The 57,671-nt window shown below is 40.2% G+C and carries 52 protein-coding genes, 1 tRNA gene and 6 pseudogenes (2 of these 59 cut by a window edge); 43 read left to right on the forward strand and 16 right to left on the reverse strand.

Annotation, left to right across the window (positions count from 1 at the left end; translation table 11 throughout):
* The 30 genes and pseudogenes from AXF23_RS05785 to AXF23_RS05935 form a co-directional block, all read left to right on the forward strand.
* Window positions 1-898 carry the 3' portion of a BACON domain-containing protein gene (locus AXF23_RS05785; RefSeq protein ID WP_107624630.1) on the forward strand. The gene continues 704 nt to the left of window position 1, outside the view, so the window shows 898 of its 1,602 coding nt (coding positions 705-1,602); its start codon lies beyond the left edge, outside the window; it ends in the stop codon at window positions 896-898.
* A gap of 15 nt (window positions 899-913) precedes the next feature.
* Window positions 914-3,670, forward strand: coding sequence for a S8 family serine peptidase (locus tag AXF23_RS05790; protein WP_107624631.1), 2,757 nt, complete (start codon window positions 914-916; stop codon window positions 3,668-3,670).
* A gap of 11 nt (window positions 3,671-3,681) precedes the next feature.
* Window positions 3,682-4,635 (forward strand): PorV/PorQ family protein, encoded by a 954-nt coding sequence (locus tag AXF23_RS05795; RefSeq protein WP_107624632.1) that lies wholly within the window; start codon window positions 3,682-3,684, stop codon window positions 4,633-4,635.
* A gap of 43 nt (window positions 4,636-4,678) precedes the next feature.
* Window positions 4,679-6,256, forward strand: a complete 1,578-nt coding sequence (locus AXF23_RS05800) for a hypothetical protein (protein WP_107624633.1) — start codon at window positions 4,679-4,681, stop codon at window positions 6,254-6,256.
* Between the two features lie 336 nt (window positions 6,257-6,592).
* Window positions 6,593-7,306 (forward strand): hypothetical protein, encoded by a 714-nt coding sequence (locus AXF23_RS05805; RefSeq protein ID WP_107624634.1) that lies wholly within the window; start codon window positions 6,593-6,595, stop codon window positions 7,304-7,306.
* 230 nt (window positions 7,307-7,536) lie between these two features.
* Window positions 7,537-8,010, forward strand: coding sequence for an SMI1/KNR4 family protein (locus tag AXF23_RS05810; RefSeq protein WP_107624635.1), 474 nt, complete (start codon window positions 7,537-7,539; stop codon window positions 8,008-8,010).
* Between the two features lie 116 nt (window positions 8,011-8,126).
* A complete protein-coding gene (locus AXF23_RS05815; protein WP_107624636.1) occupies window positions 8,127-8,576 on the forward strand; it encodes a hypothetical protein in 450 nt (149 codons plus the stop codon).
* Between the two features lie 1,077 nt (window positions 8,577-9,653).
* Entirely contained in the window at window positions 9,654-10,235 is a 582-nt protein-coding gene (locus AXF23_RS05825; protein ID WP_107624638.1) for a hypothetical protein, read from the forward strand.
* A gap of 599 nt (window positions 10,236-10,834) precedes the next feature.
* On the forward strand, window positions 10,835-11,233 hold the full coding sequence (locus AXF23_RS05830; protein WP_107625810.1) for a DUF2750 domain-containing protein: 399 nt from the start codon (window positions 10,835-10,837) through the stop codon (window positions 11,231-11,233).
* A gap of 1,222 nt (window positions 11,234-12,455) precedes the next feature.
* Window positions 12,456-12,854, forward strand: a complete 399-nt coding sequence (gene tssD / locus AXF23_RS05835) for a type VI secretion system tube protein TssD (RefSeq protein WP_004384141.1) — start codon at window positions 12,456-12,458, stop codon at window positions 12,852-12,854.
* A gap of 181 nt (window positions 12,855-13,035) precedes the next feature.
* Window positions 13,036-14,868 (forward strand): type VI secretion system Vgr family protein, encoded by a 1,833-nt coding sequence (locus tag AXF23_RS05840; RefSeq protein WP_107624639.1) that lies wholly within the window; start codon window positions 13,036-13,038, stop codon window positions 14,866-14,868.
* Window positions 14,869-14,872: 4 nt separating this feature from the next.
* Entirely contained in the window at window positions 14,873-15,646 is a 774-nt protein-coding gene (locus tag AXF23_RS05845) for a hypothetical protein (RefSeq protein ID WP_107624640.1), read from the forward strand.
* A gap of 9 nt (window positions 15,647-15,655) precedes the next feature.
* Window positions 15,656-17,266, forward strand: coding sequence for a Tle-like phospholipase domain-containing protein (locus AXF23_RS05850; RefSeq protein WP_107624641.1), 1,611 nt, complete (start codon window positions 15,656-15,658; stop codon window positions 17,264-17,266).
* Between the two features lie 14 nt (window positions 17,267-17,280).
* Window positions 17,281-18,102, forward strand: a complete 822-nt coding sequence (locus AXF23_RS05855; protein ID WP_158267683.1) for an ankyrin repeat domain-containing protein — start codon at window positions 17,281-17,283, stop codon at window positions 18,100-18,102.
* A gap of 89 nt (window positions 18,103-18,191) precedes the next feature.
* A pseudogene (locus AXF23_RS05860) lies at window positions 18,192-19,467 on the forward strand (phage baseplate assembly protein V); the annotation flags it as partial.
* A gap of 1,770 nt (window positions 19,468-21,237) precedes the next feature.
* On the forward strand, window positions 21,238-21,864 hold the full coding sequence (locus tag AXF23_RS05865; protein ID WP_233251244.1) for a toxin-antitoxin system YwqK family antitoxin: 627 nt from the start codon (window positions 21,238-21,240) through the stop codon (window positions 21,862-21,864).
* Between the two features lie 2 nt (window positions 21,865-21,866).
* Window positions 21,867-22,211, forward strand: a complete 345-nt coding sequence (locus tag AXF23_RS05870) for a DUF4280 domain-containing protein (RefSeq protein WP_107624643.1) — start codon at window positions 21,867-21,869, stop codon at window positions 22,209-22,211.
* 51 nt (window positions 22,212-22,262) lie between these two features.
* Window positions 22,263-22,730: pseudogene (locus AXF23_RS05875) on the forward strand (phage baseplate assembly protein V); the annotation flags it as partial.
* Between the two features lie 1,746 nt (window positions 22,731-24,476).
* Window positions 24,477-25,001 (forward strand): hypothetical protein, encoded by a 525-nt coding sequence (locus AXF23_RS05880; protein WP_308339809.1) that lies wholly within the window; start codon window positions 24,477-24,479, stop codon window positions 24,999-25,001.
* Between the two features lie 195 nt (window positions 25,002-25,196).
* A complete protein-coding gene (locus AXF23_RS05885; protein ID WP_009012013.1) occupies window positions 25,197-25,541 on the forward strand; it encodes a DUF4280 domain-containing protein in 345 nt (114 codons plus the stop codon).
* 51 nt (window positions 25,542-25,592) lie between these two features.
* A pseudogene (locus AXF23_RS05890) lies at window positions 25,593-26,378 on the forward strand (phage baseplate assembly protein V); the annotation flags it as partial.
* 23 nt (window positions 26,379-26,401) lie between these two features.
* Window positions 26,402-27,580, forward strand: a complete 1,179-nt coding sequence (locus AXF23_RS05895; protein ID WP_107624646.1) for a hypothetical protein — start codon at window positions 26,402-26,404, stop codon at window positions 27,578-27,580.
* A 4-nt stretch (window positions 27,581-27,584) separates the two neighbouring features.
* Complete coding sequence (locus tag AXF23_RS05900) at window positions 27,585-28,649, forward strand: DUF4280 domain-containing protein (protein ID WP_107624647.1); 1,065 nt, start codon at window positions 27,585-27,587, stop codon at window positions 28,647-28,649.
* Window positions 28,650-28,654: 5 nt separating this feature from the next.
* Window positions 28,655-29,248 (forward strand): DUF8188 family protein, encoded by a 594-nt coding sequence (locus AXF23_RS05905; protein ID WP_107624648.1) that lies wholly within the window; start codon window positions 28,655-28,657, stop codon window positions 29,246-29,248.
* Between the two features lie 34 nt (window positions 29,249-29,282).
* The gene (locus AXF23_RS05910) at window positions 29,283-29,879 is read left to right on the forward strand and encodes a DUF8188 family protein (RefSeq protein ID WP_107624649.1); all 597 of its coding nucleotides are present in this window, start codon (window positions 29,283-29,285) and stop codon (window positions 29,877-29,879) included.
* A gap of 34 nt (window positions 29,880-29,913) precedes the next feature.
* Window positions 29,914-30,510, forward strand: coding sequence for a DUF8188 family protein (locus AXF23_RS05915; RefSeq protein WP_107624650.1), 597 nt, complete (start codon window positions 29,914-29,916; stop codon window positions 30,508-30,510).
* A gap of 34 nt (window positions 30,511-30,544) precedes the next feature.
* Window positions 30,545-31,141 (forward strand): DUF8188 family protein, encoded by a 597-nt coding sequence (locus AXF23_RS05920; protein WP_107624651.1) that lies wholly within the window; start codon window positions 30,545-30,547, stop codon window positions 31,139-31,141.
* A gap of 34 nt (window positions 31,142-31,175) precedes the next feature.
* Complete coding sequence (locus AXF23_RS05925; RefSeq protein ID WP_107624652.1) at window positions 31,176-31,772, forward strand: DUF8188 family protein; 597 nt, start codon at window positions 31,176-31,178, stop codon at window positions 31,770-31,772.
* A gap of 34 nt (window positions 31,773-31,806) precedes the next feature.
* Complete coding sequence (locus AXF23_RS05930; RefSeq protein WP_107624653.1) at window positions 31,807-32,403, forward strand: DUF8188 family protein; 597 nt, start codon at window positions 31,807-31,809, stop codon at window positions 32,401-32,403.
* Between the two features lie 359 nt (window positions 32,404-32,762).
* The gene (locus AXF23_RS05935) at window positions 32,763-33,914 is read left to right on the forward strand and encodes a glycoside hydrolase family 43 protein (RefSeq protein ID WP_107624654.1); all 1,152 of its coding nucleotides are present in this window, start codon (window positions 32,763-32,765) and stop codon (window positions 33,912-33,914) included.
* A 190-nt stretch (window positions 33,915-34,104) separates the two neighbouring features.
* Here AXF23_RS05935 and AXF23_RS05940 read toward each other — a convergent pair whose 3' ends face one another.
* Together AXF23_RS05940 and AXF23_RS05945 are read right to left on the reverse strand one after the other, a co-directional pair.
* Entirely contained in the window at window positions 34,105-35,208 is a 1,104-nt protein-coding gene (locus AXF23_RS05940) for an Mrp/NBP35 family ATP-binding protein (RefSeq protein ID WP_107625812.1), read from the reverse strand.
* A 135-nt stretch (window positions 35,209-35,343) separates the two neighbouring features.
* Window positions 35,344-35,721 carry a hypothetical protein gene (locus tag AXF23_RS05945; RefSeq protein ID WP_107624655.1) on the reverse strand — a complete coding sequence of 126 codons (378 nt, stop codon included), beginning with the start codon at window positions 35,719-35,721 and terminating at the stop codon, window positions 35,344-35,346.
* Window positions 35,722-37,157: 1,436 nt separating this feature from the next.
* On the opposite strand from AXF23_RS05945, the gene AXF23_RS05960 reads away from it, so the two are divergent.
* From AXF23_RS05960 to AXF23_RS06015, 11 genes and pseudogenes are all read left to right on the forward strand, one after another.
* Window positions 37,158-37,664, forward strand: a complete 507-nt coding sequence (locus tag AXF23_RS05960) for a pyridoxamine 5'-phosphate oxidase family protein (RefSeq protein WP_107624657.1) — start codon at window positions 37,158-37,160, stop codon at window positions 37,662-37,664.
* A gap of 93 nt (window positions 37,665-37,757) precedes the next feature.
* Complete coding sequence (locus tag AXF23_RS05965; RefSeq protein WP_107624658.1) at window positions 37,758-38,984, forward strand: BaiN/RdsA family NAD(P)/FAD-dependent oxidoreductase; 1,227 nt, start codon at window positions 37,758-37,760, stop codon at window positions 38,982-38,984.
* A gap of 614 nt (window positions 38,985-39,598) precedes the next feature.
* A tRNA-Ser gene (locus tag AXF23_RS05970) sits at window positions 39,599-39,683 on the forward strand.
* A gap of 312 nt (window positions 39,684-39,995) precedes the next feature.
* The gene (locus AXF23_RS05975; protein WP_107624659.1) at window positions 39,996-41,228 is read left to right on the forward strand and encodes a site-specific integrase; all 1,233 of its coding nucleotides are present in this window, start codon (window positions 39,996-39,998) and stop codon (window positions 41,226-41,228) included.
* A gap of 25 nt (window positions 41,229-41,253) precedes the next feature.
* Entirely contained in the window at window positions 41,254-41,721 is a 468-nt protein-coding gene (locus AXF23_RS05980; RefSeq protein WP_107624660.1) for a DUF1896 domain-containing protein, read from the forward strand.
* A gap of 138 nt (window positions 41,722-41,859) precedes the next feature.
* The gene (locus AXF23_RS05985) at window positions 41,860-42,207 is read left to right on the forward strand and encodes a hypothetical protein (RefSeq protein WP_107624661.1); all 348 of its coding nucleotides are present in this window, start codon (window positions 41,860-41,862) and stop codon (window positions 42,205-42,207) included.
* A 354-nt stretch (window positions 42,208-42,561) separates the two neighbouring features.
* Window positions 42,562-43,023, forward strand: coding sequence for a hypothetical protein (locus AXF23_RS05995; RefSeq protein WP_107624663.1), 462 nt, complete (start codon window positions 42,562-42,564; stop codon window positions 43,021-43,023).
* A gap of 22 nt (window positions 43,024-43,045) precedes the next feature.
* A pseudogene (locus AXF23_RS16230) lies at window positions 43,046-43,492 on the forward strand (PcfK-like family protein).
* Window positions 43,493-43,496: 4 nt separating this feature from the next.
* Window positions 43,497-44,771, forward strand: a complete 1,275-nt coding sequence (locus tag AXF23_RS06005; RefSeq protein ID WP_107624664.1) for a PcfJ domain-containing protein — start codon at window positions 43,497-43,499, stop codon at window positions 44,769-44,771.
* 27 nt (window positions 44,772-44,798) lie between these two features.
* On the forward strand, window positions 44,799-45,053 hold the full coding sequence (locus AXF23_RS06010) for a hypothetical protein (RefSeq protein ID WP_006046171.1): 255 nt from the start codon (window positions 44,799-44,801) through the stop codon (window positions 45,051-45,053).
* A gap of 4 nt (window positions 45,054-45,057) precedes the next feature.
* The gene (locus tag AXF23_RS06015) at window positions 45,058-45,273 is read left to right on the forward strand and encodes a hypothetical protein (RefSeq protein ID WP_040595785.1); all 216 of its coding nucleotides are present in this window, start codon (window positions 45,058-45,060) and stop codon (window positions 45,271-45,273) included.
* A 165-nt stretch (window positions 45,274-45,438) separates the two neighbouring features.
* Here the strand turns inward: AXF23_RS06015 and AXF23_RS06020 are convergent, their stop codons facing one another.
* The 5 genes and pseudogenes from AXF23_RS06020 to AXF23_RS06040 all read right to left on the reverse strand — a co-directional run.
* Window positions 45,439-45,759: a hypothetical protein gene (locus tag AXF23_RS06020; protein WP_006046169.1), complete on the reverse strand. Its 321-nt coding sequence runs from the start codon at window positions 45,757-45,759 to the stop codon at window positions 45,439-45,441.
* A 77-nt stretch (window positions 45,760-45,836) separates the two neighbouring features.
* The gene (locus AXF23_RS06025; protein ID WP_083818187.1) at window positions 45,837-46,244 is read right to left on the reverse strand and encodes a glycoside hydrolase family protein; all 408 of its coding nucleotides are present in this window, start codon (window positions 46,242-46,244) and stop codon (window positions 45,837-45,839) included.
* Window positions 46,213-46,821, reverse strand: a pseudogene (locus AXF23_RS06030) (hybrid sensor histidine kinase/response regulator); the annotation flags it as partial. The pseudogene AXF23_RS06030 and the gene AXF23_RS06025, both read right to left, overlap by 32 nt.
* Window positions 46,821-48,746 carry a tetracycline resistance ribosomal protection protein Tet(Q) gene (tet(Q), locus tag AXF23_RS06035; RefSeq protein WP_004291466.1) on the reverse strand — a complete coding sequence of 642 codons (1,926 nt, stop codon included), beginning with the start codon at window positions 48,744-48,746 and terminating at the stop codon, window positions 46,821-46,823. The gene tet(Q) and the pseudogene AXF23_RS06030, both read right to left, overlap by 1 nt.
* Before the next feature lie 567 nt (window positions 48,747-49,313).
* A pseudogene (locus AXF23_RS06040) lies at window positions 49,314-49,442 on the reverse strand (lysozyme); the annotation flags it as partial.
* A gap of 102 nt (window positions 49,443-49,544) precedes the next feature.
* Between AXF23_RS06040 and AXF23_RS16235 the strand changes: the two are divergent.
* Window positions 49,545-49,628, forward strand: a complete 84-nt coding sequence (locus AXF23_RS16235; RefSeq protein ID WP_233251325.1) for a winged helix-turn-helix transcriptional regulator — start codon at window positions 49,545-49,547, stop codon at window positions 49,626-49,628.
* Between the two features lie 50 nt (window positions 49,629-49,678).
* On the opposite strand, the gene AXF23_RS06050 is transcribed toward AXF23_RS16235, so the two are convergent.
* The 7 genes from AXF23_RS06050 to traM form a co-directional block, all read right to left on the reverse strand.
* Window positions 49,679-50,539, reverse strand: coding sequence for a carboxymuconolactone decarboxylase family protein (locus AXF23_RS06050; protein ID WP_233251245.1), 861 nt, complete (start codon window positions 50,537-50,539; stop codon window positions 49,679-49,681).
* 70 nt (window positions 50,540-50,609) lie between these two features.
* Window positions 50,610-51,398: an AraC family transcriptional regulator gene (locus AXF23_RS06055; RefSeq protein ID WP_107624665.1), complete on the reverse strand. Its 789-nt coding sequence runs from the start codon at window positions 51,396-51,398 to the stop codon at window positions 50,610-50,612.
* A 139-nt stretch (window positions 51,399-51,537) separates the two neighbouring features.
* A complete protein-coding gene (locus AXF23_RS06060; protein WP_107624666.1) occupies window positions 51,538-52,044 on the reverse strand; it encodes a glycoside hydrolase family protein in 507 nt (168 codons plus the stop codon).
* Between the two features lie 11 nt (window positions 52,045-52,055).
* Window positions 52,056-52,514: a DUF3872 domain-containing protein gene (locus AXF23_RS06065; protein ID WP_107624667.1), complete on the reverse strand. Its 459-nt coding sequence runs from the start codon at window positions 52,512-52,514 to the stop codon at window positions 52,056-52,058.
* A 12-nt stretch (window positions 52,515-52,526) separates the two neighbouring features.
* On the reverse strand, window positions 52,527-53,120 hold the full coding sequence (locus tag AXF23_RS06070; RefSeq protein ID WP_107624668.1) for a conjugal transfer protein TraO: 594 nt from the start codon (window positions 53,118-53,120) through the stop codon (window positions 52,527-52,529).
* Entirely contained in the window at window positions 53,114-54,064 is a 951-nt protein-coding gene (gene traN, locus AXF23_RS06075; RefSeq protein WP_107624669.1) for a conjugative transposon protein TraN, read from the reverse strand. Before traN ends, AXF23_RS06070 begins: the two co-directional genes overlap by 7 nt.
* Before the next feature lie 49 nt (window positions 54,065-54,113).
* On the reverse strand, window positions 54,114-55,103 hold the full coding sequence (traM, locus tag AXF23_RS06080; protein ID WP_107624670.1) for a conjugative transposon protein TraM: 990 nt from the start codon (window positions 55,101-55,103) through the stop codon (window positions 54,114-54,116).
* 124 nt (window positions 55,104-55,227) lie between these two features.
* Here traM and AXF23_RS06085 point away from each other — a divergent pair, with 124 nt between their 5' ends.
* The gene (locus AXF23_RS06085) at window positions 55,228-55,701 is read left to right on the forward strand and encodes an HU family DNA-binding protein (protein ID WP_009011633.1); all 474 of its coding nucleotides are present in this window, start codon (window positions 55,228-55,230) and stop codon (window positions 55,699-55,701) included.
* A gap of 275 nt (window positions 55,702-55,976) precedes the next feature.
* Here the strand turns inward: AXF23_RS06085 and AXF23_RS16240 are convergent, their stop codons facing one another.
* Both AXF23_RS16240 and AXF23_RS06095 read right to left on the reverse strand, forming a co-directional pair.
* On the reverse strand, window positions 55,977-56,906 hold the full coding sequence (locus AXF23_RS16240; RefSeq protein ID WP_233251246.1) for a hypothetical protein: 930 nt from the start codon (window positions 56,904-56,906) through the stop codon (window positions 55,977-55,979).
* 25 nt (window positions 56,907-56,931) lie between these two features.
* Window positions 56,932-57,671, reverse strand: the final stretch of a protein-coding gene (locus AXF23_RS06095) for an AlwI family type II restriction endonuclease (RefSeq protein ID WP_107624671.1). 937 nt of this gene lie beyond the right edge of the window; only the last 740 of its 1,677 coding nucleotides appear in the window; the start codon falls outside the window, past its right edge; the stop codon is at window positions 56,932-56,934.

A 57,671-nucleotide genomic window follows, 5' to 3' on the forward strand; every position in this document is an offset into this window, starting at 1 on the left:
CGGACCTGACGAGGTAAACGGCATCTATGAAGAGAGTTACTTCTTCCGAACACCATCGCCATTGTTCAAGGATGTGGTCTATGTAAACGACACTAAATATGGTGTACCGACCCGTGTCTACACGCGTTCACTAACAAGAGAAGGTGTTAACGCCGTTAAGACACAAGCTTTCCAGGACTTTATGAGAGCTAATGGATATACAAGAGACGAAAACGACACCAATCATTACGTCAATATCAAAGAGGCTTATACAATGGATGTAGACATCAGAGAGGAGAATAACAGTGTTGTACTGTTCTTCTATCAGATGCATACACAGGACCGCAGCTACCCTACTTTTAGTAGTCTTGACCTTGGTCCTATCGACCTTCTGAACAAGTCTGACAAGAAGATAAGCGATGTTGAGAAATATGAACAGGGTAAGAATAGTGAGGAGATGAAGCGTCAAACGACTAAGAACAACGAGGTTGAGGCTCTTCTCTACAAGACAAACGACCCTACACTGATTGCACGTACTTATTTCTTCTTCCTCCGCAGTGATGCTACAACTCCACAAGATAAGGTCGGAAGCATTGAGCAGTACAGCCTGTTCTATGGTCAGCCTAATTTAGGTATATGGCAGTACGGCAACGAGTGGTTCGTCACCCATGAGTTTGATAAGCTCCTCACTTCCAACAACTTCGAGTTCGTTGGCTACAATGGCAAGCATCATGTCTATGCGCGTCGTTCTGACTATCTGACCTTGGCCATCTCAGGTGGCGAGTATGCCGACGTCAACAACGGTAAGGCAGTCATGCAGATTACCGTCCTGTACAAGCCTACGGTCTTTGCAGGAAGTAAAGAACAGCGACTGGCTAAGGTGGAACGTATGCTCAAACAAACCAATCAAAAGAAATAAATAAAAGGTACATTGATGAGAAAATCTATTATATATCTATGTGCGTGTGCGCTCTCTGGCATGATGGTTACGGCCTCATGCCAAGACAGCCAAGACTTAGATGCGACCGCATCCGACACACGCTCGGTCAATATTGACAAAGACCTCTTTGCGGTAAAAGGCTGCATTAATGTGAAACTGGCAAAGGGTACGAATCAAGCAATCCCTACAACCCGCAGCGGAAGTGTTGAGATGCAAAGCGTCCCATCGGCTATGACCTCTGCAATGCAATATTCTGGTGCGTATAAGATGGAACGAGTATTTAAGCCAGCTGGCATCTATGAAGCACGAACAGTTGCCGAGGGACTCGACCGTTGGTACACTATCTACTTCGACAAGAGCAAGGATGTGGCAGCAGTATTAGACCAATTCAAGAAAGCTGACGGTGTTGAATGTGCTGAACGAGTACTACCAATGGCCAGACCAACGGTTAAGATGACTCCTTATAGTCCTTCTGAAGCAAATACACAGGGAGGTGCCAGCAATTTCGACGACCCTCTCCTCGCTAAACAGTGGCATTACTATAACGATGGAACCATCAGTCCTCATGCTAAGCGTGGGGCTGACTGTAATGTTAAACCTGTCTGGGAGAAATACACAACAGGTAAGAAGAATGTCATCGTAGCCGTTGTCGATGGTGGTATTGACATCACACACGAGGACTTGAAAGACAATCTTTATGTCAACGAAAAGGAAAAGAACGGTCAGCCTAACGTTGATGATGACGGCAACGGATTTGTTGACGATATCTATGGTTACAACTTTGTGACTGCTAAAGACGTTGTTGGCGGTACTATCGAACCCGATGATGGCGGACACGGAACCCACGTTGCAGGTACTGTTGCAGCTCGCAACAATAACGGAAAGGGTGTGGCTGGTATCGCTGGTGGCGATGGCTCGGCCGATAGTGGCGTACGCTTGTTGAGTTGTCAGATATTCAGAAACAAAGACGAGCAGGGCGATGCGGCAGCTGCCATTAAGTATGCTGCTGACAACGGGGCTGTCATTTGTCAGAACTCTTGGGGCTACTCGTCAACAGCAGGCGTCACCTCCATGCCTCAACTACTGAAGGAAGCCATCGACTACTTCATCAAGATGGCTGGTTGTGACGCTAACGGCAATCAGCGTCCAGACTCTCCAATGAAGGGCGGTGTGGTCATCTTTGCTGCTGGTAATGAGAATAAAGAGTTTTCTGCTTACCCAGCTTGCTATGCTCCGACGGTTTCTGTCGCTGCTATGGCATGGGATTTCAGCAAAGCAAGTTATAGTAATTATGCGAAATGGGTGACGATTACGGCACCAGGTGGCGACCAAGACCGCTTCGGAACATCGGCTGGTGTGTTGAGCACCGTACCCAAAAAGAAGGTAGCATCGGGTTATGCTTACTTCCAAGGTACCTCTATGGCCTGTCCACACGTATCAGGTATTGCGGCACTCATCGCCTCTTACTTCGGTCGTCAAGGCTTTACTAATGAAGAACTAAAGACACGCCTGACCACCGCCTACCGTCCTTATAATATCGACGAACAAAATCCTACGTATAAGGGGAAATTAGGTAAGGGTTATATCGACGCTGAGGCGGCCTTTGAAACAGACACGAAAATTGCCCCTGAGAAGGTAGGAACACTGACGCTCAAACCTGATTTCGTAGACATCAATGCTGAGTGGAGTATCGCAAAGGACGAGGATAAGACTGCAGCCTTCTATCGACTCTACATTGCTCAGGGTGATCTGACAGCTGATAAGCTCAAGGATATGACTTACAGAGAAATCAATGGCATGGGACACAGCTTGGGTGAGACGCTTAAGTATGACTTCGATGACTTGAAAGATAACACTACCTATAGCGTTGCAGTAGTGGCAGTAGACCGTTGGGGCAACCTCTCTGAACCTATGATTCAGAAGTGTACAACCCGACTCAACCATGCTCCTGAGGCTACAGGATTCCCAACAGAGGCCATAGAGGTCATGGAGAACGATCGTAAGTCATTCTCTTTCAACGTTGCCGACCCTGATGGTCACAACTGGGACATCAAGGCTACGGGTGAGACAAAGGGTGTTTCCTACACGGTGAAGGGCAATACTGTGACCGTCAACCTCGTTCCTGTGCTTGAAGCTGGTAGTTATAACTGTACTTTCATACTCTCTGATGACTTAGGTGCAAAGGCCGAGCAGAGCTTTACATTTAAGATTGTGAAATATATCCCACCACAGCTAACAAAGCCTTTCGAGAACTATATCATCGGTATGGACGAAGGAGTCGTTACGATACCATTAGCTGGTCATTATACACACAGCAGTAACACGCAACTTACCTATAAAGCGAATGTTGCCAATGGGGGTGTTGCTTCGACTACTATCAGCAATGACAACCTTCAGTTGAAACCAATGAGTAAGGGTGTCACACGCATCAGCATCATTGCTTCTGACGGTCGCAAGACATCATCTGACGGCTCTTTCCAAGTTCGTGTGGTCGAAAAGAAATCGGCTCCAGTCTATGCTGTCTACCCTATCCCAGTACAGAAGGATATTCATACCTTGCTCAATCCTGAAGTAAAACAGGCTGAACTCGTTATTAGTTCTACTGTGGGCGAGCGTCTGATGAAGGCTACCGTGACACCAGACAAGTACAACGTAGCTACACTCGACCTTTCTAAACTGAACCCTGGGACGTATAAACTAACCGTCTATACCAACAAGGGAAATCATACCCAGCTATTCATTAAACGATAAACACAACAAGTATGAATACAAAACATATAATTCTCATGGCTTGCGCAGCATTTCTCGGTGCTGCGCAGGCTAATGCCCAGGGACAAGACCTCTCTATTCTGACGGTCAACACCGATGCTAAGACGGCCGCTATGGGTAATGCTTCGGTTGCAGCCGAGGGTATGTACCTATATAACAATCCTGCTGCTTTCTTCGCAACAGATAAGACGTTCACTGCTGATGTGGCTGCTTCTTTTTTTGAAAAGGCTGAGGGTGCTGACGGCACCTTCGGACTTTACGCTGCTACTGCAGGTTATAAGTTTGCTAAACGTCATGCTGTTTTTGCTGGTTTCCGCTATGCTGGAGGCTTGAAGTTAAAGGGCTACGACTTTTCGGGCAATCCAACCAAGGACTATCAGCCCTATAACTGGACAATTGACTTGGGTTACACCTATTTATTAGGTAAGGGTTTCGCAGCATACGCGACGGGAAGTCTTATCTATAGTCACCTATCAAAGAATGCTATGGGTGCTGCTTTCAATGTGGGTGGTTCGTATCAGAATAACGAGTTGACCCTTGCCAACAAACTGGCCAACCTCATGCTCGATGCGAAGGTAGGTGCAATTGGTCCACAACTCGATTATGGTAACAAGCATAAAACAACACTTCCTACCTATTTTGCCGTAGGAGGTGCATTGTCAGTGGATGTTGCTGAGAAGCATCAAGTGGCTGCTGCCTTGTCTTCTCGTTACTTCTTCCAACCTACAGAGGCAAAGCTCTTTATGCTTGGTGGCGGACTTGAATACACCTACGATAAGATGGTTTCTGTACGTGCTGGCTATGAGTATGGTGACCACGACCTTAGTCATGTCACTATGGGAGCAGGCTTCAAGTATCAAGGACTGCGCTTGAACGGAGCATATAATCTGAAGACTGCAAACGCAGGAAGCAGCTATTGCACCATAGGCATTGGTTATGACTTCTAAAAATGACAAACAATACAATTCAACTAACATAAAGTAATAAGATATGAAAAGAACTTTATTCTCAATTTGTGCATTAGTTCTGAGCCTTACGGCATCCGCTCAGATAATAAAGGACACGCCTAAAGGTAAGCTGATTGAAAACCTATACCGCTCAACTAAGTCTTGGGTTAAGAAGGGTTGGACAGGTGTTCAGCAAGGCAGATATGAAGGTTTAGTGTCTAAGATTGTTATCGGAGATGATGGCTGTATTTATATTTATAATCCACTTTCAGGCCTCGACAGTAAGTCATGGTTAAAGCTTGAGAAGCAAGCTGATGGTAAGTATAGAGCAAAGCTACCACAGGCGATACTTACAGACGACCTCGGTGGGGACGATGAAGAAGAGGAAAGTAGCGAGCGTACTATCACCCTTAATCGTATGGTTTCTAATGATGATGGAAAGAGTTACGAGCCTGTTGGTACAACTATGAACTATGTTGATTTCACTTGGGAGAACAATAAACTCGTGATGAAAGGTATGGGTCAGAAGAAGCAAATATGGGCTGCTGCCTATGAAAATAGCTGGCAAAACAACTATGGTGGCGACTGGGCTCTTACGATTGAGCCACTTGGCGAACAGCTAATTACGCCTCCTTCTACAGCTGTGAAGGCTCAGTATATTGTTTCATCTAAGTCTGAACCTTCGCCACGTATTGTTGAAGCGATGACAGATAATAACGATATCTACATCAAGGGGTTGTTCAAGGCTGAGAAACTCGCAAACGTTTGGGTGAGACTAACCAAGCAGGGCGACAAGGCTGTCATGTCTACTAATCAGTATTTGGGTATTACCAAGAAGACAGACTTTAAGAAATACGATAGCGATAAGTCGGAATATCACACCTTTGCCGCAGCTTTCGAGAATGAAACCAAGGCTGCAGATAACCTTGAGTTCAGCATTGATGCAACTGGTAAACTGACTGCTTCTAAGATTCTTAGAACTTCTTTAGGTAGAGCAAGTGATGACAACATTACTGGTGAAGACTATATAGAGAGCTATGAGGGTCTTACCTTGACACCTTACATTCAGAAGGAGGTTGGAGCACCAGCGACACCTGAATACTTCTATTTCACATCTACTCCAGACTACGATAACACTTCTAATGAGATTAAATTAGCGTTCTATGTTAAGAACGCAGATGTTGACGGCAACTATCTCGACCCAGAGAAGATGTACTACAATGTCTATGTAAATGATAGCACAGAACCTTTCAAGTTCAAGAAGAGTGCAAGTCAATACAATTACATGCATGAGGACGAAATGACTAATATTCCTTTCAACTATCAGGACATGAGAAACTATGATTTCAAGGTCAGCGATAACATTCGTATTCTTCACTTCTATGACAGTTCAATCACTACCGCCAAGGTCGTAATGGTTTATGAGGCTGACGGCAAGAAGTATTCAAGCGAACCAATGGTTGCCAAACTTTCTACCGCTGGTATCGAGAGTGCAAACTTCAATAAGGCCACAACAGAAAAGTATTACACCATTGATGGTCGTCAAATTCAGAAGCTTCAGAAGGGTCTGAACATCGTTAAGTCTTCTGATGGAACTACACGCAAGGTGATTGTTAAGTAAGTTGACAAGATAACAAGTTAATTAGATAATAGCATTGTTGGCAAGTGAACGAGGGTTTGTTATAGCTGTTATAACTTATAACTCACTTACTTGCCAACTCTGTTACTACATCTTATCATTACTATACTCGCATGCCATCCATCCTTAACAACCACTTTCTTATATACTCTTTTCGTACATTTCAAATGAAGACAAAACTATAATATGAAGCTTAAGCACAATGATAAGATACAAGTAAGTACCTAACTACTTACCAACAAATATTTAGAAACGAAAGATAATACTAAGGTTACTGACTTAACAAAACTACATAAAGGACAAAAAACATTATAAAGTATGACAAGAGTATCTTGGAAAGAGAATCGAGTCTTGAATATCGAAACACGTAAAGGAGTATTTGTTGTCGGACAGATGCTTAAACATCCTTATATCAGGTTTTACAACATGTTCAGTACAGAAAGTTCCCTTCACAATGTGAATACAATGAAACTATCAGTCTTATTTACCGCAGCTGTCACCAGACAGTACCTCCGCTGTAGCCAGATATCTATATTAAAAGACGCTATACCAGATATTAGAAAGATAGATTCTGACACGTGGATAAACCAATATCCTGGCAGTAGAAAAGTAGTTGCATATCAAGGGGACGACCAAGAAATTAACTGTGTAATATTAGGTCATAAGCCTGGAGGTATGTTAGTAAAGAAAGATTTATGGTGGAGCCCAACACCCGAACAACCACTCCGCACACATATTAGTGGTGTCTTTGATGAGGTTATTTGTGCTGATATTCCATTAGAAGCTAATGACATCATAGACAGATATGAATTAACAGGCATGTGTGTTTTCCCATACACCAATGAACGGTTATATTTATGTTCCTTATATAATAAGAGCGTAGATCCCTATAAGGATTTAGTCTTTAATAGGAGTTTGCCTAAGGAATACAGCTTAGCTATTAAGATTATTTCGGGAGGTTCTGATGACAAACAGCGCAAAGAGATATTAAACACGTACTTTACAGATTCAACAGAACTAAAATTCAAATAGCGACAAGAGCCCCACTTGGTTCGGTTGCAGAGAACAGCTTTGATAAAAGCAGATAGCTTTGTCATGTAACAGCACCCTGTGATAGCGTAATCGACTTGGCTGTGCTACGCGTAATGAAACTCTGGAACAAAGTGTGATGTGTCTATCCAATGATGCAAAACCTACACCCCTCTACCCTACTTTACGAAATTTTCTGACTTACAACAATATTAATTGATAAAGATAAAACTATGGTTTCATTTACAGATAGTAAGTTACTATATGAAGGTAGGACATCTCTACTTTCTGAAAAGGATATAAGACGACAGTTAGGAATAGATTGTGATGAAATGAGAAGTTTTATCCAATTATATCTAACTTACGATGGTGTCTTTTTCCCAATGCAAGCAATGATGTTCAGACACACCTTTTACCCTATTGAAAAAGGTGATTGGGATAAGATAGAAATAGGGTTCTTCTTAAAATTTGAAGATATCATTAAGTATCGGACCCCTCAATTACAAAATGATTCTGAGATGGATTCTTTAGTCAAGACTCACATCCCCTTTGCTGATGATGGGTGTGGTAATGATATTTGGATAGAAGTATCAACAGGAGTTATTAAAGTATTTTATCATGACTATCCAATGGAAGAAGGCTTGATAGAAATAGCTCCTAACTTTGAAGATTTCTGTTCATCATTGGAGAATTGGACACTTAGATAGTTCTTGCTATTAATCGAATTATAACACTTCAACCAATATCAGATAGCACAATCGTGAACTACAAGAACAGTCGGTATATGCAACGAATAACATTACAAATAATAGTTTACTGATTTATGAATAATTATTATGATAACATCTTAATAAAGAGTGCAGAAGAGCAGAAGATAAATTACACTGTTATTCCCAACCTTTCTAATTACATAGGAAATCTAAAAAAACATATCCCCATCATCGGAGAGCGGCTTAAACTTAGTAAATTAAATAATTATAAGTATATAAAAGCCGAGCAAAGAGACGTCTCTTTTGAAGCCATTAATCTTATTAAAGGGTTAATAGAGGCGAGAGTATATCGTAAGGATGATACGATTATATATATTGGAGACAGTTTGACGGAGAATGGATATGAGTTCTACTTGAATGATTTATTAAAGATAATCCCCTTATTAATAGAAGACATACCTCAACATCACTATTTCCTATCTCAAGATTATACGAAGATCATTTATATATCATTTGAGAATGAAATTGAATTTGGCGAGATTTCCAGTAATATTCATGATTAGTAGACATAATAGTAGTCGTTAAGTTACTTTTCAGAAACTTGGTGTACGAGTATTAAAGTAGTGGGGTTACACAGCTACTTAATATTACTTTCGCATACCAACAGTATGTCTTCGATGGATAGCCTACATCTCAAAATGTATTCTGTGACAATAAGACAGGTTCCTACAATAACCCATTCTGGCATAATAAATCAATGACAGATAATTAACATCACCAATATCCTATAAGTTTAACCAGAAATAATTCAACTCAAAATGGATATGTAACAAAAGCTAATCTTCAATATAGTAGAGGTGGTGCAACGCAATACTTTAGAAGATTATAATGAAAAACTAACACCTTATGAAGCCTCAATAGAATTAGAATCAAGCAAATTTAATAGAAGTATATGCAAATAGAAAACATCAAAGTCTGTAATCCTATAACAACACTAATTCAATATTTAGAGAATAAAGGGTTCAGAATAGTCGAATTCAAGATTACTGATTATCATTTTCACGAAGTATATATAAAGATGTTAGGAGAAAGAACTGATGATATAGAAACCATCAATATAAATAATATCCAACGATATTCTGAGCGCACCTTTGTATGTTCTTGCCATTGGTCAACGATTGAACTTGTTTATGATAAAGATACATGTCAATCACCTTAAATCGAGAAGCTCGCTCCAACAGGTTGCTCATAACGCTTTGAATTCCTCTTTTATCAAATTAGGTAAACCTGCTTTTTTCGATTAGTTTATTTATAAAACAGACTGACAAAATCCTGACGTATCAGGTTTCTAAGTAGACATAAGATGGAAAGAACACAAGATGTAAGTTGAAAGATAAATCTTATATCAAATTATGTTTACTATATCCTCATATCCAATCACAAAGTCGGATATAGGACTCTAAGAACTTTCCACGAATGCTTAATACAATAAATGGCAGAAGTGTACGTTATGATTTATGATATCTTCGGTTCTCTATTTGTATGATATTCGATATAAAGGCGTAACGCTTTTAGAGGATTTACAGAAGCTAAAAAACGTTATACTATAAAACAATGATATATTTTTCAACAAATAAAGAATGGGAAAAAGAATACTATCAGTCGAAAGTTATGGCATTTATGTTGCTTGTATAACTTCTTTAAAGAGGTTTCTTACAAGAAAACAAATAAAGAGTAAAAATCTCTTGAAGGTCTTTCAAGACAATAATGACTTATATATTGATTCACTGAAGGAAGGAGTGTGGATTCCTATCTTACCCATTGACTCAATAGATTATGAGATTCTAATAGGTCACGAAGACATTATAAAAGACAATTGGAATGAAGTTTTTACCTATGATGGATTTAATCTAAATGTAGAAGACGATAACGTTTGGATTGGCTCTTTGGGGAGTTTAGCTAATTTTAGAGTAAGTTTATTTAAAGATCCTGCACAGGACTGTTTATCCTATCAGACTTTAGATGGTCAAACACTGTATAAAGGATTTAGAATAAGACTCGGCAAAGGCAAGTATCGTGTGGCTATATCTGGCTATAAAAAAAGAGTTATGTCCGAGAGTACTATTTATGGTTATGGATTTAACTTTGAACCTACTGATACGTTTACGAGTTATAATGACCCACGTGATGATGCACAATACACCTTTAATATGACACCTTAAGACAATCCCAAAATTGGTGTCATGCACAAAGTTATGGCATGTGGCTGAATCAGATACTACGTCTCATCCATTGCAGTAGACTATTATCCGTCTACGGTAACATTGATGAAACAATAATTAGTTCCACGCTCATCTGCAACTATATGAGTTATTCTGTGAAAGCATACCACAGTTAAGCTATTGCTGTTTTGTATGCTGGCTATGATAGCTACAATAACTTGCGTAATCGCAAGACTATTCATGACTACATCCCCTTCCATCGACTAAGTCGGTACATGAACAACGATACGGGACCTCCTATAAACACTTCCGATATGACAACACAAGGATAGATTATTATAAAGCAAAACACTGGTGTAATCTCCAAAATAACTTTACCTTTGCATTATGGGTAAAAGGTTACCGCACTGCTCACACCTTTCAAGCAATCCTTAATGGTAATAAAAGAAACTCTAACAACTATCAACAGTAATAAAGATATCAAGTCAACATTAGAAAGATGTAGCAATTAACGGAGTCAACCGTTTCTAAAGACAAGACATCAAAGTAGTCTACCAAAGTCAAAAACAACCAGAGGCATAGAAATAAACAAAATGATTATGGAAATATCTAAACAAGAAATTGAGGCTGTAATACAATTATCTCCTGAAGAACGTTATGCATATTTCATCAAACGAATATGTGATTGGGAGTGTATATGGACATTATTTGATGACGATTCTATCATTCTAAATGAAGGGAAAAACGGCGACTTATATGTTATTTTGTTCCCATTCAATGATTTTGCATCATATTATATAAACCAAACAAAAGCAATGTCTGGCTCTATATGTAAATGCTTTGAGTTAGCAGAGTTCCTTAATACTACTATCAGGAAACTACAAGTGCATAACATAAACAAGGCGTTAATATTCCCTGTCCCCGATGGATTTGGGCTGAATGTTTCTATAAGCACTCTCATTGATGACATAAATGAAGAATTAGAAAATTACAAGTAAAATGATAAGAACGCACGCATATTCCACCTTACATAGTATCGAGTAGAACTCAATTCTACCATTCTTCTAATTCGCTCATCCCATGAATAAAGTCATGAACGACACCTTGTCTTGCTTTGCTGTCTTTGTTATACGTCATAGAACCACATTATTATTATTTAGTACCATAAAATGTATGACGTTACTACAGATTAAAGAACTTTGAGGAAATCACCATTCATCAGAAACAAATAGAAACTACTATCAACAAATTACGTATTTCATTGAAGGATTAAAGAGAAGAAGAAGAGAAGAAGATGATTATCTTTTACTTTAACCTTAGCACAATTTTGTAAAGATTTATCGCCCACCTCATATCCTATACATGCCCTTCATAGATTAAGAAGAGGGTCTTCTTCATTCAAGAACACGCCCTTCTTGACGCTTGTTAACGCCCTTCTTGCACCTTATTAGGCATCTTCTCCACTACTACTCACAACATACTGATTTAATGCAGATTACAGACGTGAACCATGTATATAACCTTCGTCATTAACACCTACCTTTCACTACATTTTTGTTGAGACTTTTCATACTCATACCGAGTTTCACAGACATACAAATACGGCGGTTTAATTGAGTGGTACAAAGACGGACTATCCATAAATAGAATGTCATATTAAAAGATGATATAATGCCACATGGGAATAAGACTGGTATGGACAATACTAAACAACTATCACCACAGAACTACGAATTACGCTAATTGCACGAAGACAGAGGGGACAGAATGAACAACGCTTTAAATGTTCTCAGACAGAATGACATAATGACAGGAAGAGACTTAAAAGCTCTGAACGATTGGAGATTTTAATATCCTCAGACAGAATGACATAATGACATGGAGTGACCGAAAACTCTTACATAGACAGAAGGACATAATGACAAAGAGTGGATAAGGGGCAGAATGAAGATGGCTTTGAATGTGTATAAGATATTAAACCTTTGTTATTTAATGTTGTATCAATTGCTTTTATGAAATTATATGATTACTTTTGACAACGAAAATGACAACAGATTGCAAATCTTCCTCTTCTTCCAAAGAGCAAGACTGTTTTACAGCCACACGCAGAGGAGACTTCAAAACGTTGTTAGGGGTTTTCTCTTTTTTGTTTCTCATACGTGAGGGAAATTAAGATGACCTCGTTTTCTTATTTTTCTAACTACTTTAAAATTATCTATCATGAGTTCATTTAGAGCAACATTGGAATTAGGTGGCAAGGAGTACGACGTACTCTATTCTAACTACGAGTTCAGTCGCACGACTGACAAGAAGGGTCAGCCTGCATCAAGTATCTCTGGTGGTCGTATCAGCGTCACTATCGAGTCTACTGATGACACTTCTACTATCGAGGCTATGCTCAACAGTCAGTTCAAACCTGTTGAGGGTAAGATCGTTTACAAGAAGAGTGAGGAGGATGCTAAGATGAAGGAGATTTCTTTTAAGAATGCTTACATCGTTCATTACAAGGAGACACTCGACGTAAACAACGAGGCGCCGATGACCATCGCTATGACCTTCTCTGCTGAGAATATCACCGTGGGTAATGCCGAGCTCGACAACCGCTGGCCTCGTTCATAGGTCTAAGAAACTTAAGGACTGTGTCGGGCTACGTGCTTGACATGGTCCTTTTAGCTTTCTATTTAGGTCTCATCGCAGTAGGACATACCTATAAGCTGCTGAGGTCGCCACCTTATTATATATAGGAAACAAATTTTATTAAAACGCTTTTCAGCCTTAATTACCTCAAAAAATATATTCAATGGCAATACCTTTTAATCCCATCTCCATCACTATAGGAAAGGATGGACTTTCTTCTTTCAAATCACTTCGTATCGACCAAAGTACTGGTGCACATCATCATTTTGACCTCACGGTTGACCTTGAGTCGGGGGGCAACAGACAAGTACATAACATCAGTAGCAGTAAAGAGTGGCTCGGCAAGGATATCATAGTGAAGGCTGCGAACAAACCCTTCTTCTGCGGCATAGTGACGAACATTGAGTTGCATCGCGATGGCAGCGACTTCGGGTGTATACAGGTGTCTGGCTACTCCTCTACTTATCGTATGGAGACGGCACCGAGCTGTTACTCATGGAACGACAGGTCGATTGGCGATGTCGTAAAGAGTCTGTGCAGTGATGGTAAGGTGCAGTTGACATTGAATGCAGCGCACAAGAAACAGTTGGATTACATCTGCCAATACGAGGAATCTGACTTCGATTTCGTTCGTCGCCTTGCCTTGCAGTATCAGGAGTGGATGTACTATGATGGTCTGAAACTTGTCTTCGGTAAGCCAAGACGATTGCCAGACCCTATCAAGATGGAATTTGGTACGTCGCTGAGTTCCCTCAATATTGGTCTACAAACATTAGCTCGTCCAGAACAGGTGTTTACGTTCCATTCTGGTGCAAACCGTGAGATGGACCGCAAGACGCCTGATAAGGCTTACGGACACGACAGAATGGCGGGTGATGCGTTCCGTGCTGCGCTTCCCTCCTACCCTAAAGCGGCTCGCCAGTACTCCATACAGCGTGTCAGCTCTATCGATGATCTTGAGAATTATGTACTCCTAAAACAGGCCGCCGAGACAGCTGAAACTCATTACGTCACAGCCGAAAGCCAAGACCCAAGGCTACATGTGGGTTCGGTGATAAGTTTGTATAGTTCTTTCTTAAAGGGAGTTGGCAATCTCTCCCAAGAGAGCTTAGGCGATTTTATCATCATCGAGATGACCCATGAAGTGAGCGAGAGCTGTTATTACAAAAACCGTTTCAAAGCCATTCCTGGTACTGTAATGAGTCTGCCTAACCCAAAGGTTGAAATGCCATTGGCTGAAACACAAATGGCAACCGTGCTCAGCAATGCCGACCCACACGGAGCAGGTCGTGTGCAGGTGCGCATGAATTGGCAAACCGACAACATGCGAACAAGTTGGGTGCGTGTGATGACACCGGATGGTGGCGGCAGCAAAGACGTAAAGAGCAACCGTGGCTTCGTTTTCATCCCAGAGGTAGGCGACCAAGTCCTCCTCGGCTTCCGTCATGGTGACCCCGCAAGACCATACGTCATGGGTAGCCTGTTTAATGGAACAACAGGTGGTGGCGGTGGTCAAGGCAATAACTGCAAAAGCCTCACCAGTCGCCGAGGTAGTTCCTTAAAACTTGATGATTCTGTAGGTAGTGTTACATTGCACGACAAGGGCACCGTAAGCATGAACTTTGACGGTGGCGGAAATTCTACAATCAACGCCAAGTGTAGCCAAGTATTCAATGCAGGGGCAAGTGTCGGTATAAATGTTGGTGCCAAGAAACATCAGCCTGCTTCATCTGCTTTAACTATGGATAGTGATGGTATAATAGACCTTAGCGGTAAAAGTAAAATCACTATAAAAGTTGGTGACAGCACAATAACAATAGATACTACGAGTATTGTTTTGGAGGCGCAGAATATCCATGCCGCAGGAAGCAATCTTAGTCTGTCGGTGATAGGAGGTGGGACTGGTATCTCTATGACAGAAGCTAAAAATCTTGATATTATTGGAACCCCTGTGAACATAAACCAAGGTGATGGAGGAAAGGTAAATATAAAATAGAATTATGGAGCAGAGATATAAAGTCGATACAAGAAATTCTATAGAACTTAAGGGGATAAACATATATCAAGACTCCAAAAGCCAGGAATGGAGTGTCGTACTTGAAAAGAAGGAAGACAGTTACATTGTTGTAATAATGCGGAGTACCCTATACGATTCAGATGCTGAAAAAAATCTGAAATCTCTACTTAATATGGTTGAAGACGTTTATGCACGTATTGCTCTTCGTGTAAGCCGGAATGGAGAAATGATAGTAGATAACAGAACAGAGATTATTAATCATTGGGAGACCATTCAGGAGAACATTATGGCTACTTTCGGGTGCGATGATGAAATGAAGACGTTCTGTGAGAATGTCAGAGAAGGCCTGGATAACATAGACCATTACGTTAAGCGTAATATGATTTTCTTTGTTCTTTTGTCCACATTCAGTAGGAGGGAGGAATTTGAGTTTCTTACAGATTCCTTCCTGTCCGTTGGTGACTCCATAAAGGTGAATATCAAACGTAACGAAAGTGCAGGGGAAAGCGCGGGGAAAGATATTCTTATACATGAAGGAAGGGCAGTCCCAGTTGATTTGCGACAAATGCGTGGAAAGTATGATGATAAAGTGTTTCAATATATAGGTTCTCCATTCGTTTATGATTTTTCATTTATTTCAAGATACGAATATGATAATCAGAAGGGAGGTATGTTTGATAATGCCGTATGCAATATATATGAGCAGATGTCAGATGGTTACTCCTTTAAAAACCGTATAGAATTTATATCTTTATAATAAGGAATAATGGCAAAGGAATATGTTCTGGATGATGATATGGTTGTTTGTACTTCTGGTGCAAGACAAACTACGATTCATGTATCCAGTCAGTACATGGTGAGAAGAGGAAATGGGAAGTTCGTGGCAACAGAAGATGACCGTTTCACAGGTTGCTTTTTGTGCCAGAAGGTAACGGCTATAGGGTCTTCTTATGGTTTTATTGCAGGAGGTATTTTAGGTGCAGTCGTTGGATTGTCATTGACTCCTACGATGGCTGTTACTGGTTTCTTGTCAGGAGCAATTTATGGATTACTGTCAGGAGCAAAGGAGGGAGGCGAAAAAGGGGCTGCTGTGGGTAAGTCTGCAGGAGGGGCTGTTGGAGCGGTCCTTGGAGCAATAGCAGCCCCATTTCCGTTAAAAAAGATTGGTGCAGCTGTGGGAAAAGTCATAGGTCAGATTCAAGGTAGCGTTGCTGGTGGAATTATAGGGGCTGTCTGCAATGGCCTTTACAAGGGGATGGAAGATAGTATGAAGGGGGCAGTTATTGGCGCAGCTGCTCCCCCTGTTGCTGCTGGGCTTTTCGGAGCAATTTTAAATGGATTAAAATGTAGTACTATTACTAATATGATCATGAATGTAATCAATCCTTGTTCTTTGATGACAAAGGGTACTCCTTGGAGTAGTTTACATTACCAAGTTAAGATTGCAGGGAAATATGCCCTGATGCCTGATGCCAAGATAGCATGCCCGTTTGCAGGAGTTATTTCCATTACAAAACCAGACTGGGACATGATGCTTACATGTGTAAAAATGTCATATTGGGTCTATTGTACACCTGATAAGTATCAGGATTATGAGAAGTATGACCCTGAGAATATGGGGTGGCACGAAGTAACACCAGAAGAATTAGAGAGAAAAAGAATAGTAAAAAAGTCTGATGGAATTTATCAGTTACAAGGGTCTAAAGAAAAAATCAAGTATTCTTCTGAAGTATATAATCATAAACAAAGATATTTTTTTACAGATATTGATTATCAAGGATATCAAAAAGGCGATAATGCAAGCATTGATTCTGGTATGAAAATGGGGATGTATGAGAAAGATGGTCATTACATTTTAGTTGCTCGCGGAACCGCTCGGAAGCCAGATTGGGTAGACGACAATCTAAAACAAGGAGTCGGGTTAGGGAGTGATCAGTATGACCAAGTAACAGCTGTTTCTAAAACTACAACAAAGAAAGTTGGTAAACGAAATGTTACTATAACAGGACATTCTATGGGAGGTGGTACCAGCTCGACAGCGGGTATAGCGACTGGTAGTGATACCTATGCTTTTGATCCGGCAGGTGTTCATCCTAATACTGCAAGAAAGTATGGGAAAACACGAATGGATTCATCGAATATTTATACAATTTATGCAGCCACAGACCCATTAAACAATTTACAGAATAATCTTATCCCGATAGCTCCTACATCTGTGGGACAACGCTTGATGCTTAATACCGCTAATAAGCTGAACTTGCCGCATCCTGAAGACTTTATTATAAACGGGCATGCGCTGCCATTACTTATTGAAGAGATAGAGCGGCAGGCGACAATGCATAAAGATGATAAAGATCTCATGGCATTATATAAATAATTCTTAGGTAGTTTATGAAAAAATATATTTTTGCAATTACAATATTGATGTTACTAACAAGCTGTAGTTACATGTTTAAGAAATCATATAAAATAAATGCACCTGAACCACAGTTATATTTCACGACAGGTGAGGAATTAAAGATGGCGACTGCTATCTATGATGGAGATCTTCATTCTATACAATCTATGATTGATAACGGTTTTGATTTGAATCGCATCGGTAGGGGTGGCATGACTTACCTTTATTATGCCATGTTAACGATGAATTACGACACGATGGAATTGTTGTTGAAGAATGGAGCAAATCCTAATATGCATAGCAAATTCTTTACATATCCAGATTTGCATAAGAAAGGACAGAATGATGAACAAAACACAGGGGTTTGCCTTGAATATTCTGGGTATCCTGCTTATGATATCAAATATATGAAACTCTTAATAAAATATGGTGCTAATGTAAATGACACAACCTATATAAACCCTGTGAGTAGTTCTGCTGATGATAAACTCCAAGGAAAAGAAAAAATCAAATATTTGGTTGATCATGGTGCCAACCTAGACTTTAGTCTTACTGGAACATCCCTCATTTGTGGAGAAGCGTCTGCTTATGATTGGGATATGGTTTTATTTCTTTTAAGTCTAGGAGCAGATCCTATGGCAAGTGAGGATTCTGATTTTAATGTTGCCTCTGCTGTGCAGGATTATTATGATGAAGGGTTTGACCTTGATTCTGAGAATGGGAAGATGGCCCAGGAAGTAAAACGAAGACTTGAACAACGAGGGATTAAGTTTCCTTACCATCCTACAAGTCAAACAACTTCATCTGGAAGCTGAAAGTAGTCTTGTGGTGGTTGCATTCTTATAAAATACTTACGGGAGAGAAGCAGGTCTTATCGTTTCTATTAAAATAGTTGTGGTTAATCTTTTCTAACATTGTTACGAATGTGCATCTGCAGCATGGGGACAGTGATTTTAGATGCATTATTGTTTCTGGCTACTCCGCTACATACAGAATGGAGACGGCACCGAGCTGTTATTCATGGAACGATAGGTCGATTGGTGATGTCGTAAAGAGTCTGTGCAGTGATGGTAAGGTGCAGTTGGCATTGAATGCGGCACACAAGAAACTGTTGGATTACATCTGCCAATACGAGGAATCTGACTTCGATTTCGTTCGTCGGCTCGCCTTGCAGTATCAGGAATGGATGTATTATGATGGTCTGAAACTTGTCTTTGGTAAGCCAAGACGATTGCCAGACCCTATCAAGATGGAATTTGGTACGTCACTAAGTTCCCTCAATATTGGTCTACAAACATTAGCTCGTCCAGAACAGGTGTTTACGTTCCATTCTGGTGCAAACCGTGAGATGGACCGCAAGACGCCTGATAAGGCTTACGGACACGACAGAATGGCGGGTGATGCGTTCCGTGCTGCGCTCCCCTCCTATCCCAAAGCGGCTCGCCAGTACTCCATACAGCGTGTCAGCTCTATCGATGATCTTGAGAATTATGTACTCCTAAAACAGGCCGCCGAGACGGCTGAAACCCATTACGTCACAGCCGAAAGCCAGGACCCAAGGTTACACGTGGGTTCGGTGATAAGTTTGTATAGTTCTTTCTTAAAGGGAGTCGGCAATCTCTCCCAAGAGAGCTTAGGCGATTTCATCATCATCGAGATGACCCATGAAGTGAGCGAGAGCTGTTATTACAAAAACCGTTTCAAAGCCATTCCTGGTACTGTAATGAGTCTGCCTAACCCAAAGGTTGAAATGCCTCTGGCTGAAACACAGATGGCAACGGTACTCAGCAATGCCGACCCACATGGAGCAGGTCGTGTGCAGGTGCGCATGAATTGGCAAACTGATAACATGCGAACAAGTTGGGTGCGTGTGATGACACCAGATGGTGGTGGCAGCAAAGACGTAAAGAGCAACCGTGGCTTCGTTTTCATCCCAGAGGTAGGCGACCAAATCCTCCTCGGCTTCCGTCATGGCGACCCCGCCCGCCCATACGTTATGGGTAGCCTGTTTAATGGAACAACAGGTAACGGTGGAGGTTCTAATAATAGTATTAAAAGTCTTAAGACACGTAGTGGTATTTCTGTTATTCTAAATGATGATAATAAGTCACTTGAAATAAAAGATGCAGGTGGTAGTTCCATTCATTTGGATGGAAATGGAAACATCTTGATTAATGCCCCTAAGAACATACAGCTCCATGCTGGTAATGATATGTCCTTAATGGTAGGTCACGACCTACAGGTCAACGTTGGGAACTCACAGACAACGAACATTGGTAATATGCTGCTGACCAATGTGATGCAGAAGATATTGGTAAACACACCTTTCATGCAGCAGCTTGTTGCGGACTTCTTCCACACACAAGCAGGAAAGGCATTGCTCAACTCTCAGAAGCAAATAAAGATTGAGGCTCCAGAGACGAATGTTGTTGGTGAGCAAAGATTATTCATACATAGTGCAGAGAAAGCCATTGTTAATTCACAAGGAACAATGGAAGTAAGGGGGGAGCAGGGCTTAAATGAATTAAATCAAGGTATGAGCTACGAAACGACTGACCCTACCTTAGATTGTGACACTGTTGTCTACTTCAAACCAACATCAGATTATAAGGGGACGTTTGGTTTTGATTGGTACAGAATGGGGGATAGTGGTATCAATGGTGATATTGCATTTGAGAAGAAAGAAAACAATATTGATAAAGGTATCATTGGACAACATTACATGAAAAAAAAGAAAGATGAGAAAGAAGAGAAAGTAACTGCTGATTATGTGTATGTAGATAAGGATGGAAAATATCAGTATTCCGAGTTTGAGACGTTAGAAAGCAGCATTATTCGCCAAAGAAACTGTTATGAACGGAAGGCTATATTATGGTTAAAAAATGAGGAGAATAAGGCTAAAAGTTACGAATATACGTATTTTACTCCGATAATGACCATAATGAACGGAGTGGTAGCAAATTTGAATGCTGTGATAAAGTTTAATCCTGAGAAAAAAGACAGACCTAAAATGATAAAACTGGAATTTGGGGAAGGTTGTAAGAAGTTGAGTGTTTCCCCTTCTACTCTTCCAATAAAAGAAGGTGCAATGCCTATAACTATAACGTGTTCTGGAGAGTTTGATAAGGAACAAGTACTGTTGGTTAAGGCTGACGAAAAAGAATGTGGTAAAATACGGATACTGCCTAATGGAAAGCAACATCAGAAAGAGATAAAGGTTGTCACAATATCTGTTAAAACTAACCTTGAAGCTAAAAAAGGTGAAGCTAAAAATGGAATAATAGCAACAGGCGGTCCTGAACTTTTTGCCAAAACCCTTAAACAAGCTCTTATTACAGTACCCGAAGGGATACAATCCATAGAAGAACTAGATTGTACAGATGAAGAGTTTACCAACGCATATAAAGAAAACTATACAAATGAAAAAGGGGAAGCATGTTATGGAATCAATTATGAGACTTCATGGGAAATGAAGAATACATTGGAACAAACCTTACAAAAGAAGTATGGAAATGTCTATGACGACTATTATAAATTGTTTTTCTTTGCCGATCCGTGCAAAGGCATTAATGGATATGCTTATTATGATAGTAGGCATGCCTGTTTTTTCGATGGTCATAATGCCTCGACGGTTGGGCACGAGGTCTATCATTGCTTTGGCTTAGCCCATACTTTTGATTTCAGAGATTCTAAACGTTGCGAAATTGGTTATAGATACACGAGAACAAACAATATGCTTGACTATAGTCACCATGTGGGTATAGAACGCAATAGTCTTTTTTATTTGCAGTGGATGTATATAAATCCTTATATTGTGTCAGGCAAACCAGAGTCAGACACAAAGAGTAGAGGTAAGGAAAAAGTATTAAAACATAAAAATGCAGGTAAAAAAGAAGAATGATAATTGTTTTTAATCACAATCAAAGAAGATTGTAAAATATTATAGTCAGATGAGAAAGTATATCTTATTTTTTTTAGTATTAACAGCGATGCTTTCATGCGCCGCACAAAATTCAAATAACATGGGGCAAATAGAGAAATTTAATTATGATTATTATAAAAGTAAACTTCACCCTAATACAACGTCGGTAGTTTACACGGAGAAAGACAAGACTGTTGTTAAAGTAGATTTTGACAAAAACTACTATTCTATAGTTCAAATAAAGAATAGATCTTTCTGTAAGGATGTGAAAATTTATCATAAAAATGGTATATTGTGGGAAGAAGGAAAGCGATTCTATTGTTCGAGCATAGAAATCGGCATGTGGCGAGAATATGACAAAGATGGAAAATTAATAAAGGAAACGGATGAAGATAAGAAATTTGAGAGATTAAGGATAAAACCTAAAGATTTACTCCGTTGGATGGAAAGCCAAGGGTGGATAGACTTGTGGAGCGGCAAGGGGCAGCAAAGTAGTTTTTCCAATACTCCATTTCGTATTAGGTTCTCTCCCCATGGTAATGACCATGCCAAATGGTATGTCAGCCGTGTAACAATGTCAGGTACAGAGGAATTTGTTATAGATGCGGAAACAGGAAAGGTTATAAGTCATGAGAATGTCTTAAATGTTGAATAGCAATGCCTAAGATCATAACGCATGGTGCAACTCTGCACTGTACTCTTGGAGTAAAGGAATCCAATTTAATGGTGACAAGCCAAACATTTTGTAGGATAGCTGATACTCTTGTTGGTACAAAAGGTGATAATAAAGGGATGGTAAATATCCCAAGTTTTGGAGTTTGCAAATGTAGTTCTCCGAATCCTCCTTGTACTCCCCAGCCACAAGGCTGGCAGCAAACAACAAAGAAAGACAGTATCAATGGGATGAAAAAGCTGACGGAGCAGTCATTCTGTATGTGTGCTAAAGGAGGAAGAATATCGTTCGTAGACACAGGGAGTAATACTTTTGTTGAAAGTGAATAAAAGTACTCATGCTCTACCTTTATGATGCGTTGTAGATGTCTTTATACCGATAGACTGCGTATGCCATTGGCTGAAACACAAATGGTAACGGTGCTAAGCAATGCCGACCCACATGGAGCAGGTCGTGTACAGGTGCGCATGAATTGGCAAACCGACAACATGCGAACAAGTTGGGTACGTGTGATGACGCCAGATGGTGGTGGCAGCAAAGACGTAAAGAGCAACCGTGGCTTTGTTTTCATCCCAGAGGTAGGCGACCAAGTCCTCCTCGGCTTCCGTCATGGAGACCCTGCCCGCCCCTACGTTATGGGTAGCCTGTTTAATGGTACGACAGGTGGTGGCGGAGGTTCAAATAATAGTATTAAAAGTCTTAAGACACGTAGTGGTATTTCTGTTATCCTGAATGATGATAATAAGTCACTTGCAATAAAAGATGCAGGCGGTAGTTCCATTCATTTGGATGGAAATGGAAATATCTTGCTTAACGCTCCTAAGAACATACAGCTCCATGCTGGTAATGATATGTCCTTAATGGTAGGTCACGACCTACAAGTTAATGTTGGAAACTCTCAAACAACGAACATTGGTAATATGATGCTGACCAATGTAATGCAGAAGATATTGATAAACACTCCATTCATGCAGCAGCTTGTTGCAGACTTCTTCCACACACAAGCAGGAAAGGCATTGCTCAACTCTCAGAATCAAATAAAGATTGAAGCTCCAGAAACGAATGTCGTTGGTGAGCAGGAACTTTTTATACATTCAGCAAACAAAACGGTGGTGAATTCACAAGGTACGATGGAGATGCGTGGAGAGCAGGGTATGCACGAACTGAATACAGCCAAAGAATATGAAACAGTAAAAGAGGAAATAGGAACAAAGGTATGCGTACAGTTCAGGACATCAGAAAGTTATAGCGGCGAGTTCGGCTTTGACTGGGTACGTTTTGCAGACTCGGGGAGAACTGGAGATATAGAGGAAAACCGCTACGACAAGATAATCGGTACTTGTGAGGAGGAAGGTAAAAAATTCAAACAAGATACTGGCAGATATAAGCAGTTCCTATTTGAATATAAGCATCAGTATATAATTCCTTGGAAGAAGAAAGAGGCAGAATCTGCTATGTCAGCAGTTACTTCGGAAGCAACCAGGGATGCTGCTACAAAGAAGCCGGATTATCTCTATGTAGTACCTGTGATGACTTTATTAAAAGATCAATGTGCTGATTTGACCTTGAATATCGATGTTCATAAAAAAGCTCAACGGTCAGAATATGAGTATGATAAGGATTTTTTTACTTTGAATCAAAGTTCTGCACCTATTCTTGATATCGGTCATTATCCATCGGCTGATGACCTTTCTATAACGTGTAATAAGGAGTTTTCGGAAGATAAGGAGATATGTCTTTATGCTTATGACGAACAGGGCAATAAATCGCTGGCAGGTAAATTAATTGTAAAGGCCAATGATGACAAGCATCGGTATGCCTTGGATGTGGTAATGGTTAATGTGAAAACTTGTATTAAGGATGATAATTTATCATCTCCACCCTCTAACCCCTTTCGCAAAATTACTTTGCAGAAATATTTTTCTCAATGTTATATAGATGCCAATATAGAGGAATGTGAGCTTGATTTGACAACTCCAGATCGGAAAGAGGCTTTCCTTGCCTATACTGATAAAGAATTATTAAAAAGGGAAGATTTAAGTAACTTGAAAATATATGATTATTTGACAAGTGTGCTAAATAGTAATTCATATACGGCAAAGTATGCTTCTTATTATAAAATATATTTAATAAATGAGGATGCTGATGGAGATTCGTCTTTATATGGACGTGCCCGTGATATATGCTCTGAGGAAGTAATCGTGTTGGCTCCGGGTCTTGATGATACCACCTGTGCACATGAACTTTTTCATGCTTTAGGGTTATACCATTCGTTTAGTGAGTTAAACCAACACACTTTTGAAAAATATAAAACGGACAATATTATGGACTATTCTGATGTTGGAACAGAAAAAATACCAGTGATAGCCACATGGCAGTTCCAATGGAACATTCTTCATGAGAACTTACCGACGGTAGCACAGTGGAAAATAATGAAGAGAAAGGAAGAAAAGAAGAAGAGAAAAATCAACAAATAACAAAAAAATCACAAGAGGATGGTAAGGCAAATAATGATTTCATTGACAACGCTTATGATAATAAGCAGTTGCAAAGCACAGAATACAGATAGTAATAATATTAAAAAGAATAAGAATATGGAAAGGACAACAGAGAGGTTTGACACATCTACCTATTATATGGAAAGGCAAGGGCATGATTATCAATTTGAGCATTACTTGCGAGGTAAAGTGAGGCAGTTTGGAGGTGATAATGGCTCTGATTTCGTTGAATATGCAAGGAAAGAAAAATCGCTCTTTGGTACTTATAAAGAGTATCATAATAAGACACGGACTCTCAAAAAAGTAGGACAATATTATTATAATGAATTTAATATTGGTATTTGGAAAGTATATGATGAAAATGGCTATTTAATAGAAACAATAGATAAAGATGCCCCTTATAAGAACTATCCATGGGAAAAGGTGGAGAAGTTTGTCAAAGAAGAATTGAAACTGGATTTGTTTGATAAAAAAGTCTCTATCAATCGTTATTTGAGTAAACATAGTAAAATCCCTATATGGCGAATTCGGTGGCAAGTTGGCGTTAAGGTATATACAATTAAAATAAATGCTAATACCGGCAAGATAATTAATCAAGTAGAAGGGGAGGTAGAGAAATAGAACGGGATAGTTTACAGCGTCTTATTGTAAAGAAGTTGTTTCAAGAAAATAATAGTGCTACCTTTAGGGCTTGATGATGCAATCTGTACGTATGGATTATTAATCACAAGGTAGGACAAAATATAGTTTCTATTAAAATGAATGCTAATACTGAAGAAGTTATAAAGAAAGGTACAAATCCTATAATAAAGTAGAATGGTGAAAATTGTAACTAATGGTGCTTTAATGTGTTGTACTTTAGGAACAGAACAAGCCAAGTTGACAGTTCTTAGTCAAAGTTTCCGAAGTATTTCGGGAGAATTGGTAGCTACAGAGGAGGATAAAAGTGGTTTAGATAATATCTCCAGTTTTGGAGTTTGCAAATGTAGTTCTCCGAATCCTCCTTGTATTCCACAGCCACAAGGCTGGCAGCAAACAACACAGAAAGACAGTATCAATGGGATGAAAAAACTGACGGAGCAGTCATTCTGTATGTGTGCTAAAGGAGGAAGAATATCATTCGTTGATACAGGAAGTAATTCTTTTGTTGAAAGTGAATAAAAGTACTCATGCTCTACCTTTATGATGCGTTGTAGATGTCTTTATACCGATAGACTGCGTATGCCACTGGCTGAAACACAGATGGCAACGGTGCTAAGCAATGCCGATCCACACGGAGCGGGTCGTGTACAGGTGCGCATGAATTGGCAGACCGACAACATGCGAACAAGTTGGGTGCGTGTGATGACACCTGATGGCGGTGGCAGTAAAGACGTAAAGAGCAATCGTGGCTTTGTGTTCATCCCAGAGGTAGGCGACCAAGTCCTCCTCGGCTTCCGTCATGGCGACCCCGCCCGTCCCTACGTCATGGGTAGCCTGTTTAATGGAACGACAGGTGGTGGCGGTGGTCAAGGCAACAACTGCAAGAGCCTCACCAGCCGCACTGGCTGTGCCTTGAAACTTGATGATTCTGTAGGTAGTGTCACCCTACACGACAAGGGCGGTGTAAGCATGACTTTTGATGGTGCAGGTAACTCTACATTGAATGCAAAAGCTACTCATACGGTGAATGCAGGTGACAATGCTTCTATAAATGTTGGAGCTGCTGAAAAAGGGCAAAGTGCACCGTCTTGCCTGACAATGGATTCTGCTGGTAATATAAAGTTAAAGGGATCCACAAATATTCGCTTGGAGATTGACAAAGATACTTATATAGACCTAACTTCAGGTAAAATTACGATTAAAGCAGCTACTGTTTCTGTTGTTGGTACTACCAGTGCTGCTATTGGTAGTAATGAAGGAGCTTCAAAGGGCTTGAAGGCTGACAATACAGGAGTAACCATTAAAGGTGGTGGCTTAAACGATACTATAAATGGAAAAAATGTCAATATCAATTAGGTATTGGAAGCAAAAGAGGTTTTATGGACAATAAGGGAAATATGGGCAAAGGTCATGCCTATCAAAATAACAGAGTAAACACTGACGGTGAACAATTTACATCTGAAGCCAAAAAATATAATAATAGAATGGAGGAAGAAGAGCTCCGTCTGTTATCTTCATTGGGATTAACTAAGGAAGATATTATTGACAAAACAGACCCAGACCTCGGCACTACACGAAGTGCTGAGGCTATGCTTCGGTCTATTGAACGTCAAAGACAGTATAAGCAGCGTGTCATAGAAGCGGCAAGGAGAAAGAGAGAAACAGGAAAAGATATAGTAATAGAACAGGAGAATAGTACCAAAGAAAGAGATATTGAACGCATCTTAAAGTATAGGTGTGAACAAATGTCTGCAACTCGCCTAAATGGTGTTTCTATTAATAATTCTCAGGTTAATCAAGATTTTAAGGTAGTTCAAAATGTTGATAATAAGGAAGGTTTATTTTTAGTAACTTTGTTAGACAACATTGTAAATGCTACTCCACAACCCCTAAAAGAATCAGTTGATTTGCTGATGGAGGTAGATAAAGCTCTACTCTCTAATGTTTTATTGGATATTGACGAACAGACGGGCAAAGTTAATCAGATTTTAAACCATGATGAGATTATCAAACAATGGGACCAATGTAAGGATTCTTTGAGAAATAAATACGATTTTATTCGAAAAGAAGATACTCGTGATAAGTTGGAGTATTTCCTTAAGGTTGCAGAAGAACAGGCTCACAACTTAGATAGTTTGAATATGATGTTTAATGCAAAACTGTTTGTTAATACATTCTTTGATAAATATTTGGTTACAGATAAAAACCTCTTCGACCCATATAAGCGAGTCTTTAACTCACAGCTTTTTGAGGATATTGCTGTTGAATTGGATTTTACTCAGGAAATTCTGAAAGAGTCACCAAATATGGTCCTCATTCAAAGAAAAAGCAAGATGAACAAGGACACTTTACCATTATCACAGATTAAGGAGACCTATGAGAAAAAGTTTCAACCAACGATTCAATATAAGTTTTCTGACTATAATTATTCTATGGTAGAGAAATATGTTATCAACACGAAATATAATTTCATTGTCCAATCAGATGTTTTATTCATAGAGGAAGTTACCAATAACTTGGAAGTTGTAACAGATTTTAAACTGAGAAAATTAGTATAAGTATATGGCTGAATCGTATATTCCTGCAGAGGCTTATGTCATTTGTTCAAACATGACATGCGGTGTACCACGTAAGTTATTACCATCACGTAGTGATAAAACAGTTGCCCACTCAAATGGTTCCAAGATTCTTCTGACAGTTGAAGACCGAAAGATTGACGAATCGTTTGAATGTGTAAAAAAAGGTCTGGATTGGGGAGGATTTGAAGCGTTAGCTGCAGGTATATGTATAGGAGCGTTGGTTGTAGCAACAGTTGCTACAGGAGGACTTGCCTTGGCTGCAACAGGCGTTATGTTTGCAGCTGCAGACGCAACGGTCATCTCCGGAGTGGGAGGAATTATAAGTATTGCTCATGCTTGTGATTACACACTTGAATCAATATGGGCTGGTAAAAGTTCATCTGTTAAATTCAATAAGCATGCAGCCTTATTGAATAGATCTTCTATGACATGCTCAGGCGGTGGTGGCGTTATCAATATAATATTAGATAAACAGATAGCTATGGATGCTGCAAAAGCCATTAGTGACAGTAATATGAATGCTTTTTATTGGAAGATGGGTTCTCAGTTTGTTATGGGTGCAATAACTGCTATTACTGCAGCATCAAGCGCTGTGTCTCTTGTTGCTGCAGCAGTTTTGGCTGTGCCTTCATACTTTAGTTGGGGCATATCAGATGATTCACCAACAAAACGTAATATAGGTGCTGGCACTGTTACCTACATCGCTGGTATGGTTGTCACCAAAGAAGTTAAGAGTACGGTTTCATTAATAGGGACAGGTGCCAAGACTGCAGCTGGATATATCCAATATGGATATGGAGTATTAGTTGAAAATATAGGAACCCAATTCGAAGGAGCAATACGAACAGCGATACACTCCAAGCGGATAAATCCAAGTCAATTAAAGGGTTTTACTGCTGGACTTGGAGGGGCTGCGGTAAATGTTGGAATTGGAATTGTTGCTGACAATAACATTGATGATAATAGAAAAGATGCTTCAGATAAGAATAAAAATGCAAATAAGGATGATAAATTAAACTCTATTAATGTTGTATCAATACGAGAATAATATATATGAAAAAGATTAATATGGGTTGGTTTTTGGGTGTCGGGCTTGTTGCAATGTTGTTGGCAATTGGTAATCTAATTTACACCTGCACACGGAATGACGGGGAAAAGTATGCACAGCAGTATATGGACGAGTCGGAGTATGTAACTTTGCATATCCCAGGAGGAGCAAAGGACGTCAGCTATGGAGCTGGGAGTATTATGACAGGTGTCCTAATGAACTCAACAGAAAGGATTAGAACTGATAGTATTCTTTTTTATGATAGCACTTATAAGAAATACTTCTGTGTATTCGTTATCGAGCCAGAGCGTGATATGGGTAGACAGAGTTCATTTGTAGAGGATGATATAAGTTACCGTAAGACCATCAAAGCCCGTATAAACAAATACGAACTAAACTCTCCTCGATACGGTTCTAAAGAAAACCCTGTCCCTGTGTTAGACTATGACTATGATTTACAAGAATTCAGAGATGTTTATGATGACAAGGAATACGAGTATGCGTTCAGCAGACCTTCCTATTACAAGAGAGCAGTAGAACTATATCTCACCTATATGATGAGCAAGGAAGAATTCAAGGAACGGTTTGAAAAGGAGTAATTTGGTGGGCATATCAATACAACGATAATATGTTATGAGAAAGAGCGGTATGGGCTGGTTTCTGGGTGTCGGGCTTGTTGCAATGTTGTTGGCAATTGGTAATCTGATTTACACCTGCACACGGAATGACGGGGAAAAGTATGTACAGCAGTATATTGACGAGTCGGAGTATGTTACATTGCATATTCCAGAAGGGATAAAGGATGTTACTTATAGAGCTGGGAGTATAATGACAGGTGTCCTAATGAACTCAACAGAAAGGATTAGAACTGATAGTATTCTTTTTTATGATAGCATTTATAAGAAATACTTCTGTGTATTTGTTATTGAGCCAGAGCGTCGGGAGACAGTTAGGCAAGGTATGATAGTTGTAAATGATATAGACTACCGTAAGACCATCAAAGCTCGTATAAACAAGTACGAACTAAACTCTCCTCGATATGGTTCTAAAGCCAACCCAGTCCCAGTGTTAGACTTTGATTATAATTTACAAGAATTCAGAGATGCTTATTATGGGGAACAATTTAAGTATGCGTTCAGCAGACCTGCCTATTACAAGAGAGCAGTAGAACTATATCTCACCTATATGATGAGCAAGGAAGAGTTCAAGGAACGGTTTGAAAAGGAGTAATTTGAAGGGGCTATCAATACAACGGTAATATGTTATGAGAAAGAGCGGTATAGGCTGGTTTATAGGTGTCGGTCTTGTTGCAATGTTGTTGGCAATTGGAAATCTGATTTACACATGCACACGGAATGACGGGGAAAAGTATGTACAGCAGTATATTGACGAGTCGGAGTATGTTACATTGCATATTCCAGAAGGGATAAAGGATGTTACTTATAGAGCTGGGAGTATAATGACAGGTGTTCTAATGAACTCAACAGAAAGGATTAGAACTGATAGTATTCTTTTTTATAATAGCACTTATAAGAAATACTTCTGTGTATTTGTTATTGAGCCAGAGCGTCGGGAGACTGTTAGGCAAGGTATGTGTGTAGAGGATGATATAAGTTACCGTAAGACTATCAAAGCTCGGATAAACAAGTACGAACTAAACTCTCCTCGATATGGTTCTAAAGCCAACCCAGTCCCAGTGTTAGACTTTGACTACAAGATAGCACATTTCCAGAATGATAAGAATAGTAAATACTACGAGTATGCGTTCAGCAGACCTGCCTATTACAAGAGAGCAGTAGAACTATACCTCACTTATATGATGAGTAAGGAAGAATTCAAGGAACGGTTTGAAAAGGAGTAATTTGAAGGGGCTATCAATACAACGGTAATACGTTATGAGAAAGAGCGGTATAGGTTGGTTTCTGGGTGTCGGTCTTGTTGCAATGTTGTTGGCAATTGGAAATCTGATTTACACATGCACACGGAATAATGGGGAAAAGTATGCACAGCAGTATATTGACGAGTCGGAGTATGTTACATTGCATATTCCAGAAGGGATAAAAGATGTTACTTATAGAGCGGGGAGTATAATGACAGGTGTCCTAATGAACTCAACAGAAAGAATTAGAACTGATAGTTTGGCTTTTTATGATAAATATTATAAGAAATATTTCAGTGTATTCGTCATCGAGCCAGAGAGTCGGGAGACAGTTAGGCAAGGCGAGATAGTTGTAAAGGATATATGTTACCGTAAGACCATCAAAGCCCGTATAAACAAGTACGAACTAAACTCTCCTCGATATGGTTCTAAAGCCAACCCAGTCCCAGTGTTAGACTATGACTATGATTTACAACGATTAAGAAGTGCTTATGATGACAAGGAATACGAGTATGCGTTCAGTGGACCTGCCTATTACAAGAGAGCAGTAGAACTATATCTCACCTATATGATGAGTAAGGAAGAGTTCAAGGAACGGTTTGAAAAGGAGTAATTTGAAGGGGCTATCAATACAACGGTAATACGTTATGAGAAAGAGCGGTATAGGTTGGTTTCTGGGTGTCGGTCTTGTTGCAATGTTGTTGGCAATTGGAAATCTGATTTACACATGCACACGGAATGACGGGGAAAAGTATGCACAGCAGTATATTGACGAGTCGGAGTATGTTACATTGCATATTCCAGAAGGGATAAAAGATGTTACTTATAGAGCGGGGAGTATAATGACAGGTGTCCTAATGAACTCAACAGAAAGGATAAGAACTGATAGTATTCTTTTTTATAATAGCACTTATAAGAAATACTTCTGTGTATTTGTTATTGAGCCAGAGCGTCGGGAGACTGTTAGGCAAGGTATGTGTGTAGAGGATGATATAAGTTACCGTAAGACTATCAAAGCTCGTATAAACAAGTACGAACTAAACTCTCCTCGATATGGTTCTAAAGCCAACCCAGTCCCAGTGTTAGACTTTGATTACAAGATAGCACATTTCCAGAATGATAAGAATAGTAAATACTACGAGTATGCGTTCAGCAGACCTGCCTATTACAAGAGAGCAGTAGAACTATATCTCACTTATATGATGAGTAAGGAAGAATTCAAGGAACGGTTTGAAAAGGAGTAATTTGAAGGGGCTATCAATACAACGGTAATACGTTATGAGAAAGAGCGGTATAGGCTGGTTTATAGGTGTCGGTCTTGTTGCAATGTTGTTGGCTATTGGTAATCTGATTTACACCTGCACACGGAATGACGGGGAAAAGTATGTACAGCAGTATATTGACGAGTCGGAGTATGTTACATCGCATATTCCAGAAGGGATAAAGGATGTTACTTATAGAGCTGGGAGTATAATGACAGGTGTTCTAATGAACTCAACAGAAAGGATAAGAACTGATAGTATTCTTTTTTATGATAGTATTTATAAGAAACACTTCTGTGTATTCGTTATCGAGCCAGAGAGTCGGGAGACAGTTAGACAAAGTATGATAGTTATAAAGGATATAGACTACCGTAAGACCATCAGAGCTCGTATAAACAAGTACGAACTAGACTCTCCTCGATATGGTTCTAGAGAAAACCCAGTTCCAGTGTTAGACTTTGATTATAATTTACAAGAATTCAGAGATGCTTATTATGGGGAACAATTTAAGTATGCATTCAGCAGACCCGCCTATTACAAGAGGGCTGTAGAACTATACTTAACTTATATGATGAGTAAAGAAGAGTTCAAGGAGCGGTATGGAGAGAAGTAAAAGGAATGAAATTATAAAGTCTCGTATATAAAAGAAATAAGGAGGAGGAAACTTATATAGAAGGTCGAATTATCCTGATAATGAGGATATTTTTCCTTTACCTGCTCAATATCGTTAAAGGATATTCTCTAATCAACTTATAATCTTCAAAACAAGATAGACTATTAGTTGGTTACATCATTTTTTGCTGGACCACTTTGTCGATATGGCTGTACAGGGGTATGGCTGGATATCATAGCGAGTACTATCGTAGATAAGACTTAACGCCACACGCATTTGTTGACAGAAACACTTTACATTCTTTGTATATTCACTATCTTTGCAAAGGAAAAGGGATTTACAACAAACACCTCAGAAGAATGAAAAGAATACTGTTATTACTGATGGTCATGATGCCCATACTGACTATTCATGCACAAGCACCGATGACGGGTGGTGAGTGGAAGGATAATTTGGGTAGACATATCAATGCACATGGCGGATGTATCATCAACTATAAAGGGACTTACTACTGGTATGGTGAGAGTCGTTCAACAGGAAAGACACTATATAGTTCAAAGGGCGTCAGTTGCTATACATCGAAAGACCTACAGAACTGGACGAACAAAGGAGTAGTGCTACCTGTGAGCAATGACACATGCAGCGACATCCAAGAAGGCTGTATCATTGAACGTCCGAAGGTGGTATATAACAAGAAAACAAAGGAGTTTGTAATGTGGTTCCACTTGGAACTGAGAGGGATGGGCTATAAGAGTGCCCGTGCAGGAGTAGCCGTCAGCGACACACAGCTTGGTCCATTCCGTTTCGTACGCTCGAGCCGTATCAATGCAGGAATCTTGCCTAAAGATTTCATAGAGGCAGATACAACAGAGCTACGGCAGAGACTCAGTGAACCAGCGTTTAACACATGGTGGACCTCCCCTTGGTATAGACAGATAGAGCGTGGAATGTTTATGGTACGTGATTTACAAGGAGGTCAGATGGCTCGTGACATGACAATCTTTATTGACGACGACGGTAAGGCGTATCATATCTATGCGTCAGAAGACAATCTCACCCTACATATTGCAGAGCTCACGGATGACTATTTAAGACATACAGGCTTGTATGTACGCGTTGCTATGGGCGAGCAGAATGAAGCACCGACAATCTTTAAGAAAGACGGTGTCTACTGGATGATAACAAGTGGTTGTACAGGATGGGCACCGAACGCAGCTCGACTGTTCCGTGCTAAGAATATTATGGGACCATGGGAACAACTGCCTAATCCCTGCCGTGGTGATGGTGCGAATAAGACTTTCGGTACACAAGGCGCCTATATCTTTAAGATTGAAAAGGCAAAAGAGAAGAAGATATTTGATGGTGCAGACTATTTATTTATGGCCGATATGTGGCGACCAAAGAAGATAACTGATAGTAGGTATCTTTGGATACCGATTCACTTTGAAGACGGAAAGCCTACCCTAAGAGCAAATTTGCCTAACACTTATCAGTCTTCAGAATCAAATTAGTCATTTGAGCAAGAAAGAGTTACTGACCAAGCTTCGCTTTTTATCAGTTCTTAATATCGTCTCTTGTTCCACATCTAAGGATTTGGAAGAAGCTACCACTGGGTTAACTAAAAGAGAAATAGAGATATACACATTACCCGTATATCTCTATTTCTCTTTATAGAAGAACATGCAGATACGGTTTATAAGCTTACCCGTTCTTTACCTCAACAATCTTTGTTGGAGCCTGTTCTTTGTTACGACGATTGACAACCGTCACCACACTCTGGGCAAGGCTGAGGAAAGCCTGACCAGTGATAGTGTCTATCTGTGTTGCCGCAGGAGTACCCTTATCGCCATTCTCACAAATGCTCTGTACGATTGGAATCTGAGCAAGCAACGGACAACCAAGTTCTTTGGCTAAGTTCTTGCAACCATCCTTACCAAAGATATAGTACTTGTTCTTTGGAAGCTCAGCTGGAGTAAACCATGCCATATTCTCAACTAATCCGAGGATAGGGATATTCACTTTGTCGTTGCGATACATATCAATACCCTTACGAGCATCAGCTAAGGCTACATTCTGAGGAGTTGAGACAATCACAGCACCTGTAATAGCAAGTGTTTGCATGAGTGTCAGATGAATATCACTGGTTCCTGGTGGCGTATCGAGGATAAAATAATCAAGGTCGCCCCAGTCGGCATCGGCAATGAGTTGCTTGAGAGCAGAGGTAGCCATACTACCACGCCAAAGGGTGGCAGTGTCTGGATTGACAAAGAAACCGATAGAGAGGAGTTTCACACCATACTTCTCGACAGGTTCTATGAGTTGTCGACCATCCTTCTCGACACCGTAAGGACGCTCGTTCTCAACACCAAACATCTTTGGCATACTCGGTCCGAAGATATCAGTATCGAGCAGACCAACCTTATATCCAAGACGTGCCAATGCAATAGCGAGATTAGCAGAGACAGTGCTCTTCCCTACTCCACCCTTTCCAGAACTTACAGCAATGATGTTCTTCACCTGAGGTAACAACTTACCTACCTCTGGGCGTGGCGCATTCTTGAATTCTGTTGTAATGGTTACTTCAACCTCCTTACCCACGGAATAGTGAATCTGAGCCTCAGCAGCCTTGATAGTAGACTTGAGGAAAGGGTCGGTCTCACGAGGGAAGATAAGCGTAAAGCTTACTTTGTTGCCATTGATACTGGGTGTATCGGCCAGCATCTCACTCTCAATAATATTCTTTTTTGTTCCTGGATAGATAACCTTTTCCAGTGCATCTGTAATGAGTTTGGGATATAATGTCATTGTATTCTTATTTTTATATATTAGGATGGAACCACACAATGGGTTTCTCTTATCCTTCATCCCTCATCCTCTTAGATAAGGAAAATATTCTATATTTCATTTACCAAAAATAATGCCAAGAAATAAATGGTCACATTAGTTACGCTTATTCTGCGTACTCTCCCATTCCTCCCACTCCTTGGCAACAACCTTCCAGTCGGTCATCTCGCCCGCCTCAATGGCTTCTTGCACGCGTACCGCCTCATCTCGTGCCTTATCCCGTGCACGCTTTGCCTTCATATCAGCAATTGTAGCATCGTCAAGAATCTGTATTGCTCCACGACGAATAGCCTCCTGCAACTCTTCTTCGCCGAAAGCTTTGCCAGGCTCGTTGAAGTCAGCAATATTAAACTCGTAGATAGTACGAAGATCATGACGTACAAGTTTCTGCTTTGCTCGATTGCCCGCATTCTTTAATCGGAGGAGCTTTGCTATTTCTTTTATCTCGTCTTGTGCGAATTTATTTCGTCCCATGCTTTGATACTATTTCGAACACCATTAGTGCCTTTCTTGTCTGCGAAGTTAGTAACAAAATCCCAATACTGCAAATTTTCATAAAGAATACATTGTGTCACACATGATAAAATGGAGGTTAATACTCCTATAAACATTGTTCATAAATCAAGACTAAGAGAAAACAGGAACAATTTTATCATCAATACAACCTGTAATGGTCGTTAGCACTTCAAATAAAATAGGAGAAAGAGGATGATTGTTCTCAATTCAATAATGATATAGACTGTCATAATTCAATCTACTAATTGGAGAATTTTTATAGAGCAACAATTGGAGAACATAATAGGGAAAATAGGACTCTTTCGTTAAATGCGTAGATACTTTTCGTACAGCTTTAACAGAAGACCCAAAATGGTTCATCAAACAAAAACATGGGCAAGGCAGTCAACTGTCCATTCTATCATCACCCTCCTACGCAAAACAACCTTTTCATTTTAATACGTTCAAAATACAGACAAGAGTTTGAAAAGTCATTACATAATTTCAGACATATCATCTGCAAATATAAAAAACAAATGCAAAAATGTAAGTTTATAACCAGCAGCCAATCAACTGGTTATCAAGTCATTCTTAAAAGGTGCTTAATTGGACTTCAAAAGGGCGTTAGTAACACGCTAAAAGAGCATCTATTGCACGGTAATCAGGCGTCTTTTAGAAGCCAGAAGAGTATGTGTCAGTTTTGAACTGAGTAAAAATATTTACAGACACCGATGTTATGGTAATAAATTGTATGTAAAGGCAGAAAGACATGCTCATGAACAGACACAGCATCAATTTGCCTTTTCTGCATCTTATCTTGTAGTTTATCTTCCGATGTAAGACCAAATGATTTTGGACAGGCATACCTTGCAAGTGCATAAGCCTTTATTCTATTTCCATTCTACGCATTTAACGGAAGAACCGAAAATAGTCGGATACAGAATGTAAAGTTTTCTGATAATTACGCCCTATTTCTTATAGTTTAACACTAAGATGCTGCATTATAATTTAATTGAATCGATAAGCCTTTTTTAACCTAATCACGATTGAAAGCAATAATCAATAAATATAACGTTTTTATAGGAGAACAAAGGGATTAAAGTACATTGAGTTAGTTGTAATAATTGTTATTCCACAAAGACATATCAGCCCTGACATTGTAATAAAAGTTAAAATAAGCGTTAAACGCAGAAAAAACTTACAGCAAAGTTTGTACGTTACCGAAAAAACGAGTACTTTTGCATCAAGTTTTTTTAGTGGTTAATTTAGTTTTAGTATTTAAACCTTGGGTGATGTGAATCAGTCAAGGTCTTTTTTTTGGGAGTCTGATGTGAAGCTTTCTTAACATATAAGATTAATTCATAACAGACATTTCTTAATTTCAATAATCAATTATCATATTAATAATGTAGAATATGAAATATGTTAATGACCGCATACGCAGACAGGACCGCCTAATGGATGAGGAACGAGCAATAGAATTGCTGCGTGAAGGAGAATATGGTGTTTTAAGTATGGTATCAGAGGATATGGGATATGGAATTCCTGTAAACTTTGTTTGGGACGGCGACCATAGTATCTATATTCATTGTGCACCTACAGGACGAAAGTTAGTAGCCATCGAAGAAAATCCAAAGGTTTCATTGTGTATCATTGGAAAGGTGAATTTATTACCACGTAATTTTACCACAGAGTACGAAAGTGCCATCTTCTTTGGTGAAGCTCATATCCACCTCTCTGAAGAAGAGAAGATGCATGCACTGCATCTATTGATAGACAAGTTATCACCTGATTTCAAAGAGCTTGGCGATAAATATGCTCACATGAGTTTCCATCGTGTTGAGATAATCCGTGTTGATTTCTCTGAATTCAGTGGTAAACGAAAGAAGGTGCATTCATCAGGTACGCCAACCGGAGATTAAAGGAATACTCGTAGAAGGATATTCACCACACATTAAATGTTTCACATAGCAAAGGTCGGCATCTCTCAGGACCTAAGTATTAGTTTTTAGCGAATGAATATAGCTATCATTGGCGGAGGAGCAGCAGGGTTCATGGCTGCTATCGTGGCTCGCAGGACAAACCCTGCAAGTAAGGTGACAATCTTTGAACGTGCACAAAAGGTGTTGGCTAAGGTTGAAATAACTGGAGGTGGACGTTGTAATGTTACAAATAGCTTTGCAGCCATTACGGACATGAAGCAGGCTTACCCACGTGGGCATAAACTCATGAAACGATTAATGAAGGCGTTTAGCCATGAAGATACTTATAGATGGTTTGAGCAACATGGTGTGCCATTGGTGACACAAGAAGACGAATGTGTCTTTCCGAAGGCACAAGACTCCCATGCCATTATTGATTGTTTAGTGCGCCAGGCTAATGAATTGGGTGTTACTATATGCTGTCGACATCGATTGGTGGATATTCATAAGATGGAAGATGGAAGATTAAAACTGGAGTTTGATAATAGTACACAGCGCATATTCCATCGTACTATCATTACAACAGGTGGGTCACCTAATGGACGTGGCTTACACTATCTTGAGCGCCTTGGACATAAGATAGAGGCACCTATACCATCGCTATTTACATTTAATATAAAGGACCGAGCCTTCTGTGATCTTATGGGAACAGTGGTTGACCCAGTCGTTATGGCTATCCCTGGCACAAAACTACGTGCACAGGGTGCGTTGTTGGTGACACATTGGGGAGTAAGTGGTCCTGCTGCTTTGAAACTTTCCTCCTATGCGGCTCGTCTGCTTGCTGAAAATGATTATAAAGCACCGCTTGCCATCAGCTGGACTGACGAACTAACACGGCAAGATGTGGAAAGCTGTCTTCTAAAATTTCAAGCTGCTAATCCGCGTAAGCAGGTTGCCAACTTACATCCATTTGGTCTGCCAAGTCGGCTCTGGCTTTATATACTAAGTAAACTTGGCATAGATGCAGTGAAGCCATGGGCAGAGATTGGACGTAAAGCACTAAACAGAATAATAGAAACATTGGTCAACGATCAATACACCATTGCTGGTAAAGGTGCCTTTCGTGAAGAGTTTGTGACGTGTGGTGGTGTGAGTCTTAGCTCTATTAATTCTAAAACACTTGAAAGTAAAGTCTGCCCAAACCTTTTCTTTGCTGGTGAGGTGTTAGACATTGATGCTATTACTGGCGGTTTTAATCTTCAAGCTGCATGGACAACAGGTTTTATAGCTGGGAAGAGTGCTTCTTCATGTGAACTATAACAATATCATCTCCACAACAACCTCCTACTGGTACAAATGAGGCAGCTGATAATATGCGAAATATAACGATTGGTTCTCTACAACTACCCTACTCTAATAGTTTCTTCTAATAATCACCTACATACCCATACCTCCACCAAACCGTCTTCATATCCATAATCAAACACCACACTTTATTATACCAACATTATTCACAAGAACGTATTATGCCCAAATAAATAGCCAAGCCATATCGTATCAACATCACTCCACGGGGACATATAATATTCTAACAAATCGCCTATTCGTATCATGTTATCACTATTCATAGAGCCCCATTATATCCATATAAATGCGCAAGCGTAGTATGTCAACCCCTGCTCAAGAAATGCATTGTATCCGTATAAAATGCTAAAGCGTACTATATCAACATTATTCATGGAATGACATTGTACTCCCATAACACAATATAAATAGACAGGTTTTACTCCCAATTAGACTTTAGAATGCCTCTTTTTGTTAAAAAGTGTTTTATCTAAAAATTTCTTTACCAAACATTTTGTAGTTCAAAAAAATATCCATAACTTTGCACTCGCTTTCAACAAGGAAGCAGGTTGACTACAAAGTAACCTTCTGGAGAGATGGTAGAGTGGTCGATTACAACGGTCTTGAAAACCGTCGTACCGAGAGGTACCGGGGGTTCGAATCCCTCTCTCTCCGCTAATAGGCTTTAAAAGGTCTTCACAAGGGTCTTCATTTTAGCCTTCAAAAATTAGATAATCGTTGTAAAATCAAGGTTTTACAACGATTTTTCTTTGTATATACCTTTATCGCCTGACGGCATAACCCTATGTTTTGACAATCATCATTCGGTCAATTTCTGCTACATAAACTGCTACACAAAAATTGTAGCAGCAAAAAATGTAGCAGTGACGGGATTTTGAATACCATATTGACGGCATTAATTCTTTCTTTTTCAGAGTGTTATATATTAACTTTGCAGCCGAGTGCTACACAAAAGAATGATGCATTATGAGAACAACTTTCAAGGTATCCTTCTACCTACGCTCAAACTATGAGAACAAAGAAGGAAAGTCGCCTGTAATGCTCCGTGTATTCCTTAACGGAGAGATGGCAAATTTCGGATCTACGAAAATCTTCGTGGACAAGACAGTGTGGAACAATGCCACAAGTCGGCTCAAAGGTCGGACGGCTGAAGCTTTATCCGCCAATGCCGCATTGGATTCTATTTCCACAATGCTGAATAACATTTACCACAAATTCGAGGATGATGAATCCTTGTCATTGGATAAAATCCGCTCATTCTTTGTCGGGAAAGACAGGGAGTACACGACCTTTCTCCCTATATTTGACAAGTTCAACGAAGATGTCAGACAGCGTGTCGGACACACCATCAGCAAAGATAGTTTGCAAAAGTACAGTGTTTTGAGAAGACATTTCTCAGAGTTCCTTATCCATAAATATGAAAGAAAGGATATTGGACTTACAGAGTTTACACCATCCGTGGTACAAGATTTTGAGTTATATCTGAGTACAGTGGCAGGCTGTGCTTACAACACGTCTGTCAAGAAAATGAAGGCACTCAAAACCGTAACCATCTATGCGCAAAAACGTGGTTATCTTCTTCACGACCCCTTCCTCAATCATCGTTTTCACTTGGAGCCTGTTAATCGTGGTTTTCTCACGGATGAGGAAATTATGAAGATAGCCAACAAGGATCTTGCTATTCAACGCTTGGAATTAGTAAGGGATGTCTTCATCTTTTCATGTTTCACAGGTCTGGCATATATTGATGTTTCCAATCTCACACCAGACAATATCGTAACACTTGATGATAAGCAGTGGATTATGACCAAGAGGCAGAAAACAAGTGTGGAGACAAATGTTTTATTGCTTGACATTCCCAAGAGTATCATTGCCAAGTACAGTCATAAGACCTATCGGGGCGGCAAACTATTTCCCATCCTAACGAATCAGAAAACCAACGCATATTTAAAAGAAATTGCCGACCTTTGCGGTGTCAAGAAGAATCTGACCTTCCATCTTGCTCGGCATACATTTGCGACCATGTTGCTCAGCAAGGGCGTTCCTATGGAAAGTGTGTCGAAGATGTTGGGACATACCAACATTAAAACGACACAAATTTATGCCCGTATTACCAATAAGAAAATAGAACACGATATGGAACAGTTGGCTGGCAAGTTAGACAAGTTCAATGTTGCCATGGGCATCAACTCAAAATAATGTACAATCCTAAACTAAGAAGATTATGACAACAACAAAGAAAGAACTTTCCTACTTCCGTTTGAAGTTAGAGACTTATCTTAGTGAGCATTTCCCTGAAATGCTGGCTGACAAATCATTCATAACTGCAAGAGCCGACGAAGCACTTACCACCTACTGCGATGCTATGGCACAAGGCTTCTCGCATCCCGAAGCAGAGACAATGGCAAGTGAAGTCTTATACCAAGGTTTGCACTTTTCCAAGTACGACACGCTTGTATCCGTCTTAGAGAATGAGTTCGAGAAAGAACTCCCTTCTCCTCTTCCTGAAAGACTAACACCGATACTTTTGAAGAATAAGGCTGTGCAAAGCGTTTTCGATAAGTATGAACTGACAGACGATTTTGGTGCAAGTCCAGAGTATGAGAAACTCTACACCGAACTGACAGGGACAATCGTTCTGATCATCGAGGTTAATGGTCTGCCAACCGTCAATAGTGAGAACATGACTTGATGTAACACCATCGGGAACTTTTGTAGTGTCAAGAGCCAAGATAACTATTCTTCCCCACACACCAAGAGTTTAAGCAAACACTTGGCTTTGTGAGGCAGAATATCTTGTTATTGCTCTTGAACTATTAAAAGCTCCGATATGAATACAATCATCATGAATCAAGACGTTCACACACCTGCCTTCATCAAGGCAGACGCATCGAACAGAACCGATAATATCAAGCAGCAGCCGACTTCTCCCAAGCAAGTCCGTCGCTTCGGTTGGACACGATTCATCGAACTCGCTATCCTGCTTTCCGTCGTTATCGGTGCCATTTGGCTTATCTCGAAGATGGTAACACCGCAAGTCGTAACTGCCGTCTCTGTCATTGCAGGTTTTCTGATACTACGCTTTATAGTCAGGGTAATTCTAAAAGTGACAATTACGCTGCTGAGCATTCTCTTCTGGCTGACAATTCTCTGTGCCATCCTGCTTTGCGTGCTTTGAGAAGCACGGCTCTGTAATACCTTTCATTTATCGTTCATTAGGTGGTTATCTCACATTTCGAGATAGCCACCTTTTCTATTTTCCACTACGAGCGTTGCACTTTTGCTTCTTTTCCAATGCTCCACAATATGCGAAATGAAGAAGACGGATGCTGTTCCCTTTTTATCCGCAAAGGTAGTACGGGGCTTGTGGCTTTCCCAAGGTCCTAAGCCGCTTGGTTTGTCTGGAAAATCTCCACACCTACGGGTAGTATTTTCCGCCAAAACCTTGTGCAAGCCTCGCCCCGCTACCTCTATTTTGCTACAAAAAGGTATCAGCATACTCCGATCTTTGGACGCATAAAAAAATGTCGCTATGGATAAGCAAAAAGGAACTCGAAGAGAGCGACCGAAGGGAAAGCCAAATACAACATCTTCGATGAAAGGAAAAGGATATAGCTCCTCCTCTCATTACCGCATTAACCCTACGGCTGAAAAAAGTGAGCAAGTGTTGGCAATTAAGTTTGTACTATGGGACGTTCCCCCTTTGGAGAGCCTTTGTAACAGCAAAGTATATATCCTGCGTGAAAAACTCAATCGTGGCGAGCGTATGAGCCGTGAGGAAAAGAATTGGCTATGTGAAGCGGTGAACTCAAACACCTATTTCCGAACAGCCGTTCCCCTGCAAGGCTATCGCTTTGACTTCTTTGATGTACTGAAGAAATACCTTGTGGGTCAGTACGGACAATGGACAGAATATTACGCACCCGACAGAACAAGCCTAAGAGCCTACCTATATGGACGCATCAATCAAATAGTAGAAATTCCCAAGTATTAACAACATCAAAACATATACGACAATGAAAGGTACAGAACATTTTACACGGACAATAGCCGAATATCTCAATCAGCGTGCTATGACAGACCCTTTGTTTGCCCCTAACTTGATGAAACCGAACAAGAACATCGAGGAGTGCATCACCTACATTCTTAATGAAGTGCAGAAAAGCGGTTGCAACGGCTTTGATGATGATGACGAGTTGTTGAGAGCTTAGCTCGAAAAAATCTTCTCTATGGCTGTTCACTACTACGATGAGGACGATATAGAAGTCGGCAAGGCTGTTTCTTGCCAAGTAGCCGTTAATCACGTTGTGGAACTCACAAAGGAAGAAAAAGCCGAAGCAAGGCAGGAAGCCATTAAGCAATATCAGCGTGAGGAACTTGCCAAGTTACAGAGCCGTAACACACGAGTGAAGAAGACAGAGAACGTAGCAACCCAAGTACAACCATCACTATTCGATTTTTAAGCCTATGAAACCGAGAAACAAATTTGAGAAGGCGGTTTTGGAACAAAGCAAGCATCTTCGCCCGATAACCAAGACACAAAGTAAGTGGGCATTCCGTGAGTGTATTGACCACTTCGCCTACCGCTTGCCAAAAGGTCGCACTACTTGTATGGATTGTGGGCATAGTTGGGGAATGAACAAACAGAGAGAAACTTGCACTTGCCCTCATTGCAGGGTAAAGTTACAGGTCAAGGAAACATACGAGCGTAAGTTGCAGCAGAAGCAGTATTTCACCCTACTTACCACTTGTGGAGAGTTTCAAGTATTACGTATGTTCCTACTTATTGTGGGTATGGAGAAAGGTTACGAAGCACAGACCTCCATAATTGAGATTGGGCAATATTGGTGGAATATGCAGGGACGAAAAGCTGTGGTTGCCATACAGAGGGTTTTGGGACACTATGTTGATACCTTTTCCTATTATAGTCCTATGGCAATACGCAACGATAATGAAGCCTATCAGCATATTGCCTACTCACCGATATATCCGAAGTTCAAGGTTACAGACATACTTCGCAGAAATGGTTTTAAGGATAATTTCTATGGCATCGTGCCTACCCAGCTTATTCCTGTATTGCTTACAGACAGCCGTGTAGAAACATTGTTAAAAGCAGGTCGTACAGACCACTTACGTTACTTTCTTGGCAACAAGAGTGCTTTTGAGGAACTATGGCAGTCCTACAAGATTGCAGTTCGTAAGGGTTATGATATTACAGATATTTCCCTTTGGAGTGATTATGTAGATACACTTAGAAGATTAGGAAAGGATATTCATAATCCAAAATATTTATGCCCCACAGACCTTAAAGGCGAACACGACCGCAGACACGAGGAACTTCTCAGACAGCGTGAAAGGAAGGAAATAGAACAGAAGCAAAAGAAGGCAATGGAAGACGAAAAACGTTTCAAGGAACTCAAATCAAAATTTTTCGGTATCTGTTTCACGGACGGCACTATCCAAGTCCACGTATTGGAGAGCGTGCAAGAACATTTGGAAGAAGGTGTATCAATGCACCATTGCGTATTTTCTAATGCATACTACCTTAAGGAGGACTCCCTTATCCTTTCGGCTACCATTGAAGGCAAGCGAATAGAAACCATTGAAGTATCTTTACGAACTTTGGAAGTGGTGCAAAGTCGTGGAGTGTGCAACAAGAATACGGAATACCACGAGCAGATAGTAAACCTTGTGAATGCTAATCGAGGTCTTATAAGCCGAAGAATGAAAGCAACAGCATAAAGTATGAACCATTAAATTATCAGAGATATGAAAACAGAGATTGAAAACATCATCTATAACTATGCAGACGAGATACCGCATATTTTCATTAGGGTTATCAACGCAATAACCCTATCCAACAGCAAAGAGGAGTTAAGGTCGGCTATCAACAAAATAGCCAAAGAAACAGAACTTGACAAATTCTTTGCATACGGCTATGGTGCACACCACTTTTGGCTCAAACACCGCAAATTATCCAATGGAGAGCCAAAGGAATACAGATTATTAAAGGTTGAATTTTAAGATTATGAAGAAGATAGTTTACAGAGTACGAACGCAATATATCTTCGAGGGAGTATTTGAAGTGGTTGCGGAGAGCAAGGAAGAAGCACGGCAAAAAGTCCTGCAAAATTGTGGGCTAGTCATGGGTGGAAGCATTCACAGTACCTTGCCCGATGAGGTGGTGAATTGGGTGTTTGACAGACATCCCAACAAACGAATAGACAGAATAACGAAAGTGTAGGAATAGCCACTGAATAAACAAGAGCCACGCAAACTTTCGGTTTGCGTGGCTTCTTTTCTTTTTCTTAGAACAAGCAGGTGACCAAAGAAAAGAAGCAAAAGAAAGTCGCAAAGAGATTTTTTCTCTTAATAATCGAGAAAAATAAATAACGCTTTGCTTCCTCTTCTATTCTCTTGCTTCCTGCTCTGCATCTCTCTCCATGGCATATTTCATTGCATAGAAAGATTCCGCATCATCAAATCCTTTCATAAGGTTTTCCTCAATCCATTTTGGGAAATATTCTTTAGCCTTAGGAGTGAGCCTTAATGCATTGTTACTTGCCTCGTGGATAATTAGAGTATCATCACTGCCATTAGCAGTTTCTACTCTATACAAGGAAATACTCCCTTCGTTCCCACTTGCTGCTTGATACAACTCATAAATTTCGTGGTAATCCATATCAAAAATAGAGTCCACGAAGGTTTGAAAATCTTTAGTGACGTCCATTGCAGAAATAATTAAAATTCAACATTCTATAAATGCAAATTCTGTGCCAATCCAATTCATGTGCCAGTTTATTTGTTTTATGGCAGACGAAATAACATATACTCCACTTGTCTTCTTTTCACCAATCCTCGCAAAACTTTTCCTTTGTACCTGCAAAAGGAAACATACTCCCAATAGAAGTTTCTGTCTCCAGCTTCTATTTTTCGTAGCAGCCTACTCTTGGAGTACTTACCATAACCGAGCAATCGGCCTACACCCACGTTATAGGCAAGCAAGGTCAGCAGCAGCGCATCCTTACCATAGCCTTTGAAGTGTTCAAAGCATTTCCATAGGTCGGCACGGAGCAATGAGTCCGCTTGCCGTTCCGTCATATTCGCCGTAAAGTGCTCTCCCCGTTGCAGCTGATGCCCATATCCAACATACGGATAATTCTTCCAGCCGTGCATACCCTCAAAGTCTGTCGGCTTGTTCCGACAATTGGCGATCCTGCACTTTCTGTTCGCTGATTACGTTTCTATTGACCGAATGAAGGATAGTGGTTGATACTGCTGGAGTTACTTCCTTTTTTTTGCCGAATATGCCTAAGAAACCTTTTCGTTTTGGCTTTTTGGACTGTTCCTGCACACTTTTCTGTACAATAACCGGAATTTGATTGGCTATCTTCTTGTTAATAGATTGTTGTTCATCCATTAACCGGACTATCTGGAACATCTGTCGTTCCTTATCCTCTAAAAGACTGCGCACACTATCGATGCGCTCTGCTGGATAGGTGGCCTTGAAACGGCAGAGCATACTGTCCATTGCCATACGCCGTGCATGGTAATGCTCGATATCTTTATCGTTCCATTCCAGTATTGTTTCACCCAATAGAGAAAATTTTATCATTTGAATATTGATATTGTTTATTTCTTTTCGGAGCTCGTCTATTTTTTTATTGCCAAGTTCTAATGCTTCTATCTCCTGCCATTCATAGAGGCTATTATATGCCATACATCCGATAAGAATGGAGATAAGTATATATCCCAACCGTATTGCCTTATAGAAATTTCCTGACCGCTCCATTATTTTAATGACATTGATTTTTGGAACATGAATAAAAGTTTATCTTTTTCGTTCATGCGGATATTATCAGAATAACCGTCTTTTGTTATTTGATACCCACATGGCTTAACCATAAAAATGCCTAAGCCCTTAGTGTACGAACTTACTTCTGAGGCATAGTCTTTACTTGTATTTAATGGAACTTTCCCTTTAATATGACACCACTCATTATTACAACTGATGTCTTCAATCTCAGACATCAGTTTTTGCAAATCTGTAATAGCTTTGGAACTCGCTACTTGGGGTATCTGCAACTCAAAACAGAGCATCGGTTCGAGAATGTCCACACCTGACTGTTGCAAAGCCAGCCTGAAGACATAAGGGGTCAGCTGTCTGAAATCAGCAGGTGTACTTACCGGGCTATAATACTCGGCTTGAGTAAAAGTTACTTTCAGATCTGTCACTTCCCATCCATGTAAACCAGATTGGCAAGACATACGAATCCCTTCAAAAACGGCATTTTGAAAAGAATGGTTCAGATAACCATAGGAGATGTCACTTTCGATTTGCAACCCTGCCCCTAACGGTAAGGGTTCAAGAGTCAGCCCTATTGTGGCCCAGTAAGGGTTGGGTGGTACTTCGATCTGAATAATCTTATTGACCTTTTTTATAGGTCGTTCTTTGTAGATAGTCTTGATCTCATCAAAATGGACCTTTACGGAAAATCGTTCTTCCAGCAATGTCTGTATGATTTCCTTTTGGGTCAAACCATATAACGAGATTTCCAATTCATCACTATATGAGTTTATGGAAAAGGACAAAGACGGGTCTTCAATCCACAATGTATTCAGAGCGGATATCACCTTGCTTCTCTCTTCGGGCTTATTTGGCCGGACGGAGGATTTGAGAGCGGGATGCTGATGAGATAATCCTTGAATCAAACAAGGTTTAGCACCTAAATAATCTCCGATTCGAAAATCTTCTATATCTTCTACAATCGCGATATCATTGGCACCCACTTCATCAACATTTATCTCTCTGCCCTGATAAATAGTCTTTAGATTTTTAATCTTGATGAATTTTTCCGAATCGTTGATTCTTACAACGTCTCGAAGTCTCAGACTTCCGTCAATTATTTTAAGAAAACTTCTTTTATGCCCTTTGGGGTCATGCTCTATCTTATAGAGATAAGCTGAAAGTCTGTTTGAGACTGATGCCGGAGGAAGTATAAAAGAAGAAATGGCGTCCAACAACTCATTGATACCGATATTGAACATTGCTGATCCATGTAGCACCGGATAGACTTTGGCTTTTGCCACAAGAGCGATTATCGTATTCCAATAATCAGCCGGTGAAATTTCGCTATCCGCCAAATATCGTTCTAATATATCGTCGTCATGGTTGCATACAAATTCTTTGTATTCTTCCTTTATATATGTTTGGGAGCAAACCGGATAAACCGATCCATCGACAACAGTTTGCATAAACAGGACATCTTGCGACAGATTTGTTTTTATATCCATATACAAACGCTCCAAATTCACACCGGCACGGTCAATCTTATTGATAAATATAATTGTCGGGATTTGCAGCTTTTGTAAAGTACTGAACAGCAACTTTGTCTGCGCTTGTATGCCTTCCTTTGCGGATAAGATGAGGACTGCTCCATCAAGCATTTTGAATGTCCGCTCCACTTCCGCAATAAAATCCATGTGTCCCGGAGTGTCAATGATATTGCATTTCACTCCATTCCAGATAATAGATGTCGTAGAAGCCCGGACAGTAATTCCTCTACGTTTCTCTATATCCATAGAGTCCGTTATGGTGTCACCATTATCCACACGGCCGCACTTTTCCGTTGCTCCACTGGCAAACAGCAGATTCTCGGTTACGGAAGTTTTTCCTGCATCAATGTGAGCAAGAATTCCTAAATTTATAATATTCATTTGGATTAAGCAATAATATACTACAGTAGATGCATTGTCGAAACGCACCTTTTAATACCTCCTCGTAGCATATGAGAACTACAGGATTACTAACTCGTATTAATATGTATATTATTACTGCCGCATAACGATTACAAAATTACACAAAAAAATATATCTAACAAAAGTGGGAGGATTTTTTAACTTTTTACCATAGACATTTTATTAGGGAAGCGTAGGTTCAACTGGCAAGTACAAATAAGTAGAAATGTTTGAACAACACCGTTTTAGGAAGTTGAAAAATCAAGTTTCTCTCTCGGTATAGCGTTTATTTTGGCCAATATCTTCTTTAGTTTAGCATTTGTGTATTTCCCATTCGTGTTCTATTTAGCTCCTTATTATGAGTATGTAGCAAGTTACTTATCAAATTCAGCCTCTTTGAGGGTCAAATATGGTTTTGCAAATGGTGACTGACAAGACATAAACAAGGTCAGCAGGAATTTTTTACATAAATGGACATGAATGTATATAACCTAAAATAAGAATAAATTTTAATAAGGGCTGCCCAAAAAGAAAAAAATGCAGTTGCCATTTTACTACGACTACTGCACGCTCAAAAGGTGACAAGTCTGCCAGCCGCACCCTGCGCTGGGCAAGGGTCGGCTGACAGGACAGGCAGAATACACAAAGTAAAATGAAAGAATTTATCGTTCGCATCAATTACGTTTTTAGTGGCGAGAAGATGCTCATAAACGAATTGAAATTCCTCTGCGAAAGGGGATTGATTGCCAAGAAACAATACCCAGAAGTGCCTCCCGTGTGGAGTATTCACTTACACCATTGGGCAAGAAAGTGCTGCCGATTATCGATGAAATTTCCAGATTCGGAATGGAAAATCTGTGAATCATATTCTAATGGCACTCTCTGCTATATGCATGCCATGCGGAAACAGGTCATTTACCTTCGCCAAGTACTTCTTTTAATGCATTCATCCCGTTGATGGCGGATGGGAAACCCGAATAAACAGTCATCAAAAGCATAATTTCCTTGATGCTTTCTTCGGAAAGTCCGACATTCAAGCCTGCTCTGATATGAAACTTCAACTGAGGTAGGGCATTGCCCAAGGCTGTTAACGCTGCAATGGTGGCTATTTGACGATATTTTCTATCCAAATTTTCTCTTGAGAAAATATCTCCATATCCGTATTCGAGTATGAACTGTGTCAATTCAGGAGCAAAACCATCGTAAGTGCTTTGCAGTTGCTCCACCATTCCTGGAGCTATCGCCGACAATTGCTGTTTTCCTAACTGCAATCGGTCTTGGGCGTTTTTTCTTTCTTCAAAACCCTCATTGTCAGAAACACCATGCTGGTTTCGTTCCTGCAAGACTTCTTTTAATGCATTCATCCCGTTGATGGCTGAAGGGAATCCGGCATAAACAGACATTTGTAAAACAACCTCTTTCAGCTCATCGACAGAGTTTCCTGTATTGAGCGCTCCGTTGAGATGAACCTTCAGTTGCGGTCGGGCATTGCCCAAGGCTGTAAGTGCAGCGACTACCGCAATTTCTTTCGATTTCAAATCCAATCCGTCACGAGAATAAATATCTCCAAACGAATACTCTATAATGAATCTTCCCAAATCGGGAGAAATCTCTTTGAGACTTTCAATTACTTTCTTGCCAGCCTCATCATCAATTTCTTTAAGCTTTTCCCAGCCTCTATTAAAACGTTCTGACTCCATATTTCTTTCTTTTATTTGTGCTGTTGCACATACTGAAATAAATAAAAACAAAATACCAATTATCGGTTTCATCTTTTTTGGAGCAAAGATAATTCGGCAAGAATGCATTCGGATAGGATTTTTCTCCTTTATTTGGGTGCTTTTAAGACTTTTTTAGATATTTCTTTTGGAAAGCAGTCGGTGAGAAAGATGTTTTCTGTCGGAATATTTTTGCAAAATAAGAGTTGTCTTCAAATCCTAATTTAAAAGCGATTTCATTGATGTTCAGAGAGGTGTATAACAATAATCTTTTGGCTTCGGTTATTTTCATATCCAACTGCAACTGCTTAGCTGAAAGCCCCGTTTGCACTTTGCATAATTCACTGAGTGTCTCAGGAGTTGTTTTCAATCGTTCGGCATAGGCTGTTATGGATAGATTCGTATGGATATTTTCCATAAGTAGTTTTTTGTACTTAAAAATCAAGGTGTCCTGACTCCTATAAATAGTTCTCCCTTTCTTAAGCAAAGAAATAAAATAGGAAATGGCTATCTCCTGCTTTTGCTTATCCTCTTCCACAAGCATTTTCTTCAAAACAGTCTCCACAAAAGAGATTTCCTCTTTGTCAATATCCTGATAGGGAGTAGAAAAATCAATATTATACTGTTGAGCAAAAGAAGTTTCCATCAAGATGAAATAACCTTGTGTCTCAGCAGAATATTCCCAGTTATGAATTTGTCGAGGATTTGTGGTAAAAATTCGCTGAGGGCAAATTTCGTATTCTTCAAAATCAATAACATTAAGTCCTTTTCCTTGAGTAAACCAAACGATTGAATAAAAATAGTGTCTGTGCGGCCATTCAATATCTGGGTCTGGTGTCTCTTCAAAAATGCCGATATAATGCTGTACCGGTTCTATACTATCTAATATGTCACTAATTTTATAGATTTTCACTTGAGTTACTATTGCGATATATAATTCTATGTTGTTTTCATTTCCGCAAAGTTACTCATTCATAACGAGAAAGGCGAATAAACTAACAAGAAAAATGTCTCTTGCGAAGTATAAAAAGCACAAGAGGCGTTTTTGACAATCATGATATATAAAACAATGCAAACTCCACCTGTCTCCGCTTGATCAATCCTTTCAAAACTTTTCCCTTGTATCTGCAGAACGAAACATACTCCCGATAGAAGTTTCTGTCTCCAGCCTCTATCTTTCGCAGTAACCTACTCTTTGGATACTTGCCATAACCGAGCAGTCGCCCCACGCCCACATTGTAGGCAAGGAGGCTGAGTAGTAGTGCATCCTTACCATACCCTTTGGAGTGTTCAAAGCATTTCCAAAGGTCGGCACGAAGCAGGGAGTCTGCCTGCCGTTCCGTCATATCCGCCGTGAAGTGCTCTCCCCGTTGCAGTTGATGCCCATACCCGACATACGGATAATTCTTCCAGCCGTGCAGTCCCTCAAAGTATTTTACAACAACCACCGCACGCTCAAAAGGTGGCAAGTCTGCCAGCCGCACCCTGCGTTGTGCAAGGGTCGGCTGACAGAACAGGCAGAATACACAAAGTAAAATGAAAGAATTTATCGTTCGCATCAATTATGGTCTTAGTGGCGAGAAGATGCAGGCTTGTCCTTGCCCTCTTCTCGCTCGTTGTTAAAACTAAAGGTCAGCTGCTGAACTTTCCCAAAATTATCCTCCACATATACATCAATCGTCTGGCGGTCAGATGACAGCGAGGTGTAGTACAAGCGGAACACATCTTTCATCAGCGGATAACGGTCATTTGGCTTGAAGACAGTGCCGTTATCATTTCTTAGCAGGCCTTTGCCGGCAGACTGGAAATAACGTATCGTATAGCGAGTGTCAGCAAATTCACCGCCCCGCTTCAGCGTGCAGCGTATCTCAGCCGTCTGTCCCCTTATGATGTCCTTCTGAACTGGCATTGTCTCCACCGTAAACGGATAAGACTGCTGAACATCCAAATCCCTATCACAAGCAGATAGGCAAAACACGGCAAGGGACAGCACGCCCATTACCCAAATCGTATTCAATATCTTTTTCATCTTTTCTTCTACTTAAAAGTTAAACCTTAGTCCTGCTGAAACAACTGGACGAAAACGATGTACGTCAAAGCCGAAGAGGAAGCGTCCCTGCGCCTTTATAAGAAAGAGAACTCTGTCCGTTAGGAACACTTCCGCCGAACCATGTACGGAACCGCCATAGACAAAGCGGGAACGGTCGAGCAGCGTCGCCCCATCGGGCAGCAGCTTCTTGTCCTCGTTCAGCTGCTCGTAGCCACCCAAAGCAGATATACCACCATAGAGAAACACGTTCTTACCTCTATCGGAAAGAACAGGGTGCATATAGCCCACCTGCAAAAGCGCATCCTTGAGCTTTACGTTATAACTTCCGTACGGCATATTCTGCTGTTCATACTCTGCCATAACAAAGGTATAATTCTCACGACCCAGATAGCGGGTGAGTGCTGCTTCCATGCCGAAATTGTCAGCAGCAAGAAACTTTTCTCCCTTGATAAGTGGAACACTTCCTACGACCTCTATGCCCCTTTGCTTGGGTATCAGTCGCTGTGCCTGCGATGGCAAACTGAAAGCCATTGCCACCGCTGCACAAACCGATAAAATGATTATCTTCTTCATAATGTTTACCATTTCAGTTTGAGGTTATCAATCTTCTTTGCTATCTGTAGGTCTTCTGCCGTTACATAGAAGGTCAGCGTACGACCGCCATTTCTCTCATAGAGCGTCACTTCAAGCTGCTTGTCTTCTGCAAGAGAGAACTGCTCGAGCGCAAACACAGCGTGTTCACTACCCATGCCACGCACCTGCATCACCTGATGATAGGCACGAAGCGGCTGAAGTACCTGTTCTTGTATAGCGGTGCGCTTTGCCATCTTCTTATCAACCACCTTGAACGTGATAAAATCCACCGAGTACGGCATATTCGTGTCATTTTCCATTCGAGTGTGGAAATACAGCAAGCCGTTATGGGCATACAAGCCACGAAGCAGGAACTTCATACCATACTGCTGTACACCGATATGCTTGATGGTACGTTTGTCGTTCTGATAGATAGTTTGCATCATCAGTTTTACTAATACGGGCGACTCGTTACCAAGTTCCTTGAAGTAAATATCAGAGCGGTTGCTTGGCAGTCTACCTTCCGTCGCGGAAAGAAAGTCTTTCATCTCGATACTTAACTTCTCCGGCTCATCGGCATATTTTACGTTGAAAGCATAGAGCGAGCCGTCCTCACAGATGACACTCATATTGGTTTCCGTCTCAAAGTCCTTGACGGCAGCCTTGACACGCAGCACGTTCTCCGCATCCTCCGCCTTTCCAGCGATAATGTTCTGTGAGCCCAAGTCCACATAGCGGACGGCAGCGGGAAAGATAAGATGTACGGTCTTGTCAAAGGTAACGTCAAGACCATACGGCAGAACGACACGTCCCGTTGGAATAGCACGGCTCATACCTTGAAAAAGCTCTCCAGAAGTAAGCGGACGGCTTGGTGTCAAACTATCATTGTTTTCCTGTGCTGTGGCTGTTGCTCCCACCAAGGTAAGCATAGCCATTGATAAAATAATTTTCTTCATTGTTCCTTTTTTATTTGATGTTATTTTTTACTTATCATTTTCGATTGTTTTATTTAGACTGAGCCAAGAAAAGGCGGTAGCCACCCTTGAGCGTTACCTTGATAGTGCGCAGTTTCTTCTGAACCAACTGACTTGCACCCTGCATCACCCCACGGGTAGCCTCGGATATAATCTGGTCTTTGGCAGAGGAAGCGAAGGTAAAGGATGTTCCCATTGAACCGCCGATGTTCGCCCCGACTTCCTTAAGCGCATTGATATCCTCCGAGCCTGGTATATACACGCCCTCCTGTCCATCTGTGTCGTATGCCGAGAGCTTGACGGCTATGATATGCCCGTCCACTTCTATGCTTTTGATAAGCAGGTGCATACGATTACCCTCAATCTTGGCGACTGCTATCAGTCGGCTCTGCCGTGGAATTTGCAGTCCCTGTACTTTGGCACTTTCCAGCAGACGGAGTACGACATTGTCACCCTCCTTAAGAGCTGTAGTCCTGTCCACTACTACTTTGAGCGTATTGCGCATTGTAGGTACAGCCGTGCTTGCAAGCGAATGAAAGCCCATATTACGAGCCTTCTTGCCGTATTCCTCCATAAAGTACACATCGCTCATAGGCTGATCAAGTGAAGAAACTATCTGCCTACGCTCCGGCAGAACTTCCATTACAGGCTTTTCATTCTGCATGGTCTTGCCCTTAGCGGCGTTAGAGCCACCTGCTGCCCCTTCCGTCTTCTCCTTTCCTGCCGTCAGACCATTATTGAAGGTAGGTGGAGTTGATGCTTTAGGGAGATACTTCGCTGCCATCTGATAGCTCTTTTCCATCAAGGCAAGCTGCCGTTTCTCTTCATTGTCCTCCTTGCTGTCTTTGGCAGAGAGTTCTTTTTTAAGGTTGTCAATCTCCTGTCTCATTGCCTCACGTTCCTCTTCGTGTGGGTCGGGAGCGTAAAAAGAGTTCAAGAGGCGATTGTTCTCCTCATAGCGATGCATAGAGTTCTCTATCTTTGCCGTAGAAGCAGCTGTCTCTGCACGCTCCGCCTCCATAAAAGCAATTCTTTCAGAAAATATTTTTCAAGAAATGTTAGAAAATATTATTTTGTCTTTTGTAGATTATAAAGAAAAATCATTACCTTTGTGCTCATTACTAACCTCCTTAAATTTATAGGATATGATAAAATATGTAATTCAAGCGAAGAAAAATCCGCTGAAGAAAAACGAGATTAAGTATTATCCGCAAATGGCACCAACCACACCGATGTCGCTTGCGCAGATAGTAAAGCGTGTGGAAAAACGTTCAACTGTTTCAAGTGCTGACGTTAAAGCCGTTTTAGATGCTTTGCAATACGAGGTTATGGAGGCATTAGAAAATGGTAATACAGTCCGCCTTGGTGATTTAGGTTCGTTCCGCCTCACAATGAAATCGCAAGGTGCTCCGACTGCAGCCGAAGCAAAGAAGAAAGGCGCACAACTTATCAAGCAGGTTAATGTGCAATTTACGAAGAGTACAACCATGCGCGATACCCTTGATGCCCGTCTTCTTGATTTTACGCCACAGGAGGATATCGTGAATGCTACAGATGGAAAGAAGCCTAAACCTGAAGAACATTCTGGTCCAGATATAGACGAAAATTTTCATCCTTAAGTAGCTAAAATCGTCGGATTAGTAACCCATTTAGATGTGCAGAATATTTTACTTCTGCACATCTTTTTTATGGCATTTCATAGTCAAAAATTCGCCTCTGTAACTACCTGATTATCAATAGTTATTAGATAACAAAAATTGTCCTATAAGAGAATTAAAATTGTCTTATAAGAGAATTTGAATTGTCCTATAAGACAATTTTAAGAGTCTTAGCACGGAATTAAATTTCAGTCAGCTCAGTTTATAATCTTTTTTGCACGTTTTTAGTAAAACTCCTATTTATTTTGGATTTGATCTTGATTAAATAAATCTAACTGTTGCTCGTTTGCCTTAATTTTCTTATATCGTTTGGTACTATTCTTAAAGGTATAGTCATCTTCCCACTGGAGGACATCTTTCACTGCATATTCAGGTTTTAAGTTTGTGTATTCTCCATTCTCTACCTTCTTCTTTGTAATAGTAATAAGAGTACAAGTTATCACAGTATTTGCCCCAAATTTAATTTCATTATTGTAAACCTGTTCCAAGAACTCCTTATCTAAAACTTTGAATTCAATTGTCTTTCCTGAATAGTAGCCTTTCCAAACTTTCCCATGTCCTTGCCGCAAAACAGGTGAAAGAATTCGAATAGTCGTTCCTGCTGTCTCTGTTTTATCTTCGGTGGTAGTATCTGAAAGTATTTTTTTTGTAAAATCAGCTTTTATGATTTTAGATGAACTAAAAGGCTTTTGTTCTCCATCTTTTTTAACAGACGCTTCTACAGAAGTTACTGTATCTGTTTTTTCGAGCGATTTAAAGTAATTACTAACGCACTTCCTAACCTTCTTTTCATCTATAAGTTCTTCTGCTTCTTCTTTTGTTAAAGTCCCGTTCTTAACTTTCTCATACAACTCTATTCTAGCATTACTATTAGCAAGCTTAGTCTGTGTAGAAGAAAAGAATTTTTGGATAAGAGCATTGATAAGATTCTTAAATGTATCAGATTTACCAATTATGATAGCAACTATAACAAAAGATTCTATTAGTCCACCTTCCTTCTTCGGTGTTACTTCAATTTTAAAATCTCCTGTACAAGCCTTAATGAAATCAAAAGCATCAAGCAATTGACGCTCACACTCATTCAAGATTTTGGCATCCATTTGATGGAGGCCTTCTTGGTTTAGATAGTAGTGTATCTGAAAATCAAATATATTCTCTTCTGCCATATTATTTATATGAAATTATAGATTCTTACCCTAGCCAATCCATCGCCTTTTCTTGCATGCTTCTATACCACAATACTTCATTATTAGTTTTCTCTGCAAGAGTTTCAGAAGTTTCAAAAAAGGCTTTAATGTTGCTTGGTTTAGGAAAATAACTCGCCTTGTAAGAATCTTCTACCATCTTCTGAAAGAGTGATAGCGGAAGTGGTACTACCGTAGATTTCCCTCCATACATTGCTAAATTTGTTTTGTGTAGCATATAAAAAAACGAAATAGTAGCATCATTGATTGTCGGTGCAATGAATAAGCAATAACATGGTTTACCCGATAACACCTTTAATTTACCAAGATGTCTGCTAACGGGTTCTCCTTCCATTTCAAATTGTTTCTGTCCAGAAGCCATTGTTACTTCTACAGTAACAAGGAAGTCTCCATAATCGCAGACAATATCAGCCATATTCCCTGCTGCCGTTGAAAGAGGTTTTCCAAAATCGTCAAAATTTAGATTAGCCTTAATGTTACCTCCGTCAAGCATAGTCATAGCTCGCCATGTGTTCCATTCTAGCATAATAGGGTTATCGTAATACTTTTTGGCTGTAATGTTGCCGAACACAGATTGAATATCATCGTAAAGTTTATATTCTTTTATGCACTTGACTTCGTCTTTGATATTTTCTTCGCGCTGTTTGTCTCTCAACTCACCTAACAAGTCTTTAAGTTCCTCCGTAGAAGCAGCCGTAGGGATTGTATGTTTTGCAAACTCTTTCT

Source organism: Prevotella sp. oral taxon 313 (genome assembly GCF_003043935.1).
GTDB classification, from domain to species: Bacteria; Bacteroidota; Bacteroidia; order Bacteroidales; family Bacteroidaceae; genus Prevotella; species Prevotella jejuni.

Coding starts and splice junctions, on each gene's coding strand:
- AXF23_RS05790 (WP_107624631.1), top strand. CDS start 914: ATGAGAAAATCTATTATATATCTATGTGCGTGTGCGCTCTCTGGCATG.
- AXF23_RS05795 (WP_107624632.1), top strand. CDS start 3,682: ATGAATACAAAACATATAATTCTCATGGCTTGCGCAGCATTTCTCGGT.
- AXF23_RS05800 (WP_107624633.1), top strand. CDS start 4,679: ATGAAAAGAACTTTATTCTCAATTTGTGCATTAGTTCTGAGCCTTACG.
- AXF23_RS05805 (WP_107624634.1), top strand. CDS start 6,593: ATGACAAGAGTATCTTGGAAAGAGAATCGAGTCTTGAATATCGAAACA.
- AXF23_RS05810 (WP_107624635.1), top strand. CDS start 7,537: ATGGTTTCATTTACAGATAGTAAGTTACTATATGAAGGTAGGACATCT.
- AXF23_RS05815 (WP_107624636.1), top strand. CDS start 8,127: ATGAATAATTATTATGATAACATCTTAATAAAGAGTGCAGAAGAGCAG.
- AXF23_RS05825 (WP_107624638.1), top strand. CDS start 9,654: ATGGGAAAAAGAATACTATCAGTCGAAAGTTATGGCATTTATGTTGCT.
- AXF23_RS05830 (WP_107625810.1), top strand. CDS start 10,835: ATGGAAATATCTAAACAAGAAATTGAGGCTGTAATACAATTATCTCCT.
- tssD (WP_004384141.1), top strand. CDS start 12,456: ATGAGTTCATTTAGAGCAACATTGGAATTAGGTGGCAAGGAGTACGAC.
- AXF23_RS05840 (WP_107624639.1), top strand. CDS start 13,036: ATGGCAATACCTTTTAATCCCATCTCCATCACTATAGGAAAGGATGGA.
- AXF23_RS05845 (WP_107624640.1), top strand. CDS start 14,873: ATGGAGCAGAGATATAAAGTCGATACAAGAAATTCTATAGAACTTAAG.
- AXF23_RS05850 (WP_107624641.1), top strand. CDS start 15,656: ATGGCAAAGGAATATGTTCTGGATGATGATATGGTTGTTTGTACTTCT.
- AXF23_RS05855 (WP_158267683.1), top strand. CDS start 17,281: ATGAAAAAATATATTTTTGCAATTACAATATTGATGTTACTAACAAGC.
- AXF23_RS05865 (WP_233251244.1), top strand. CDS start 21,238: ATGAGAAAGTATATCTTATTTTTTTTAGTATTAACAGCGATGCTTTCA.
- AXF23_RS05870 (WP_107624643.1), top strand. CDS start 21,867: ATGCCTAAGATCATAACGCATGGTGCAACTCTGCACTGTACTCTTGGA.
- AXF23_RS05880 (WP_308339809.1), top strand. CDS start 24,477: ATGGAAAGGACAACAGAGAGGTTTGACACATCTACCTATTATATGGAA.
- AXF23_RS05885 (WP_009012013.1), top strand. CDS start 25,197: ATGGTGAAAATTGTAACTAATGGTGCTTTAATGTGTTGTACTTTAGGA.
- AXF23_RS05895 (WP_107624646.1), top strand. CDS start 26,402: ATGGACAATAAGGGAAATATGGGCAAAGGTCATGCCTATCAAAATAAC.
- AXF23_RS05900 (WP_107624647.1), top strand. CDS start 27,585: ATGGCTGAATCGTATATTCCTGCAGAGGCTTATGTCATTTGTTCAAAC.
- AXF23_RS05905 (WP_107624648.1), top strand. CDS start 28,655: ATGAAAAAGATTAATATGGGTTGGTTTTTGGGTGTCGGGCTTGTTGCA.
- AXF23_RS05910 (WP_107624649.1), top strand. CDS start 29,283: ATGAGAAAGAGCGGTATGGGCTGGTTTCTGGGTGTCGGGCTTGTTGCA.
- AXF23_RS05915 (WP_107624650.1), top strand. CDS start 29,914: ATGAGAAAGAGCGGTATAGGCTGGTTTATAGGTGTCGGTCTTGTTGCA.
- AXF23_RS05920 (WP_107624651.1), top strand. CDS start 30,545: ATGAGAAAGAGCGGTATAGGTTGGTTTCTGGGTGTCGGTCTTGTTGCA.
- AXF23_RS05925 (WP_107624652.1), top strand. CDS start 31,176: ATGAGAAAGAGCGGTATAGGTTGGTTTCTGGGTGTCGGTCTTGTTGCA.
- AXF23_RS05930 (WP_107624653.1), top strand. CDS start 31,807: ATGAGAAAGAGCGGTATAGGCTGGTTTATAGGTGTCGGTCTTGTTGCA.
- AXF23_RS05935 (WP_107624654.1), top strand. CDS start 32,763: ATGAAAAGAATACTGTTATTACTGATGGTCATGATGCCCATACTGACT.
- AXF23_RS05940 (WP_107625812.1), bottom strand. CDS start 35,208: ATGACATTATATCCCAAACTCATTACAGATGCACTGGAAAAGGTTATC.
- AXF23_RS05945 (WP_107624655.1), bottom strand. CDS start 35,721: ATGGGACGAAATAAATTCGCACAAGACGAGATAAAAGAAATAGCAAAG.
- AXF23_RS05960 (WP_107624657.1), top strand. CDS start 37,158: ATGAAATATGTTAATGACCGCATACGCAGACAGGACCGCCTAATGGAT.
- AXF23_RS05965 (WP_107624658.1), top strand. CDS start 37,758: ATGAATATAGCTATCATTGGCGGAGGAGCAGCAGGGTTCATGGCTGCT.
- AXF23_RS05975 (WP_107624659.1), top strand. CDS start 39,996: ATGAGAACAACTTTCAAGGTATCCTTCTACCTACGCTCAAACTATGAG.
- AXF23_RS05980 (WP_107624660.1), top strand. CDS start 41,254: ATGACAACAACAAAGAAAGAACTTTCCTACTTCCGTTTGAAGTTAGAG.
- AXF23_RS05985 (WP_107624661.1), top strand. CDS start 41,860: ATGAATACAATCATCATGAATCAAGACGTTCACACACCTGCCTTCATC.
- AXF23_RS05995 (WP_107624663.1), top strand. CDS start 42,562: ATGGATAAGCAAAAAGGAACTCGAAGAGAGCGACCGAAGGGAAAGCCA.
- AXF23_RS06005 (WP_107624664.1), top strand. CDS start 43,497: ATGAAACCGAGAAACAAATTTGAGAAGGCGGTTTTGGAACAAAGCAAG.
- AXF23_RS06010 (WP_006046171.1), top strand. CDS start 44,799: ATGAAAACAGAGATTGAAAACATCATCTATAACTATGCAGACGAGATA.
- AXF23_RS06015 (WP_040595785.1), top strand. CDS start 45,058: ATGAAGAAGATAGTTTACAGAGTACGAACGCAATATATCTTCGAGGGA.
- AXF23_RS06020 (WP_006046169.1), bottom strand. CDS start 45,759: ATGGACGTCACTAAAGATTTTCAAACCTTCGTGGACTCTATTTTTGAT.
- AXF23_RS06050 (WP_233251245.1), bottom strand. CDS start 50,539: ATGAAACCGATAATTGGTATTTTGTTTTTATTTATTTCAGTATGTGCA.
- AXF23_RS06060 (WP_107624666.1), bottom strand. CDS start 52,044: ATGCGAACGATAAATTCTTTCATTTTACTTTGTGTATTCTGCCTGTTC.
- AXF23_RS06065 (WP_107624667.1), bottom strand. CDS start 52,514: ATGAAAAAGATATTGAATACGATTTGGGTAATGGGCGTGCTGTCCCTT.
- AXF23_RS06070 (WP_107624668.1), bottom strand. CDS start 53,120: ATGGTAAACATTATGAAGAAGATAATCATTTTATCGGTTTGTGCAGCG.
- traN (WP_107624669.1), bottom strand. CDS start 54,064: ATGAAGAAAATTATTTTATCAATGGCTATGCTTACCTTGGTGGGAGCA.
- traM (WP_107624670.1), bottom strand. CDS start 55,103: ATGGAGGCGGAGCGTGCAGAGACAGCTGCTTCTACGGCAAAGATAGAG.
- AXF23_RS06085 (WP_009011633.1), top strand. CDS start 55,228: ATGATAAAATATGTAATTCAAGCGAAGAAAAATCCGCTGAAGAAAAAC.
- AXF23_RS16240 (WP_233251246.1), bottom strand. CDS start 56,906: ATGGCAGAAGAGAATATATTTGATTTTCAGATACACTACTATCTAAAC.